We start from the raw sequence: 57,671 nt of genomic DNA on the forward strand, positions 1-57,671 counted from the left end.
GAATCAAATTTAGCAAACTCTTTTGCTATATCATTACGGAACCTCATTATAATCTCAATATTATCAAAAAATATATCTAATAGTTTGCCATCAAAATGCTGCTTCCTTCCGTCAGCCATTATATCAAGTGTCTTTTCTAAAGAATATGCATCTTTATAAACTCGATCAGACATTAAAGCATCAAAAACATCTGCTATAGCAACAATCCTGCCTTCAATAGGTATCTTTTTGCCGGATAAACCTTCAGGATATCCACTCCCATCCCATTTCTCATGATGGGTATAAGCTATTTTCTGAGCAGTCTTTAATAATTTATGATCTGTATTTCTTAAAATATTATAGGCAATCCTGGGATGACTCTCAATCACCTCAAATTCATCAGGGGTTAACTTGCCAGGTTTTAAAAGAATGCGATCTGGAATACCGATTTTGCCAATATCATGCATTAAAGAGGCATAATACATTTCCTTTAATTTTTTAGGTTCATCTGTAACCCATGAATATAAAAGGGTCGCTGTCAAACTAAGGCTGATCAAGTGAAAAGCAGTATCTTCATCCTTATATTCAGCAGCAAAACAGAGCCTTTTAATAATCTCCCTTGTTCTTCTCTCATTCTCCTCTAAAGAGTAATCAAGCATAACTATCTGACTTGCCAGCATATCAAAACTGGATTCTACCTGATCTAAAGCATTATTTAAAAAGAGAGAAACCATTTTTTGATTCCTTTTTTCTGCAATTCTTTCCGGCTTACTCTTAGAAGTATTAATCCTGCAAAATTGTCTGTTATCTTTATATTTATTACAAATATATTTTTCTAAATTCAAAATTGCCTGATCAACCTGTTCTGATTCAAAGATAAGGCCACCCTGAAATTTCCGGAACATATCCTGATCAATTTGTTGTTTGCCCTCAGTTTCCTGGGTTATCAGGGCCATTGAATATTCTGGATGTTGAATTATAACAGTCCATTCCTTCAACATATTCCTGCTAACTTCATCATTACCATCTGAAAGATTAATAAAATTAGCCTCTGAAAATTTTCTTCTAGTTGTTTCAGAGAAACTATCTGCAAACAGATATAATTCTTTGCAAATTTTCTCTAACCTCTGATATCTTGATATCTCATGTAGAAAAAACTTTTCTTTCTGAAAGAAAACAAACATCCTGCCATTTAAATTAAAATCAATAACAACATCCTCAATTGCTTTTGTGACAGCAAGCAGAGAGGCTTTATTATATATTTTATCTCTCAAATTATTAAACTCATTAGAAATCTGATTATACAACCCTGCCATATTCCTACCTCCTAAAATACGCTATTTACTATTATATAATTAAATATAAATAGTTCAATACCTGCCTGCAAAAAAAATAAAACTCAAATTTTAAAGGAATTTTTTCAAATAAAAAGAATATAATAGTGAGAGGAGTTGATTTCATGAAATTCAATAATGAATTGACTACAGATTTAAAGCTTAAACAGGGTCTAAATATCATCGGACTTATAATTATGATTACTGTTAATGCCCTGGCCAATATTTTACCGATCAATGATATCCCAACAGGCGATGTATCTGATAAATATGAAAATATCTTTACACCTGCCGGTTTTACCTTTTCTATCTGGGGTGTCATCTATCTTTCATTAATTATCCTTATAGTTTATTTAACAGTCGGGCTAATTAGAAAGAAAACCCGCTCCATTAATTATATCAAAGATATGGGTTATTTCTTCTTTATCTCATCTATTTTAAATTCTATCTGGATTTTCCTCTGGCATTATGAACTTCTTGGAGCTTCAATCTTTGTAATGTTAGGTATTCTATTCTCATTAATTATTATTTACAGAAGAGTTAACCTTAACTCTATCAATTACCGCTGGCTAACAATACCATTTAGCATCTATTTAGGCTGGATCTCCGTGGCAACAATCGCCAATATAACAGCCTGGCAGGTTGCTATTAATTGGGGCAGACTTGGTAGAACAGAAACCTTCTGGTATGTAATTCTGTTAATTGTTATAGTTCTACTGACTGGTTTCTTTATAAAAATATTCAAGGATTACATCTATTCCCTGGTCATTCTCTGGTCACTAACTGGCATCCTGGCCAAACTTTCCGAAGAAATGGCACTGATTAGACTTGCTCCAGTGGCAACAATCTTAGCCATGCTTGCAATTATTTTAATTGCCGTCAAAGAAACCGGGGGCAAAATCAGCTTCAGATAAACTGTATTCTGCTTAACAGAAATAATTATTATTAAAGGTTAAAATCTCTTATGGATACAGCTACGGGGTACCCATATTTATTATAAAATATCTATAGGAGATGATTATTATTTTAAATTCAAAAATCACAAAAGGTTTGACAGTATCTTTAGTTTTGGTCTTTCTATTAGCAGGAGCATTATTTACAGGCAATCAGGAAGTTGAGGCCAGTGAATCATTTGGTTTAATTGCCGATCTAATGATGTTAGAAGACCAGAGTCTTTATGGTTTTGATGAAACCGTCGAAAGATTTAGAGAAGAAATCGATGCTGCTGGTTGGGGTATATTAAATTATCACGACATGCAGGAAGTAAAAGCCGGACATGCCTATGACGTAATGAATGTTAAAGTCTTCGATCTCTGTTCTGCTGAATATTCATATAATATTCTAAGATTGGATGATGAAAGAATAGTTTCCCCAATGATGCCATGCAGGATTTCCATCTATGAAAAAAGTGATGGTAATACCTATATTGCCAGAATGAACTCACCTTTAGTTGCAAGATTCTTTGGTGGTGAGATAAATGAAACCATGCAGATTGCAGCAGCTGAGACTGAAGAAGTAGTTGAAAAATTAATAACTGGTGAAAGAATTCCTGGAAGTTCTGCCTTTGAGTTCTTCGGTGGCCTTGGCTATACACGTTTTGCCGATTCTGCATTGGATAACTCATTTGGTTTTTATCTTGGAAGCAAAGTTAATCTAACCAGAACTATCGGCCTCTCTGCAGAATATCAAAGATATAGCCCTTCAACCCATTCATTAAACGGGCTTGTATTTACAGGAAGTTTTGACCTTGTTCAGACTGATAATGACAACCCGGTCTCATTATCAGCATTATTAGGTTCAGGCTATTATTTCGGCTCAGTCGATAATTACGACTTTGATAGCGGCTTCGGTGCAAAAATTGGTGCCGAAATTAATGTTGAAATCCAGGACCAATTAGATTTTGTCGGTAATGTAAATTATAGAAATCTTGACCTTGATGCAGACAATGGCGAAAGCTATGATCTATCAGGATTTGAGTTCAAAACTGGACTAACTTATACTTTTTAATATAACCTAATCTAAATAATTGAGACCTGAATTGAGCTAAACACCATTAAATCAATTCAGGTCTTTTTTTTATGCCATTATATAGGATCTGAACAGCTGAAAACCAGATAAAACCAACAACCACAATAGCTCCAATCGGATCAGATAACCATGACCTCTCTCCTAAAAGATCATAAAAAGTGATAACTAAGCTTATAAGCACAACAATATCCATTAAAGTCTTGGCCCGATAAAATTTCCACTGATTATCCATAATTAAAGAGTAGGAAGACTTATTTAAATTATAATTTTTATACCAGAAAAAACCATTAACAAACATACCTGCTACACTTATAAAAATACCAGGTATCAGCCAGCCAGGAGGCTGCTGGTTGATTAGCTGATTAATAGCAGAATAAAGAATAATAAATCCACTGATGATCATAACTATGCCCATAATCATTCCAGATAAAAACTCCAGCTTATCCGACTCCTCATTTTGACCGGATACCTCTGCCTGACAGGATTTAATATAAATAACCCAGGCCAAAAACAGCGCCATAAATTCATTGGTCCTCCTTAAAAATATCGCCAGCAGAACCGGAGTCTCACCTAAATAATAGGCAATAAAAGTACTTAAAGGCGCCAGAAAACTAACCATCCAGGCGGCCCTGAGTAATTTCTCTTTTCTCACAGATTCTTTTTTATCTGTCTTCTCCATTAAATCCTTAATGGAAACCATATCTCCTCACCCCGATTTTAAAATCTCAGTAAAATAGAAAAGACAGCAGCAGCTACTAAAGGTACTGTAATCGTATCAAGTCCATCTCTGGAAACAGCCTCAATTACTGTAGCCACTACTGTTATAAAAAATATTTTAATTATAAAATTCATCTCCAGTAAAAATTCTGGCAATATAAGAGTTAAAATAATCAGCGAGAAAAAGCCAGTAAACAGAAACGCCAGACTCCCCTGGAGACTCTTCTTCTTAGAAAATATAAAATTATTATACCTGTCTCTGCCAAAATATTTGCCAATAAAACCAGCAAAGGCATCACCAACTGCCCAGACAACTGTTCCAAAGATAGCTGCCTCAGGCTGAGCTAATACTGCCAGGAATATTACAATTAAAAGCACCTGCATCACAAACAGATACTTCAGTTGTTTATGAAGCTCCCTATTCTCTGCAAATGTAGTATTTCTCCGATCAAAATCTATTAGCTTGAAGCTCAAGTACTGATTTTCTATCTTCAAATATATAAATGCCAGCAGATAAAATCCAATCAAAAATATTAAAATAATATACCAGTTCTCAAATAGATAAACTGCCAGGGCCAGCGAAATACCATAGAAAAAATGATAACTTTTTCTTATAAATTCCTTTGATAGCGAGCCAAATATTTTCAGAAGAATCAGGGCTGAAATAAAGATAAAATAATATATAGCAAGGAGAATAATTGCATTTAATTCGCTGATTAATATATCCATTTCAATCCCTTCCTCTCAGTCTAATAACTTAATTATATCATCTTAACTAGAGAAAGAGAATAGAACTAATTACTATACTAATCAAAGCCATACTCCCGGCAACTAAGAACCCAACTATAAAGGGATTGCCTCCAATCTCCTTAAGTTCGGTCCAGTCAACCCCCAGGCCAATTCCAGACAGGGCAAGCAGAATCAAAAACCTTGATACTGGAGAAATTATAGAACCTATACCTGCAGGTATTAAACCAAGTGAATTTATAATTATTAAAGCCAGAAAACCTAATATAAAGTTAGGAAAAATTTCTTTTAAATTATAGTCTTTTTCTCCAGCCTGGCCAGTATTTTTAGCCAATTGTCTGGTATTATAATAATAACCAATAAGCACTATTACCGGTATCATCAATACATTCCTGGTCAACTTAATCATTGTTGCAACCTGGCCTGCTGCCTCACTAAAGATAAAGCCTGTAGCCACAACCTGAGATGTTGAGCTAATAGCCGTCCCTGCCCAGGCTCCAAAAACTGTATCAGATAAACTTAAAAGCAACCCTATTATTGGATAAATAAAAATTGCCAGTACCCCAAAGAAAGTCACAATGCAGATACTCATAAATATATCATCATCTTCTGCCTTAATTACCGGGGCAATAGTAATAATTGCAGTATCTCCACAGATCGATAACCCGGCAGCTATCAATAACTTCTGTTTTAAAGTAAGATTATATTTATCTCCTAATTTAAAAGTAAAGACAAAAGCCACCGAGATTATTAAGACAATCAGACCAAGACCAGGCAGGCCAACTTCAGTAAATTGTTGAAAGCTAATCGTTCCACCTAAGAGGATAATTGCTATCTTAAGGAGTCTCTTAAGTCCAAGCTTGATACCAGGACCAAAAACCTGATGATTAACGCCAATAGTATTATTTAATATAATACCGATAATTATTGCAATAAAGACTGCCCCAATAAAATCAGGCAAAAAATATGCAATAAACTGTGATAGTAATGCTATAATTGTTATTAAAACCAGACCTGGAATGTACCTGCGAATATCTGCTATCATAAATATCCTTCCAATAAAATTATTTTCTAATCTTAGAACCGGAATAAGTAAAATGATCCTGAATCATATCAACCTTATTATCTTTTATCTGACCAATTACTGTCTCACAGTTGCCACAGATAAGATTATCACCATCAACTTCCCCATCATAGAGCCTGGTAATTCTATCTTTATAACATCTTAAAACCTTACCCATGCCAATCTTTTTATATTTCATTATTTTCGTCTTACAACGGGCACATTTTATAGTCAGCATTTATACCACCTCGGATATATAATTATATCAGAGTTTCAGCAAGATAGAGAGCCCCGAATACTGGCTCCAGTTCTATCTTTCTAATCGATTTAAACTCAATTGCAGCTGCTTCAATCAAAGATTGAATCTTACCTCTGTAAAAATCATTATTGGTTAGGCCACCAGCCAGGGCTATTCTTCTATCTTCAACAGGTAGCTTCTTTGCCAGAGCAATAACTTCAGCCGCTAATTCTTTAGCCCCGGCTTCAACTATTTCCAGGAAGAAAGAATCGCCCTCTTCAGCCTGATTAAGAATCACTGGAGCTAATCCTGCCAGTTCTTTCCTGGGAAGTCTATCCCCCTGATAGATAAAACTGATCAATTGATCCCGATTATGAATTTCTTCATTCAAATTCTCAAATAAAAATCTTAACTTATCCTCTTTACCAGAACGGTCTGCCCTCTTTAAAGCCATTTTAAAACTAGATAAACCAAGCCAGCAGCCACTTCCGGCATCGCCGAGAATAGGCCCCCAGCCTCCTGATCTATAAAAATTATCTTCTTCATCTAAAGCATAAGCTATTGAGCCAGTTCCTGCGATTAAAACAATCCCTGGCTCACCCTGCCAGGCTGATAAAAGTGCAGTCTTGCCATCATCTTCAATAATAATATCATCAAAAACCATTAACTGGCTTAACTCATTTTTTAAAGCCAGTTGCTCTTCCTTTCTTCCACAGCCTGCAACTCCAGCCCCAATCTTGATACCAGCGTTTTCACGATCTTTCCAGAGCAGCACCGGATCTAGAGCCAGTTTACAGGTCTCAGCTATAACTCTGGCAGAACCAGCTGCCCCAAGCTGCTGAAAATTAGCGCCAGTACCATACGCCTGACCGACTATTTTTCTATTTCTAGCTTCCATTACAATGACCCTGGTATTACTTCCTCCAGCATCTATTCCAACTAGATACATAATTAGACCTCCAATATCTTGACTGGTAGCTTACCTCTAGCCTGGCTGTTACCCCCTAAGATATCAGCCAGTGGCCTGGCATGATTGGGACTATAATCATAGGTAGTTAAAACTGGTAAATCCTTTAAAAACTTAAGTTCATAAGGGTTTCTCTGACTCACTATAATTGGTTTTAAACCTGCAGCCAGCATCCTCTGAATAAATTTATGCTGTTCTTTATTCTTTACAATATCTCTAGTTAATACAATTAACTCTAAATCTCTCTTTTCATATATTTTATCCTTAAAAAATTCATTAGTCAAACCTGAAAATTCTTTAACCTTATATCCTTTATTAGAAAGTTCCCTGGCCAGTTGACTTTTCTCCCCTTTATCTATATCATCAGGGCTGGTCTCAACCGGGCTGCTAATATCACCAGAACAATTTATCAACCAGAGCTCTTTACTTTTGTCCAGCGGACTCTCAAAAATATTATCCTGGTCCTGTAAAACTGTAATGCCTTTAGCAGAAATATCTCTGGCAATTGAACCACCATTCTCTAGCATATTTAAAAATTCATCACCAGAAAATTCATTCTTTAAATCCCAGGATAATCTGGCCTGTTTCAACTTCAAAACCCTTCTGACAGATTGATCTATTCTAGCTTCAGATAAACGGCCATCATTTACAGCTTTCTCCAGTTCCTTTAATACTGCTAGCTGTTTCTCACGATTATGTGATACCAGTACCTGATCGCTTCCAGCCTGAATTGTCATAACACCGGCAGGTACAGTTCCATAGGTACCAACTATCCCATTCATCTCCATACAATCAGTTATGACCATACCTTCAAAACCAAGCTTATCTCTTAAAATACCTGTTAGAATCTTCCTGGAAAGAGTGGCTGGCAGACCAGCTTCTGATGTTAATTCAGGAAAAGCAATATGGGCAGTCATTATGCTATCAATTCCAGCATTAATTGCTTCTTTAAATGGTTGTAACTCAACTCTATCCAATCTATCATAACCATATTCAATCACTGGCAGGTCATGATGGGAATCAACACTGGTATCACCATGGCCTGGAAAATGCTTGCCACAGGCAACAACACCGCTCTCCTGGAGGCCATTGATATATTCTTTGCCAAATTTACTAACTTCTAGAGGATCAGCACCAAATGAACGGACACCAATCACCGGATTTTCAGGATTATTATTTATATCAAGAACAGGGGCAAGATTCATATTAACCCCGAGATATTTCAACTGTTCTCCTGCACCTTTTGCTGCCCTAAAGGCTTCTTTGTATTCACCAGTTGCTCCAATAGCCATCAGACCTGGCATATGGGTCATCCCATTAACTCTGGTCACAACCCCTCCCTCTTCATCAGCTGAAATTAAAGCAGGGATATTACTGGTTTCCAGAGAAACCCTCTGTATCTCTTTAGAAAGCCTGGAGACCTGTTCAGGACTCTCGATATTTCTTGCAAAATAGATAATCCCGCCAACTTTATATTTGTTAATCATCTCTTCTAATTCAGGTGTTAATTCCTGGCCATCAAAACCGACCATCATTAACTGTCCTAACTTTTCTTTTAATGTCATATCTGCAATTATCTTATCTGGATCCAATTTCTGAAAGTTCATTTTTATAGCCGCCCTCTCTAATTAATAAATTAGATATTTTCCCTCTCATCTTTGAAAGTTTCAATTCCTTCAGCAAAATCCTCTTTAAGTTCAGCTAAAGCCTTTTTATAATCAAATTCCTGATTCTCTATTAATTTACTCAATAACTTTCTATAGCTATCGGTACCAAGTAATAAGTCTATAAAATACCTATTATCGTCTAATTTAAAGAAATCAAATTCTTCCGGATGGAGTTTAATAATCTCCGCCATCAGAGTTAATCCAACTTCAAGAGAGTCAACTTTATCTGGGTCTGTAATGAATAATTGGATCCCATTACAGTTTTCCCCCTGATGTTTAGAGCTTTTCGGAGAAAAATTTAAAGGCCTATAACCGACACCAGGCAATTCATAGCCTCTCATCTTTAATGTTAAAACCATACTATTTAACCAGGGTGCTCCGACTATCTGAAATGGCAGGGTTGTTCCCCGACCTTCAGATAAGTTAGTCCCTTCAAATATTGCTGTAACTGGATAAAGCATCGTTGCTTCAGTTGAAGGAATATTAGGCGAAGGAGCTAACCAGGGTTCAGATATCTCCTGACAGGTCTCTCCATGCCAATTTTTTAATTCAATAACCTCTAAACCATCTCCAGGCTCTGGTCCCTCAATTTTTCCAGTCTTAACTGCCCAGATAGCCAGTTCACCAACTGTCATACCATGGCGTAGAGGCAGACTTGTCGCCCCCACAAAAGACTGAAAATTTTCATCAAGTAAATTCCCTTCAACTTTTCTTCCTAAAGGATTGTATCTATCCAGGATCACAAAATTCAAGTCATTTTCTTTAGCTGCTTCCAGACAGTAAAAAAGTGTACTGATATAAGTATAATATCTAACTCCAACATCCTGAATATCAAAGATAAGAGTCTCAAGCCCCTCTAAAACCTCAGCTGATGGCCTCTTATTATCTCCATAAAGGCTAATTACTGGCAGGCCACTAGCAGGATCTTTAGAATCATCGACTTTCTCCCCGGCAGCTGCACTGCCTCTAAAGCCATGCTCAGGGGCAAATATTTTCTGGATATCTAACTGGAAATTTAATCTTAAATCATTTAATAATAAATCTAGATTCTGTCTCATCTGATGATCTCTACCGGTATGGTTGGTTATCAAGCCAGTAGGGCCGGTAAATGGAATCTGAACCTCTTTTGCAATAACTCTATCTAAACCTGATCTGTATTGACTGGAACACTCACTCATAAATATTACCTCCTAATCTAATCTTAAAAACTCCAGATTGTAATCTGGAGTTTATTATATCATATTAATCAACCATATTTGGATCAAGTGCATCTCTCAACCCATCACCGAGTATATTAAATGATAAAACTGCAAGCATTATTGCTATTCCTGGAAAAGTCGAAACCCACCAGGCCTGTCGTATTATCTGCCTTCCAGTATTTAACATCTCGCCCCATGAAGGTGTTGGTGGTTGAACACCTAATCCTAAAAAACTAAGTGAAGACTCAGTTATTATAGCTCCTGCCATACCTAAAGTAGCCATTACAATAATAGGTGCTATACAATTTGGCAGCATATGTTTAAATATAATTCTAAATGTGTTAGCTCCCATTGCTTTGGCTGCGCTTACAAATTCTTTGTTTTTCAATGAGAGAAATTCGCCTCTAACAACCCTGGCATATCCTACCCAATTAACTATTCCTATTGCCAGCATTATATTAAATAAACTGGCTCCTAAAACTGCCACCAGGGCTATAGCCAGTAAGATACTTGGAAAAGCCAGTAATACATCAACTATTCTCATTATTATTCCATCTACATAACCACCATAATATCCGGCTAATGTTCCAAAGATAACCCCCAGCAAACCTGAAATGCCAACTGCTATAATGCCAACTAACAAGGAAATTCTGGTACCATAAATTATTCTTGTTAGAATGTCCCTGCCCATTCTATCAGTTCCTAATAAATGTTGAGATGATGGTGGCTGTAATGTTGCCCCTAAGTTTATCTCATTAGGATCATAGGGACTAATAATAGGAGCAAATATAGCAACTCCAATAATTAATATAATAAGCCCTAAAGATATTTTTACCCTTGTATTGTTTTTTAATTGCCTTATAACTCTGGCTGATGCTGTATTATTAGCCATATTATAATTCACTCCTTTTAATCATAACGGATCTGGGGATCAATGAACCCATAAACCAGATCTATAATTAGATTTGCTATTAAAACTGTTACTGCCACTAATAAAACTGATGCCTGAACTACTAAATAGTCCCGTCTAAAAATTGAATCAACCATTAAACGTCCCAGACCTGGTCTTGCAAAAACAATCTCAGTTATAACTGAGCCACTTAATATAAAGCCTAATCTCAGACCAATGATTGTTAAGACCGGTAATATTGCATTTTTAAGGGCATGTTTAAAAGTGACGGTTCTCTCCATTAAACCTTTAGCTCTAGCAGTTCTAATGTAATCTTTATTTATAACTTCTAACATACTGGATCGGATAAGCCTGGTAGCCAGTGCAGCTCCAGCAGTACCAACAGTAATCGCTGGCAAAACCAAATGTCTCCAGGTGCCAACACCTGTAGCTGGTAGAACTCTAAACCTTAGCGCAAAGACTAACATTAACATCATACCTAACCAGAAATTAGGCATTGAAATACCTATTAGAGCAAAAACCATACTGAAATCATCTATAAATGTATTTCTTTTTATTGCAGATATAATTCCTGCAGGAAATGCAATCAAATAAGAAACAATGAAACCAGCTAAACTCAAATTAATTGTAAAACCAACCCTGGCTTTTATAAGGTTAATTACTGGTTCATTATAATGTATTGAGCGACCAAAATTACCTTGTAGAGAATTCCTAACAAAATTAAAGTACTGAATATGTATCGGATCATTTAATCCAAGGTTGTCACGCATGACTTCAATTTGTGCTGGCTGAGCAAAATCTCCAAGCATTATTTGTACAGGATCGCCTGGTGTAAGATGCATCAAAGAAAAAACAATTAAAGATACACCCAATAAGATAGGTATCATTAATAAAATTCTTCTAATAATATACTTGGACATGGTTGACCTCCTAAAAAAGTGGGGAGGATTAACCTCCCCTATTCTTAATATATTCTTATCGAAAAACTTTAATCTACAATTCTAACATTTTTTAACTGTTTTAATATAGTTACTGGATAAGGAGCAGCCTCAAATCCTTCAAGGTGATCTCTGTAAGCATAAGAATCTTCTTCTGAATATAAGAAAATCATTGGAAGATCTTCTGTTAGGACCTCATAAAGATCATGATAAATAGCCTTTCTTTCTTCTTCATCTACCTCTTCTCTTCCCTGAATTAATAACTCATCAGCTTTTTCATTTGAGTAATACATTCTATTTGAACCACCCTGTGGAGGAGTCATATCAGAATGGAAAAACCAATATGCATCAGGATCAATAATTCCATACCATCCTAATAAATATATTTCAGCATCTCCTTCTACAACATCATCGTAAAATGTACCCCATTCTAATAATTCAATTTCAACATCAATTCCAACAGAACTCATCATCTGTTGCATGATTTGAGCAAGTTCTTGCCGGCCTTCACTTGTTTTTATAGTAACAGTTTCTCCATCATAATCACCTTCAGCCAGCATCTCTTGAGCTCTATCCATATCATATTCATATTGATTTATCGCTGTACTATCAGAAAATTCTTCTACCCATGGATGACTCCCTGGAAGAGGTACATGAGTTCTTGTGCCATGAAAATGTTCAGCAATACTGTCTTTATCTAAAGAATAAGCTATCGCTTTTCTTAAATATTTATTATCTACTGGTTTATTTGTCACATTAAAACCAATATAATTATAATTTGTTCCAGCAATAGAAGCAAGATTAATTGAGTCATCATCTTCTATAATTGGAAGGTCATCCTCGCTGACTGACATTAATACATCAAGAACACCAGTCTCTAGTTCAATCACAGCAGCTGCACTTTCAGGAATAATTCTATACTCTACACTATCAATATTTGGACGACCTTCAAAATAATCATCATTGGCAACTAATACAGTCTTCTCATCGATTTCTCTTGATTCAAACATAAATGGACCAGTACCAACTGGATTAGCTTCAAAATCATCTTTATTGTTTTCTGCTAGATGCTTTGGAACTATTCCTGTATTCATGTTAACCAGAAATGGTGCGTGCGGCGCTTCCAATTGAAAAGATATTGTATATTCATCAATAATCTCGATACCTTCAACTGAATCTGTTTCCCCTTCATTAAATTCTTCAGCACCAATAATATTTAAGTAATTACCAGCTTTTGGAGAGCTTTTATCTGGGTCAAGCATTGATTCATAAGTGTATTTAACATCTTCCGCAGTTAGTTCAGTACCATCATGAAAATATACACCTTCTTTTAAATGAAAAACATATTCAGAATCTGATGGCATTTCAAACTCTGCTAAGTCTGGCTGATATTCCAAATTTTTATCTAATTTCAAAAGACCATTAAAAATCTGAGATGATACATACATACCACTTGCAGTTGTTACATACCTTGGGTCTAAAGCATTACCATCTGAACCCATCCCTATTACAATACTATCTTCTTCTCCATTCTCGGCAAAAGCAACCATCGATGACGTTAATACTACTGCTAAAATTAAAATAAAAATCACTGATTTTCTCATTAACTATTACCTCCTATATTTTTCTTTAATTTAATCTACTTAACTATTAGTATTTAGGGATTTCACCTCCTTGGAATAATAAGTCTATTTTTATTTTAATATCGGGAATACTTCATCTAATGATTTAACCAAATAATCTGGATAAATCAAATCTTCTTCATATTCCCATTTATTTAATGAAAGCTCTTTATCGAGCTTATCATTTATTAGCTCTTTAGCAATTTTGGATTTTGTTCTTTCAGAAGGTGAAAGGCTTAATAAATCTTCTGATAATTCTCTGAAAACTAAAATTGAAGTCGCAGATAATTTATTGGCTCCATAAACATCCATTAAAGGAGAATCACCAATATGAATCCAGTTATCAGTTTCTGTTAATTGAGATTTAAAGATCTTACTTTGAGGTTTAACCGCCTGAGCTCTATCAGTCGTTATGATCTCAGAAAAATATTCATCTATACCAAGAGCTTCTAAGACAGGGTATTGATATTTATAATACCCATTTGTCACTACATAAAGCTCTATATTAGCTTCTTGCAGTTTATTAAGAAGCTCTTTTCCATCCTGATAAAGATGAATATAAGGTTTTTTAAGATACTTTTTTATCAATTTAGAAATATCAATTTGACCAGGAACTCTTAAATCATTTGCTACTGTCTGAATAATATCATCCCAGTCATAGGCAGTATATAAATGAGCTTTAATTCTCTTTCTGAATTCATATTTAATATTTTTCCAAATTATTTCTTCTTTTATTAATTGATCATGATGATTTTCATACTGTCTTTTTAATTCACTTTTTATATAAGGAAATAAACCTTTACTAAAAGGATTTTCCATAAGAACACCGTCTAAATCAAAGCTTATAATCATTATTCTAACTCCTTAAATTTCAAGATTGACTAAAGCTTGTTGCAATTTTTTAATTAATATCATAATATATATTTTAATAATAAATTTTAGTTTTTGAAAATAAAATACATTAATCTTACATGAACCAGCTCATCCAATTATACTGCGTAAATCTCCTTGACTCTCATCCAATAAATTTTTTGCTTCTGCCAGATCACACCCCCTCTTTATCATTATGATTGCTTCTTTTACCTGATAATCTGCAGCTTTTAAAATTTCATCAGCTTCTTTATTATCTATACCGGTAATTTCAGTAACAATTCCTCTGGCCCTCTCTCTTAATTTGGCATTGGTCGCTTTTAAATCCACCATTAAATTATTATAAACTTTGCCCAGTCGAATCATTACTGTTGTTGATATTGTATTAAGGATCATCTTCTGAGCTGTTCCTGCTTTCAGGCGGGTAGAGCCTGTCAAAACTTCAGGCCCAACAACAGCCCTGATTTTATGATCAACATTTTCAGCCAGCTCTGAATTATAATTACAAACCACCGCTCCAGTTAAAGCACCTAATTTTCTGGCAGTTTTTACAGCGCCAATAACATATGGCGTACTTCCACTGGCCGCAATCCCAATCACTGTATCCAATTCATTAACATTATGTTCTTTTATAGCCTCTTTTCCTTTAGCCTGGCTATCCTCTATACCTTCTTTTGCTCTAAACATTGCATCTTCGCCACCAGCTAAAATCCCAACAACTCTGCCTGGTTCCAGACTAAAAGTTGGAACACATTCAACAGCATCTATGATACCCAGACGGCCACTGGTACCTGCCCCAACATATATAATTCTTCCACCTTTGCGCATCCTGGGCACTATAGCCTCTACTAACCCTGTTATCTCTGGAATAGTTTCTGCCACCGAGTGAGCAACAGTTGCGTCTTCTTCATTAATCAGTTTGATTATTTCAGATGTCGATTTAGTATCAAGCTCCTCGCTGGCCGGGTTTCTTGTTTCAGTAATCTTCATATTCAGATTGTCATTCATTTAAAATACCTCCATTAAAATCTCGTCTAATATACATATTCTACACCAGAATAAAAAATCCTTTTTTTATTTTCATAATTTAATAAAAATATTTTATTATTAGTTTAAACCCATTACTAATACCTAAAATAAAAAAGCTGTCAGGCAATTAATCGGCCCAACAGTCTTTAGATATAATCAATATTAAACTTTATTTCTCAGAATGGAGCTCTACAATATCTTCATCCTCAAGCACAAAATCCTGAGCAACAGGCTGACCAGGAAATCTTGAAGAACCCCAGACACAGGCTTTTTTAAGATTTTCAGCAAAATCTTTATGAACCGCCCTGGCAAACTCAATTAAAGTAGTGCCCCGGGGCATTACAAAGGGACTATCCTTATCAGGCTCCCGTCCAGGCGCTTTACTATATATTCTGATTACGCCCAGTTGATTAAAAAATAGTTCAGGCAATCTCTCAACCCCTTTATCTTCAGGAACTGACACCAGCTCAAATTCAATCTCAGGATAAAATTCTTTTATTACATCAAGATTATCCTCTGCATCAGAATGGTCTATACCTGTAGCTATAAAAATTATATCCTCCCTGGTAAATGCTTTAACTCCCTCTGGAATATCTTCTGGCTCCCGCATTATTCTCTTAGACTTAAGAAATTCTATTGCTCCATCAAGCTGCTCAAGACATTTTGAAGATGCTAAAGATATTAAAACTACTGGAAGATCAGCTCTCTGAATTGCGCTGATCATTGGCCCAGGAACATCTTCAGGCACCAGTGGCGGTGTATCAATAACCTGTATCTGAATATTTTCATATGGAACCATCCCGGCAACAGGCAGTGATGTTGAAAATGGATAATTTGCCACAGTCACTTTAGCATTACTTAAAGCTCCAAGCAATGATGATTTACCGGTGTTTGGATACCCGAGCAAAATTAACTGACCTGCTCCTTCCGGGTCAATTTTATAGGGATTATAAGTTGATTTACTCTCTGATTTCTTTTCTTTCTCATCTTTTAGTTTTGATATCCTCTTTTTCAAATCTGCCTGCAACTTTTCTGTACCCTTATGTTTAGGCATTATAGCTAGCATTTCATTTAATGCTGCTATTTTTTCTCCAGGGGTTGAAGCTGAACGATATTCCTCCTCGGCCTCATAATACTGAGGAGGTAAATTAGCTGGCATAAAAAACACCTCCAATTAATATATCTTAATCTCATAAATTAACTACTTTAATAATTTATATTATTCCACCTTAAACCTCTATTTATTAACCTCTATTAATATAATTAAACGAAATATCCTAAAAACCTCCTTACAAATATAAAAGATGTGAAAAATTTAAAGAATTAAACGTCTAAAAAAAGGATTTTCAAGATTTATAATGAATTATAATAGTGGCCGGGTATCAATATTGAGTTTATATACATTTTTAAGATTAGCTTATAGCAAAACGAGCTTAGCCTACCTTCGTCAGATCTCTTAGCTTAGAGATATACAACACGAAGGGGGTTAATACTAATGAAAAAATTATATATAGCTATTACAACCGCTATGATCGTATTCGGTAGTGCCGTTCAGGTACTAGCTGATACAACTCACTGGGGCTAAATATAAATAAATTTACCCGGCCATTCTATATTGAAAGCGAGGTTTATTATATTATGAATAAAAAGGTTAAAATATATTTATCTTTTATTTATATATTTACTGCTATTCTAATAATTTCATTAGCTTTTAAAGAACAAGATATTCCAAATATATATAACTTATTGTTATTTGCAGTTTTATTTTTCATTTCCCATAATGCCAGCATATTTTTAATGTCTGGTCCAAAAATATTTACATCAATTAAACTTCCAATAATTTTGCCTGGAATAGCAATAATTGGGCCATTTTGGATAGGCTTATTATCTTTAGTTTTTTTAACTGAAATCAAAAATAATAAAAGATTCATTTGGTATAAATCTTTATTTAATAGATTCAATATATTTATTTCAATAATAATTTCTGGAGAAGTTTTTTTAATAACCGAAACATTCATCAATTCAGATTTTGTTTTTATAAGCTTTTTGTTTGCTGCTATAGCTTATTATTTAGTTAATAATATTTTAGTTTACATAGTATTAAAACTCTCTAAAGACACGAGTCCAGAGAGTATAATAAAATATTTTTCTTTATTAATTAAAAATGTATTTGTTTCATATGCTTTTGCAATTATATTATATACTGGTTACTTGAATTTTGGTAGTATATTTTTATTTCTTTCACTAATATTAATTTACATAATTAAAGACTTCTTCTATTCTAAACTCCAGCAGATGAATACTGTTACCCAGGTAGTTGAAAGTTTCCTTAAAGTAATTGACTCTAAAGATGATTATACAGAGGGACACTGCGAAAGGGTCTCTGAATATGCAGGTATCCTCTGTCGAAAAGCCGGTTTAAAACATGATCAGATAGAAAAAATAGTTAATATGGCAAAAATCCATGATATCGGTAAGATAAGTGTCCCTGATGAAATCTTAAAAAGTTCAGGTAGTTTAACAGATAAAGAATATGCAGAAATGAAAAAACATAGCCAGTATGGTTATGAGATTTTAGAGGATCTGGATATATTCAAAGAGGATTTAGATATCATTAAACATCATCACGAGAGATATGACGGTAATGGATATCCTGATGGTTTATCCGGTAAAGAAATCCCTGTTGGCTCAAGGATTCTTGCTATTTGCGATGCCTATGATGTTATGTCTACAGGTAGAGTTTATAAACCTGCCTTAACTAAAAAAGAAATTATAGCAGAATTCGAAAAATATTCAGGCAAACAATTTGATCCTGATTATGCTGAAATGATGATTGAATTAATAATAGAAGAGCAAATTGGAGGGATAATGACAGATGAAAAAGTTAAAAAAGCAAATTGAATCTATCGATGGAGTTATTTCCTGCAGATTAACTGGCGAAGATAACCTTGATGAGGTCCATATTATATCAGATGATACAAGGATGCCCAAAAGAATAGTCAGGGATATAGAAACTATTGTGTTAGTTGAAACCGGCGAGGAGTTAAATCATAAAAAAATCAGTATTGCTTCACTTAATAATTATAGTGACAGTAACAATGAAAGAGCGATAGAATTAATTAGTGTTTATCATGAAAATAATAGACCTATCTGCAATTACAAATTCAAAATCGGCAATGAAATGAAAAATGAATCTATTGAAGGCTCAAATGTCGAAGGGATTGCCTGGTTATCAGCTAAAGGAATGATAGAGGTCATAGAAAAGTATGAATTAATTAATGGCAATATTCAGATGGAAAACGTCTGTCTGACAGGCAAAGATGGCAATGCCGTCTTGGTTGAACTTCAGATCTTTTTAGGCAGAAATTTTCAGAGTGGCCAGAAATTATTAGGGGCTGTTTATATCAACAATAACCTTCCCCTTGCAGCGGCAAAAGCAGCACTTAAAGCCTTAAATAGACAGATTAATTATTCTGAACAATTGTAATCGGCTACCTTTCTAAAGCATCTCTTTTAATTAAAAAGATAACAAATATTAAATATAGCGCCATCAGAAAATAGTTGCCACCCTCAGGAAACTGAAATACCTCCTCAGTAAAATAATATGTAAAATTAAATAAAATAACTGCCAGCAAACTTCTGCCTGTCCTATTATAAATCCAGGTAAGCATAATTGCAAGAATTAAGATATTTAACTGATAAAACCAGAATTGCATAGAAATGATCGACATTGCAGAATGGCTTGTGCCTTCTATTAAATACAAAGGAAGACGCCAGATAATCATCGCCAGCCCAACTATAAGCCCTGATTTAACTGCTGACCATCCAGACTGGAGTTCATATAGGGCAATACCTCTCCAGGCCAGCTCTTCATATATTGCAGGAATTAACAACAACAGAATAAAAACTGGACCAAAATTAAACAAGCTATCAAATGATATCTGGGACAGATAGGATATCTCATTATTTAATACAAGGTTGCTAAACCCGGCTGTAATGAAATTAAATATAAATGGAAATATTATAATAAACACAGCCCATTTGATCGAAAATTTTCTGCTGGTAAATAACTCTTTTTGAATTCTATTTCTGCTCCTGGAGCTATAATTTACAAAAATAAATATTAAAGCAGCAGCTATTAGCAAAAACCTCCCTAACAAATAAGAGCCCATTACAAAATTACTCTCCACCATTGACTCCTGACTGAGAGCTCCTGGCAACCAACCCAACCAGCTTAAAACAATAGCCAGCCTGATAAAACCCATCCCCCGCTTTAGACCAATTGCATTTTGATTGAACTGGTTATTTCCATTCACAATTACAACCTCCAATTTCAATAGTTATTATATCTATAATTCACTATTAATTGAATTTATCCTGCAAAAAACCTCTGCTAAATCTGGCAGAGGTTATATTAGTTAATATTGCAATTTAATTTGATCTGTTACGGGCCAGACCGACACCTGGATTTTCATTACTGATAAATGAAACAAAGGGCTTATAAATTAATACTGTTAAAACTCCATTTAACCCACCTTTAAGCAGATTAAATGGTATTATTGATGGAACAATCATGCCCCTCACCACATCTGACGGTATCCCCCAAAAATGGACAGTAAAAAATAAGTTAGCAGGTATCATGACAATAGTCATTGCAATCACTCCAAGTGCCAGGCCTAAAATACCTCCTGCATATGTTCTGTGATGCTTATATATCAGCCCGGCTACTATAGCCAGTGTTCCACTGGAAATCACATGCATAATAAATCCAACCCAGCCACTGGCCGAGCTAACAGTTACAGCCTGCAGAAAGGCCACAACCACAGCAACAAAGAAACCTGATACCGGGCCATATAAAAAGGCGGCCATCAAAATTGGAACATCAGCCGGTTCATATTCTAAAAAAGGTGCCGATGGTATTATTGGAAAACGGATAATTGATAATAATATTACCCCTAATGCTGCAAGAACAGCAAGTCTAACCATTTTTTGAGTCGATGAATTCATATTAAAATTTCCTCCTAAAAATAAATAATCCCTGGATTATATCCCAGGGTTCAATAACCTTCTCCTATCCGGACTATACCGTCGGTTCTGGAATTACACCAGATCTGCTTTTTAAAAAAGCTCGTGGACTTTACCACCGGTCAGGAATTACACCCTGCCCTGAAGATTTATATTCAATTCTAATACCTACTTTATCATTGCCGATCTATTTTGTCAAGAAATTTGTAATCCAGTTTACATACATACCCCTACAGGGGTATTATAATGTAATTAGACTACCCTCAAGGGGTATCTACAAAAGGAGGAAAAATCAATGCAAGCATTATACGTAATTATGGCTATATTATTAATAATTTCATTCTTTTTTGACAGAGAAAAAACAATAAAATCTATTAACAGAGGCAAAAATAAGTTTATGAAAATCCTGCCAGGCTATTTAAAATTACTGGTTATCATCTCACTGGTATTACTATTTTCTGAAGATTTAATAGTCGAATATTTAGGTAATCAAAATATTATTCTCGGTAGTATAATGGGCTTAATCATCGGTTCAATAACAATGATGCCAGGCTTTATAGCCTATCCTCTGGCCGGAGTTCTATTATCAAGAGGAGTTAGCTTTATGGTTATTGCAGCATTTGTAACCACTTTAAAAATGGTTGGTATTGTAACCTATCCAGTAGAAAAAGAATATATGGGGGCCAAAGCTACAATTTATAGAAATATTGCAAGTTTAATCATTGCAGCTATTATAACAATATCTATGGGCTTATTTTATGGAGAGGTGTTATTCTAAAATGAAAAAGAAAAAAACTAACAATACATCTAATTATATTATTTTTGGAGCTTTCATTGGATTTCTTATCATTTCAAGAATTATCAATTTCGAACTTGGCATTGAAATGGGAGAAAATTTCTGGATTTTCGCCAGAGATATGATTCTAATCCTGCCACCGGCATTTGTAATTATTGGTTTATTTGAAATCTGGGTAGATAGAGAAACCATTGAGAATAACTTTGGAGAATCTTCTGGAATTAAAAAGCATATCTATGCAATCCTGTTAGCAGCTACAACTGTCGGCGGAACATTTGTTGCCTTTCCTGTTGCTAATTCACTTTATCATAAAGGGGCAGATTATAGTTCAATATTCACCTATATAACATCAGCCTCATTAGTTATGATTCCAATGAGTATTATGGAAGCTTCAATACTTGGATTGCAATTCACATTAATAAGAATTGGCATATCTCTACCCCTTGTTGTTATCAGCTCAATAATATTAGCATCATTATTTCAGCAATACCATTATCACTTACCAAGCGATGTTTAGTTTAAACTCTGCTTCTTAAATATTCAAGTATATCTAAAGGCATAGTCCTGCCTTCAGGAATTCTTTCTTCAAAGTTTTCCCTGGAATAAAAACTATTAAGAGCTTTTTCAAAATCCTGGTTAAATTCACCATCAACAGGTCCATCATATAAACCAAAGTCCACCAATAATTCCTGAACTTCAATCAATTGCTGGCCCTTTAGCTCGACATGATCCACATCACTTTCTAGAAAATATAAGTAGAAAAGATCCAATAAGCCGGCCAGCTTTTCTATTGGTTCAGGATGATCATCAACCCTTAAATCAATATATTTGTCAGTTAATCCACCATAACCGCCATTCTCCTTATATACAAGCAGAGCTGCTGCCTGCTGGCCTCTTGAATCTCCTCCAGCCGCCTGACCTGCCTCTAAAGCTTTTAATAATCTATCAGCAAGGCGACCCTCCGTTTTTTCAAAGGTCTTTGCCATCTCTTCAACTGTTTCTTTATTAACTAGAATATTACCCTGAACTGCAAAATTTTCTCCAGTTAAACCTCCGGCCCAATCAAGACATTCATCACCAGTAAAATTTGCTGACCGGCCCTTAATATCAACTATACCTAATTGCCGGTGTCTGGAACCATCATCCTGTTCAGTTAAAATTTCAATGACCTCTGATGGTGAATGACCCTTTTCCAGTAATTCTATTCCATCCGGTCCATAGGCTGGATTAGCAAGAGCCTGTGTTGCAATCGCTCCAACCCCGGCTTTAATATATGGTACAATAGCACCTGCAGCTAAAAATTTAGACTGTACCGCAACTCCAAGTTCTTCTGTCTCTGGATCAAACCCAATAATTGAAAATGTAGAAGTCTTTTTAGTTTTCATTAGTCTTCACCTCTATTTAGGAATTTTAAATTATAACCTCTTTGCAGCTAAAGTCCAGTTTCGATCCACCTTTGATACGCTATCCCTCCTACATCAACTCTACACCAACACTACTATAATGGTATTAAAGTCGATTATCAGTAATACTAATTTATGTTTTAAAAATGAAAGACTAACTGCAGCTTTAAATACAGTTAGTCCCTTAATTTTTTAATCAAATCTATTTGATTTTGATTTAGCCGCATTAATCCTGCTCACAGCCCTATCTAAAGCAGCCTCAGCACGGGCCTGGTCAAGTTTAGATTTTTCTTCTCTTAACCTTCTTTCAGCACGTTCTTTAGCCTTTTCTGCTCTTTGCAGATCGATTTCCTCAGGCAATTCTGCTGTTCTAACAATTAAATTAATTTTATCAGGTTTAACTTCTAAAAACCCATCACTGATAGGTATCGGAATTTCTTTATCATCTTTTTTTACCCTGACAACAGAATTTTCCAGAGCAGTCACAAGAGGTGTATGGCCTGGCATAATACCAATATTTCCATCAATAGCTCTTGCTATTAGCATATCTATTTCATTACTATATACAACTCTTCTAGGAGTCGTTATATCCAATTGAACTTTAGCCATAATTAATCACCGGCTTCCAGTTTTTTCGCTTTCTCGACAACCTCGTCAATTCCACCAACCATATAGAAGGCTTCTTCAGGCTTATCATCATGTTTACCATCCAGTATCTCTTTGAAGCCCTTAATAGTTTCTTCTAGTGGAACATATTTACCAGGAACATTGGTAAACTGCTCAGCAACAAAGAATGGCTGAGATAAGAACCTCTCAAGCCTTCTTGCTCTATTTACAACAACCTTATCCTCTTCAGATAATTCTTCCATACCAAGAATAGCTATTATATCCTGAAGATCATTATACTGCTGTAAAATTTCCTGTACCTGTCTTGCAACATCATAGTGTTCCTGGCCAATTATTCTCGGCTCCAGGATCTGAGATGTTGAATCAAGGGGATCAACAGCTGGATAAATACCTTTCTCTGAAATTGAACGGGATAAAACAGTTGTTGAATCTAAATGAGCAAAGGTTGTTGCAGGAGCAGGGTCAGTTAAGTCATCTGCCGGAACATAAATAGCCTGAACAGATGTAATTGAGCCTTTCTTAGTTGAAGTAATCCTCTCCTGTAAAGCACCGACATCTTGAGCTAAAGTTGGCTGATAACCTACCTCTGAGGGCATTCTGCCTAATAGCGCAGAAACCTCCTGACCTGCCTGGATGAAACGGAATATGTTATCAATGAAAAGCAGAACATCCTGACCTTCCTGATCTCTGAAATATTCAGCCATTGTCAGACCAGTTAGACCAACTCTCATTCTAGCTCCTGGTGGCTCATTCATCTGACCAAATACCAGGGCAACTTTATCCAAAATATCAGCTTCCTGGAATTCACGATAAAGATCATTACCTTCTCTAGTTCTTTCACCTACACCAGAGAATACTGAATAACCGCCATGCTCAATAGCAATATTATTAATTAATTCCTGAATTAATACTGTTTTACCTACACCAGCACCACCAAATAGTCCAACTTTACCACCTCTTGAATAAGGGGCCAGCAGATCAATAACTTTTATTCCTGTTTCAAATACTTCTGTACTGGTAGCCTGTTGGTCATATGCTGGTGGATCTCTATGAATTGGATGATTCTCAACAGCATCTACTTCACCCTGTTCATCAATAGTTTCACCTAAAACATTAAAGATTCTACCTAAAACTTCATCTCCAACTGGAACAGTAATTGGTGCATCCTGGTCAATTGACTTCATCCCCCGGACAAGCCCTTCCGTTGAATCCATCGCAACTGCACGAACCCTATTATCTCCGAGTTGCTGCATAACTTCACAGGTTAAATCTATATCCTTTTCTTCATCTATAATTTTAACTGCATTATAGATATTAGGTAATTTTCCAGGTGGAAATTCCATATCTACAACCGGTCCAATAACCTGAATTACCTTGCCGGTATCATTCTGATTACTCACGCTAAATTCCTCCTTTGTTACAACTAAAAATAAATTTTCTATTTTTGATCAAAATTATTTAAGCGCTTCTGCTCCACTTACTATTTCGTTAATCTCTTTTGTAATAGCTGACTGTCTTGCTCTATTATATGACAGAGTCAGATCATCTATCATCTCTGTAGCATTTTCAGTTGCAGAGTCCATAGCTGTCATTCTAGCTCCAAACTCACTAGCTTTTGATTCTAGTAATGCAGCAAAAATAATATTATTTAAATACTGAGGTAATAATTCATCTAAAACTTCCTGGGTTGATGGCTCATATAAATAATCAACCTGGCGATCTTTTTCAATTTTCTCTCCTTCATTGTTTTCCTCAGCAACTGTTTTCATTTCGCCCCGTTTTCCTGGAGGTATAACAGGCAATAAGGGGAGTTCATAAACAGTTTGATTTAATGGAGAATCAAAGTGGGTATATATTAACCTAACCTCGTTGATTTCCTCTTCCATGTAGGGATTTAAAATATCATCAGTAATTGAGCGGGCAAACCAGAAATCTGGATAATCATCAATATTAACATATTTAGTTAGTATATCCTGATCACTTCTTAAAAAATGCTTATACCCCTTTTTCCCAATTGGAATTATAGGGCCTGGATTCTTCGAAAGTGAACGATCAGCCTGTTTTAGCACTCTTGAATTATAAGCACCACATAAACCTCTATCTCCAGTTACAACAATATATAAGGCCAAATCTTTAGCAGAATCTGGAGCTTTCAAAAGAGGATGGTCTTCTGTTTCCTCAGTATTTTTAACAATATCTTCTAATATTTCACGGGTCCGATTAAAAAATGGTCTGGCTGATTCTGCTTTATCTTGAGCATTACGCAATTTAGCAGCTGCAACCATTTTCATCGCCCTGGTAATCTTCTTAGTGTTTTCAACACTACTTATGCGTCTTTTAATATCGCGCATCGATTCCATAACTTACTCACCTCTATTCTCTAACTCAATAATTAACCTGCTAATTCATCATCTGACTCTTCAATCTCATCAACATCGCCTACAATGCTTTCTTCTTTAATTGAGAAAGTTTCAGCAAATTCAGCAATAACCTCTTTTAACTTCTCCTCAATTTCATCTGTCATCTTACCTACCTCAACAATATCATCAAGAAGATCGTTATAACTTGAGCGGCAATAAGATAATAATTCTTTCTCGAAACGACGGATATTACTTACTGGAATATCATCTAAATAACCATTGGTTACAGCATATATTATAACTACCTGTTCAGCAACAGGCATCGGTTGATTTTCATTCTGCTTAAGAACTTCTACAATTCTTTCACCCCGGGCCAGTCGTCTCTGTGTAGATTGATCAAGATCTGATCCGAACTGAGAGAAGGCCTCTAATTCACGATACTGTGATAAATCAAGTCTTAAAGTACCAGCAACTTGTTTCATAGCTTTTATCTGAGCATCTCCACCTACACGAGATACTGAAATACCAACATTGATAGCCGGGCGTACACCTGAGAAGAACAACTCACTCTCAAGATATATCTGACCATCAGTAATTGAGATTACATTAGTCGGTATAAATGCTGAAACATCACCTGCCTGAGTTTCAATTATCGGCAGAGCAGTTAAAGAACCTCCACCATAATCAGGATTCAATTTAGCAGCTCTTTCTAATAGACGTGAATGTAGATAAAAGACATCTCCAGGATAAGCTTCGCGGCCTGGTGGTCTCCTTAATAATAGAGACATTGCTCGATAAGAATCAGCATGTTTGGATAAATCATCATAAACCACCAATACATCTTTACCTTGATCATACATAAAGTGTTCTCCCATAGCGCAGCCTGCATAAGGAGCTATGTAGCGCAGAGGTGCCGGTTCACTAGCAGTAGCAGATACAATAATTGTATAATCCATTGCACCTTCCCTGGCAAGCCTTTCTCTAAGTCTGGCGACATTAGATGCTTTCTGCCCAATTGACACATAAACACAAATTACATCGTTATCACGTTGATTTATAATTGTATCAACAGCAATAGCAGTCTTACCAGTCTGACGATCACCTATTATCAATTCGCGCTGGCCACGACCAATTGGAATCATTGAATCAATAGCTTTCAAACCAGTCTGTAATGGAACTTTAACAGGTTCACGGGTGATAACTCCTGGCGCTTTAAATTCAGTTGGCCGAGTCTTTTCAGTATCTATTTTACCTTTGCCATCTATTGGCTGACCTAATGAATTAACAACCCGTCCGAGCATATTTTCACCAACTGGAACTTCAATAACTTTTCCAGTTCTCTTTACTTCATCGCCTTCCTGGATTTTTCTCTCGTCACCAAGAATAACAATACCTACATTATCCTCTTCAAGATTTAAAGCCATACCATAAACTTCATTCGGAAACTCAACAAGTTCCATAGACATACAATCTTCTAGACCATAAACATGTGCTATACCATCACCGACATCTAAAACTGTTCCAACCCCGGTAGTTTTTAAATCACTACCATAATTTTCAATTTCATTCTTTATAATTGAACTGATTTCTTCCGGTCTGAGTTTCATTTCATTCCACCCCTAACTTGCTAACAGGTATTTGTTCTAATCTTTTTTGTAAATTTTCCAGTTCTGCTTTAATACTTCCATCAACCACTTTATCGCCTATCTTTATTCTAATACCACCGATTAAATCTTTATCTATTTCTGTATTTAATTCAACCTTATAATCTAATATATTAGCTAGTTTAATTCTGATCTGCTCAATTAAATCATCTGGCAATTCAATTGCTGCCTTAAGTTCTACCTCTAAAATTTTACTAAATTCTTTTAATCTTAACTCATAATCTCTGGCAATTGCATTTAAAGAGGTTATTCTTCTTTTGTCAATTAGTAGCTGACAAAATTGAGCAGTAAGTTCTGATATTTCATCTCCCATGATTTTAAAAAACACTTCTTTTTTCTTTTCAGATTCAATCCTGGGATGATAAAGCAGGTTCTTAAAATCTGATGATTCTTTTATAGTATCCCTTAAAAGTTGAAGATCGTTATTTACTTCTTCTATTTTTTCTTTTTCAGAGGCTAACTCAAATATTGCTTGCCCATACTTCCTGGCAATCTCATTCTCTATCATCCGACTTCACCTAGCCCTGAATCTTCTATATCTTTTAGATATTTATTCACTAATTCAATATGATCCTTCTCATCCAATTCTTCAGATAGGAACTTGCTTGCAACTTTCAATGAAAGACCGGCAACTTCCTGTCTTAGATCATCTACTGCTTCAGATTTAGCCTGTTCAATCTCAGCAAGATTCTTATCTTTAATCCTCTGGGCTTCTTCTTCGGCTGCTTCAATTATCTCTTCAGCTCTTTTATCACCCTGAGATTCAGCTTCTTCGATTATCTCCTGAGACTTTTTCCTTGCCTTTTTCAATTCAGCTTCTCTTTCTTCTTTTAATTTACGAGCTTTTTCTTTCTGTTCTCTAGCCTCTTTAAGATCATTTTTGATTTTAGATGACCTTTTATCTAACATTTCAGTTATAGGACCAAACAGAAATCTTTTTAATAGATACAATAACACCAGGAAATTAACTACTTCCCAGAGCATTGTTATATTAATATCTACCAACTCATGCTCACCTCCTGATTAATTTAAGCATAATATACTGGACTGGCTGACAGTATTTTGATTATATAATATATTATTATTATAAATGCATAGCCGGCCGCTATGGACCGGCTTATATTAATTAAATATTAGTTAGACAGCAATTGTAAAGATTAATACAATCGCAATAACCAGTGAGTAGATACCGGTTGATTCAGCAACTGCCTGACCTAAGAGCATTGTAGTAATTATATTACCTCTTGCTTCCGGCTGACGTGCAACTGATTCTACAGCTTTACCTGCAGCATAACCCTGACCAATACCAGGACCAATACCTGCAATCATTGCAAATCCAGCACCTAATAATGCAGCAGCTGTAATTATAGTATCAATAACTTCTGGAGAAAACTCAACCATTTTTAATTACCTCCTTTCTGGATATCAAATCAAAAATCTTATTCAAGCCAAGATTAACCATCCCTGGCAACTGCTATGTAAGCAATTGCTATCATTCCGAAAATTAAAGCCTGAACCGCTCCTACAAACAAATCAAACCAGGCATGGAGCGGAACTGGCATAACCCAGGGGGCAGCCTGATAAATTAATGTAATAATAATTCCTCCACCTACCATGTTACCGAATAGACGGAAAGAATGAGAAATCGGTTTAGCAAGTTCACTAACTACATTTAAAGGGAAGAGAATAAATACTGGTTCAGCAAATCCCTTAATATAACCTAGAACCCCATTTTCTTTCATGCCTTCATAATGACTAATTAAAAATACTACCAGTCCAAGTCCAAGAGTTGTATTTAAGTCAGCTGTTGGATTTTGAACTGCCGGGATAAAGCCGACGAGGTTTGATAGACCAATAAAGGCAAAAATTGTTCCAATAAAGGGTAACAATCTTCGACCATGGCCTGGAATCATCGGTTCTATTTGATCCAGTATAGCAGTCACAAAAAGCTCTGCGCCATTTTGAAGTCCAGTTGGAACCTCCTGCATATTTTTTGTGGCAGCCCATGCAATAATTATTAACGCAATGCAGACCACCCAGGCCCAGATTAAAGTATCAGTTATTGGTAGCATTTCATTACCAAATAAATAAGTGACCACCTGTGGTCCTGGATCCATCATAATAAAACCCCCTTCCTTTCTTTCTAACTTTTCTACTCATAACTATTATTCATCTTTCGTATAGTTCTGCCAGCCAGTTTTTACCATCTCTATAATAGCGGATCCGATAATTGTAAATTTAAGAATCAATAAACCTGTTGCTGCTCCTAAAAAGCTCAAGTTCTGATTATTAAAAGCAGTAAAAAGCACCACAAAATAAATAAAATAATTAACAAAACTTCGATTACGCATATATTTCTCAGCTTCAGCCTGGCCTAACTCAACTGCCTGTCGACTTTGAACAAGTTTCAATCTAAATAATAAAAGACTGACACTAATACCAAAAATCAGACCTAAAACAGCATCTAAGTCCTGGCTAACTGCTGCTGATCCTATTAAAAAAACTCCAACAATTAAAACCCTCTTTGTTAATATCTTAACAACTTTTGCCGGCTCTTCCGCAAAAAGATTATTCATTAGTTCAATGTCCCCTTAATGACCTGATAAACAGTATAAAAACCGGCTCCAACACCAACTACCAATCCAATAATTGAAAATACTGGATCTGTATTTAAACGCCCATCTATCCAGGCTCCTAAAAAATACCCAATACCTATTGAGACAACCATTAAAATCCCTATATATGTAAGCAGCCCCAGCGCTTTCATGATCTGACCTAAGTCATGCTTATTCATCATGTTTATCTCTCCCTATATAACTTCTGTACAAGTTACTAAAATCCTGCTTAATAATTTAAATCATAATTTTCAAAATGATTAAACTTTTATTCCTGATGGAGAGACCTGCCTTCCTTAGGAAGATCAACAGTAAATATTCCGAGACGATAACAACTATATAATAAAAATATAAATGACATGATGATTAATAACATTCCATTTTGAAAATTCAAGCCATTAACAACTATTGCAACAGCTCCAAGAACAGTACTCATAATATAGACAATTAAGACTGACTGTTTATGATTCCAGCCAAGGGCCAGCAATCTATGATGTAAATGCCCGTGGTCAGCTCTAGCAATAGGTTTTTTATAATATACCCGTCTAATGATTGCAAAGGCCGTATCAAATATTGGTATACCTAGAGCCAGCACAGGAACGAATAAGGTCATAGCTGCCGCACTTTTTAATGCACCAATTATTGAAACTGATGCCAGAATAAAACCAATCATCATTGCTCCACCATCACCCATAAAGATTCTAGCCGGATAAAAATTAAATCGGAGAAATCCCAGGGCACTACCTGCTAAGGCGGCTGTCAAAACTGCCGTTATAAATTGCCCCTCCTGAAGACTAACGATAAATAAAGTTGCTGCAGCAATAATAGAAACACCAGCTGCCAGACCATCCAGACCATCAATTAAGTTAACTGTATTGGTTACTCCAACAATCCAGATAATTGTTACTGGTATAGCAAAAACGCCAAGATAAATCATAGAATCTGCAAAGGGGTTGCTTATAAATTCAATCGAAATACCAGAAAGAACAAGCACAACTGCTGCTAATAACTGACCAAATAATTTAACAGAGGGTCTTAATTCATATATATCATCAATTACTCCAATTAACATAATCAAGCTCCCACCAAAAATAATCCCAGTTCTATCTGCCGCTGGCTCACTACCAAATAATACTGCAGCAGTAAAGCCAAGATAGATTGCAATACCGCCAAGATTAGGAACTGGCCTTTTATTAACACGCCGTTTATCAGGCTTATCTACAGCCTCTAATTTAATAGCGAAACGACGAATTAATGGAGTACTTATATATGTAATTATCAACCCAATTAAAAATACTTTTATATAAAGAGACATTATAGATAACCCCTTATAAATTATTTAGTTCCATATAACCTGTCTCCAGCATCGCCTAAACCTGGGACAATATAAGCATGATCATTAAGCTTTTCATCAACTGCTGCTGTAAAAATATCAACATCTGGATGATCTTTCTGGACTCTTTCAATACCTTCAGGCGCTGCAACTAAACACATAAACTTAATTCCTCTGGGATTTCTATCTTTAATAAACTGCAGAGCTGCAGAAGCTGATCCCCCTGTAGCTAACATTGGATCCACAACTATAAGATCTCTCTCATTTATATCAGTAGGAAGTTTACAGTAATATTCCACTGGTTCTAATGTATCAGGATCTCTATAAAGCCCTATATGGCCAACTTTAGCTGTCGGTATAAGTTTTAGAACACCATCTAACATCCCTAGTCCTGCCCTTAAAATTGGAACAATCCCGAGTTTTTTACCGGCAATTTTATTTGCTTTCATAGTCTGTATTGGAGTCTCAATCTCAACTTCACGAATTGGCATATCCCTTGTCACCTCATATGCCATCAAGGTCGAGATTTCATCTGCTAATTCTCTAAATTCCTTTGGACCTGTTTCTTTACTTCTTAATAAAGTCAATTTATGCTGAATTAAAGGATGGTCAAAAGTAAAAACTTCACCCATTATTTCATCTCCTCTGCAATATTATCAATTTTGTCAACTCTTCTCTGATGACGTCCACCAGCATAATCTGTATTTAAATATGCCATTACAACATCTTTAGCCAGTTCAATTCCAATCACTCTGGAACCAAAAGTTAAGATATTTGCATTATTATGAGCTCTAGCCATTCTAGCAGAATAACCATCCTGACAGCGAGCAGCTCTTATACCTTTAACTTTATTGGCTGAAATAGCCATACCAATCCCGGTTCCACAGATTAAAATACCTAATTCTGAATCCCCATCTGCCACATTTTTAGAGGTTTTTTCAGCAAAATCAGGATAATCAACAGAATTTTCACTGTCTGTTCCAAAATCTTTTACCTGATATCCTTCATCTAATAACCAATCTTTTATATCTTCTTTCATTTTAAAACCAGCATGATCAGAACCAATTGCTATTTGCATCTTATTTCACTCCCTGTTAATTTTATTCGCCAATTATCTTCTATTTCCTGCTTATTTAACCAAAAACCTGGTTATTCTTTAGTCTCATTATCTATATTTATAACCTGACTGGCAGCTCTCATTAATCTATTCATTACCGCTTCCCCTAAACCAGAATCAGATATTTTTTCAACTAATAAAATATCAAATCCCTGATTATCCATATCTCTAAGTAAAGCAAACAGACGCCTGGCTATTATTTCTGGATTTACAAAACTACCCATTTCAAATATTTCAAAATTACCATCAGCACAATCACCGGTGGCTTTAAGTTCAGAACTGGCCAAAAGATCATTGATTTCTTCAGCAGTCTCTGTTGTTATTAAAAGTGCTCTTTTCCCTTTTGTTTTGCAAGCTTCTTCCCAGATTAACGAAGGTGAATTGCTAGCAAGCAAGATAACATCAGCCCTGGGTGAATAATGTTTATACTTTAAACCTGGAGATTTAGGAGAAGAATCTGGTTCAATATCATACTGTCTCTTGATTTTTCTACCTATAACTTCTTCAAGTTGATAAGCAGTAATTCCACCTGGCCTCAAAAGAACAGGTTCATCAGCAGTTAAATCAACGACTGTAGATTCTAAACCAACTGAACAGGAACCGCCATCAACTATTAATGGAATTTTATTATTTAAGTCTCTTAATACGTGATTTGCTCTAGTTGGACTGGGAAAGCCAGAAGAATTCGCGCTAGGAGCAGCCAGAATTAAGCCTGATCTTGAAAGAATTGCTTTAGTAACAGGGTGAGAGGGCATTCTAATAGCAACAGTATCCAGGCCAGCAGTAGTCTCAGAGGGTAGTTCTTCTTTTTTGGGTAGAATAATCGTTAACGGTCCTGGCCAGAACCTTGTAATTAATTCAAAGGCCAGGTCATTAATCGGCCTTGGTGTGACTCTATAAATATCTTTATGGTCAGCAATATGGACAATCAACGGATTATCATTAGGTCTACCCTTAGCTGCAAATATTTTAGAGACAGCATCTGGATTAAAGCAATCTCCAGCAAGTCCATAAACAGTCTCAGTTGGAATTGCAACAACCTCTCCCTGTTGAAGTAATCTGGTCGCCTTTATGACAGCCTCACTACCTAGTATATCAGCAGGAGACATATTAGAATCAACTTTTAATATTTCTGTTTTCACGAATTACCGCCCCCACAGCGCATAAAAACAAACCTGTCTTTTCCAGCTCCATCTTTTAATAGCTGAAATTCTCTCCAGCCATCAAGTTCTGAAAATAAATTTTCAATAAGTTTTCCCTGCTTATCACCAATCTCCAGAGCCAGCAAACCATTTTCCCTTAATAACTCCTTAGCCTGTGGTATCAATCTTTTATAAATGTCCAGCCCATCCTTGCCAGCATGGAGAGCTTCTTCTGGTTCTGATTTAACATCCTTATCAAGATTTTCATATTCTTTAGATGAAATGTAAGGAGGATTAGACACAACTAAATCAATTTCTCCTGCTTTTTTTGGCAATAATGGTTCAAGTAAATCCCCGTTTATTAATCCTGACCTCTGAGAGAGATCAAATTTTTTAATATTATCTCTAGCAACACGAATAGCCTGATCAGATATATCTATCCCAATTCCTTTAGCATCAGGGAGATAATACAAAAGACTTACTAGAATAGCCCCGCTACCAGTTCCAACATCAACTATTTTTCTGGATAAATCCGTTTCCCCTCTAACAATATCCAAAATTTTTTCAACTAACTCTTCAGTTTCAGGCCTGGGAATTAATACACCTGGTTCAACATGAAATTCCAACGACATAAACTCTTTCTTTTTAGTTAGATAACTAACAGGTGTCCCCTGGGCTCTCTTTTTCACCATTTTACGATATTTATTAATCTCCTCATCAGTCAAAGGATAATCAAATTTAACATAAAGCTTAACTCTTTCAGTATCTAAAAGATCAGCAAGCAAAACTTCTGCATCAAGCCTGGGACTGGATATATTCCTGGATTTAAAATATTCCTCTGTTTTATTTAATATTTCTTTAATATTCAAAGTCATTAAATCCAATCCCTTCTATATTCTAGAGTTTTTCTAGTTTCTTTTTCTTATCTTCATCAATCAATGGGTCAATTATCTGATCTATCTGCCCATCAAGGACATCATCTAACTGATGGATTGTCAGATTAATTCTATGGTCACTTACTCTACCCTGGGGGAAATTATAGGTTCTAATTTTTTCACTTCTATCACCGCTCCCCACCTGGCTTTTCCTGGCTTCAGCTCTCTCTTCCTGCTTTTCCTGCTCAATTTTCTCTCTAACCCTGGCCCGAAGAATCTTCATAGCCCGGGCTTTATTTTTATGCTGAGATTTTTCATCCTGACAGGAAACTGTGATATCCATTGGTACATGAGTTATTCTAACTGCTGAATCAGTTGTATTAACGCTCTGACCTCCTGGTCCACTTGAGCGGAAGAAATCAATTTTAAGATCATTTTCATCAATATCAATATCAACATCTTCAGCTTCTGGTAATACCGCCACTGTTGCAGTTGATGTATGGATCCGGCCACTGGATTCAGTAGATGGAACTCTCTGGACTCTATGAACTCCGCTTTCATATTTTAAGCGGCTATAAATAGAATCTCCTTCAACATTAAAGATTATCTCTTTAAAGCCTCCAACACCACTTTCAGATGAAGATAAAACCTCGACTTTCCAGCCCTGTTTTTCAGAATAGCGGGAATACATTCTATATAAGTCACCGGCAAATAAAGCAGCCTCATCTCCACCAGCACCTGATCTAATCTCCACAATAACATTTTTTTCGTCATCTGGATCATCAGGTATTAGCAATAATGGAAGTTCTTCAGCCAATTTTTCTAATTCAGGCTGGATCATTTCTAACTCTTCTTCTGCCAGTTCCTGCATTTCACTATCATCACTTAATTCTATCATCTCTTCAGCTTCTTCAGCCTGCTGTTTTAAATCTTTATATCTTTTATATTTATCAACTAACTTTTTAAGCCTGGCATGCTGACGGAGTAATTTTTGATATTTCTGGCTATCATTCATTACTTCCGGATCGCTTATCTTTTTACTCAATTTATCATAATCTTTAACTAAATCTTCAAATTTATCTTTAACTGTTTCTATATGCATAAATCACACCTCTTATTTACTCTCTTTAACTTCATGACAATGACGACATCGTGCCTCATAAACCTCTTTAGCCCCAACCATAATTACCGGGTCATCAAAGGCCGCTGGTTCACCATTGATTAAACGTTGAGTCCTGGTCGCAGGCTCACCACAGACAACACAAATGGCATGAAGTTTCTCAATATACTCAGATCTGGCCATCAGATCAGGTACCGGTCCAAATGGTTCGCCTCTAAAATCTCGATCCAAACCTGCTATAATGACTCTTTTGCCCTGATTAGCAAGTTTTTCGCAAACATTTACAATGTCCTTACTGAAAAACTGAATCTCATCAATTCCAACTACTTCTGTATTATCCTGTACTCTCTCCAAAATATCTTTTGGACGGTCTACAGCAATAGCTTCAATACTTGCCCCATTATGGGAAACAACATTAGACTTATCATACCTATCATCAAGACCAGGCTTGAAAACTTGAGCAGTATGTCCTGCTATATTAACCCGGCGAAGACGTCTAATCATCTCTTCACTTTTTCCGCAGTACATTGGTCCTGTAATTATTTCCAACCAGCCACTTTTGCTTATTTTATACATTCAGATGCCACCTTTATTAAGAATAATTTCCCAAAAAAAAAGCAGAGCATCTGCCCTGCCCTGCCATCAACAAAAATTACTCTTCATCTTCATCCTGTTCTCGACCATACTTTTTATTAAATCTTTCAACCCGTCCACCACGGCTTGCTTTACGCTGCTTTCCAGTATAGAATGGATGGCAATTAGAACATACCTCAACTCTTATTTCATCTTTAGTTGAAACTGTCTCATATTCTTCACCGCAAGCACAGTAAACGGTTACAGGGTCTGCTTTTGGATGTATATCTTCCTTCATCGAAAATCACCTCTTCCTTAATTTGCTTCAGTTAAATTGATTATATCACAGGCTTTTTTTGGTTGCAACCGGCTACAAAGTATTATTTAAACAATTAATTAGTGAAGTAATATATTCAGATAAAAGGCCCTCTGAAAGTCTTAATAACTTTCAGAGAGCTCTAATGTATTAATCCTATTTATTTTTGAACAATAACTCCGACACCATCAGGTATAACAGTTATCTCTGGTTTATCATTAGCAAGCAGACTTTCTGCCATCTTGATTGCCTCATCCATACTTTCAGCTTTATGCATATACATATCCTCTACCATCTTTTTAGGCGCTGCTGTTATCATAATAACCTCGAATCTATCCAGGATTCTGGCAAGTATCTGAGATTCCCATTGATCAGGAACAGTTTCAGTTCTATCCCTTGAGGCAATCTCATCCCTTATTTCTTTTATGCTTTCAGCTTCCAGAAATGTATTATAAAAAGCCTCGCCGCCATGGCCATCAGAACATTCTGCTGCTATTATAATTACTCCACCATCTTTGCAGGTAGCTTCTGCAGCTGTCATTCCCTTTACTGCCTGATAGATATTTTGATCGAGAGGATATCCACCATTAGTTGTGATTGCAATATCTGCCGGGACAGCCTCAACCCCTGCAAGTTCAGCAACAAAGTCAGTCCCCTGTTTATGAGCTGCTTTGAAATCCCCGGCAAAGGCATTTATTATTTCTTTATCTTCATTAATTGCAACATTTAAAATAAATGCCAGGCCAGCCTTTTCAGCTGCATAAACCATATCCTTATGCATCGGATTTCCCTCAATTATTCCGGTTCTGGCATTCGGATGGGCAATAAATTCACCACAATGATTGGCCAGAACAGTCTCTTTGCTTGCAACTCCAGGGAGAACACTCTTTCTACCACCTGAATATCCGGCAAAGAAATGGGGCTCAATAAAGCCCTCTGCTATAAGAAGGTCAGCTTCAACAGCATGATGGTTTAAGATCAATTTACCCCCAGAAGGCAGAGTTCCATAATCAACCATATCTTCATCATTAGTGCTCCTGTGCATGATTAACTTCTCATTTTTAACGACTTCCTCGCCAAATTTTTCTATCATCTCTGCCTCAGTGGAAGGTCTATGAAAACCAGTTGCTATTAAAAGTTTAATATTAGCATCTGAATTACCTTTTCTTATCTGTTCTAACATTGGTGGAATCATAAATTTACTGGGTACAGGTCTAGTATGATCGCTACAGATAATCACAACGTTATCTTTACCTTTAGCAAGTTCAGATAACCCTGGACTATCTATTGGATTGGCTAAAGCCTGATCAACAAGATCCTGCTGACCTTTATCAGGTTCAAACTGATTTGCCTTAGATGTTAATGTTGCTAACACCTGAGCATCTGGAAGAGCAAATTCCAATCCCGCTCTCCCATATGGAATTTTAAAATCCACTTAAAGTCACCTCCAACTAACTATTTATAAACCATTAATCTTCTAAATCGAATATTTTCCCTGGATTCATGATATTATTAGGATCAAAGCCCTTTTTGATCATTCTCATCAATCTTAATTCCTCACCAGAGACAGCGCTCTTAAAATACTTCTTTCTTTTAGAACCTATGCCATGTTCACCACTTAATGTACCTCCTAATTTATAGGTGACTTCATAAAGTTCTTTTAAACATTCATGTTCAATTTCATACCATTCTTCCATTGTATGATCCGGGTTTTTAACTAGAGTTGCATGTAAATTACCATCACCAGCATGTCCATAACAAGGAATTTGAATATCATACTTCTCACCAAGTCTTTGAAGCTCTGGAATCAAATCAGGAATGCTAGCAATCGGTACAGTAATATCTTCCAGGCTCTGTTCAGGACTAACTACCATAAATGCCTCAGCAATATTCCGTCTTACATTCCAGACCCGCTCACTGGTGGTATGATTGTCTGCAACATAAACTTCCTGGGCATTATTCTTTTCGCAAATCTCACCAATTTTAAAGTAATCCTTTTCAACCTGCTCTTCATCTGCACCATCAACTTCAATAAGCAGCATCGCTCCGCAATCTTCATAGGGAAGATGTTCATTAAGATATTCACAAGAGGTTTTAACTGCTAATTTATCCATAAATTCAATACCAGTCGGTATAATACCAGTCTCTGTCATAATCTTTGGCACTGTCGAAATAGCAGTCTTGGCATCATCAAATAAAACTAGCAGGGCCACTTCTTTTGTCGGCTTTGGTAATAACTTAATAGTTGCCTGCGTAACAATACCTAGAGTACCTTCAGAGCCAATCATTAATTTCTTGAGATCATAACCTGTTACATCCTTTACATTCTTCCCACCTAACTCAACAATCTCTCCATTTGGTAGAACAACTTCCATGCCCATAATATATCTACCGGTAACACCATATTTAACAGCTTTACCACCACCGGCATTCTCAGCTATATTACCACCAATAAAACAGGACTCTAAACTCATCGGATAACCGGCAAAGAATAGGCCTTCATCTTCTAAGTCCTCCTGGACATCATTGGTAATAACTCCAGCTTCAAGGACCATCATCATATTGCCAAAATCATATTCTATAACCTTATTCATGTTTTCCAGAGAAATTACAATACCGCCATGATCAGGAATTGCTCCACCAGATAATCCACTACCTGCCCCTCTTGGAGTCACTGGTATCAACTCTCTATTAGCTAATTTAACCAGGCTAGAAACTTCCTCAGTCGAATTAGGAAGCACAACAACTTCTGGAAAACTTGCATATTTCTCTTTAGGAGTCTCATCATGAGAATAAGCCTCAATCTTAGCTTCATCAGTTAATACATTCTTCTCGCCAACAATATCTACTAATTCTTTTAGAATATCTTCTGTAACAGGATTATACTTCAACCTTTTCAACCTCCTCTTGTAACCGTTCATTAATCATCGGTACCAGATCAAATAGATTACCTACAATTCCAATATCAGATACTTTAAAGATATCAGCATCTGGATCTTCATTGATCGCAATTATATGATCAGCTGTCTTCATACCTGCAAGATGTTGAATAGCTCCTGAAATACCGATAGCAATATAAAGATGCGGGGTAACAGTCTTTCCACTTAAACCGACCTGATGAGGATAAGAGATCCAGTCCATCTCAACAGCATCCCTGGAAGCACCTACTGCTCCGCCAAGAATATCTGCCATTTTCCAGATCATCTCAAAATTATCAGATTTTTTAAGTCCTTTTCCACCTGCTACAATTGTGTCAGCATCAACAATATTTACATCTTCACCTTCAGTTGTTCTAAAATCGACTCTTTTAGCTCGACCATCTAATAATTCTGGATCAAAATCAAGCTCAATTATCTCGCCTTCCCGGCCAGAAACCCGCTCAGCAGGTGATGTCGATTTCGGTCTTACAGTAGCCATCTGCGGTCTATGCTTTGGAGTATGAATAGTTGCCAAAATATTACCTCCAATTGCTGGTCTTGTCTGTAATAGATTTCCTGATTCCTCTTCTATATCAAGTTCAGTACAATCAGCTGTCAGCCCTGCATTAACTCTAATTGCAACATGAGGGAGTACAGTTCTTCCCTGGGTTGTTGCTGCACCGAGAATGATCTCAGGCTTATACTCTTCTACTAATGAGACCATAACATTACTATAATTTTCAACAATAAAGTCTTCCAGGCGAGGGTCATTCATAAGATATACCTTATCTGCCCCGGCCTCAATTAATTTATTAGCTTCTTCCTTGCTCACATTATTACCTATAATAAATGAGGATAGATCAACATCTAGCTTATCAGCTAATTTCCGCCCCCTGGTCAATAATTCAAAGGCAACTGTCCTCAATTTTCCATCATTGGTTTCTGCCATCGTCCAGACACCATTGTAACTCATATAGTTTTTTCCTCCTTTATAATAAACCAGTTAAAATTATAATAGATCATTTTCTTTCATATATTCAAATAATTCATCAATTGCAGATTCATATTTAGTCTCATCACTTGCATCGATTAGCTTTCCTCCACGGGTTACCTTAGGCCTGTCAATGTTTACAACCCTAGTCGGTGAACCATTAAGACCTAAATATTCTTTCTTCATTGGAATATTCTCAGAATTAACTGGTGAAATCTTTTTATCTCTTGCTTTTCTCTTGCCAGATAATGTCGGCAACCTTGGAAAACTAATCTCCTTAACTACTGTAATCAAAGCCGGCATTGGCATCTTAATCTTTTCATAGCCATTCTCCAGCAATCTCTCAACAGTTATATAATTTTCATCAGGATCTGTATAAGTTGTATCTTTGGCGAGATGAATTTCATCTATTTTACTGACATAGGTTGCCAGTGGAATATCAAGGAATGAAGCAATCCCTGGCCCAACCTGGGCAGTATCACCATCAGTAGCCTGTAAGCCACAGAAGATCAGATCGTAATCGCCAATATCTTTAATACACTCTGATAAAGAATAAGAAGTTGACCAGGTATCTGCTCCAGCAAACTCTTTGCCTGAAAGCAGTATTCCATCATCACAACCCATGGCAATCGCCTCTTTTAAAGCCTTCTCAGCTGATGGTGGGCCCATAGTTACAGCTATAACCTCACCACCATATTCTTCGACAATCTGAAGCGCTGACTCAATAGCATATAAATCAAGAGGATTAATGATACTCTCGACTCCATCTCTCTTCATTGTTCCTGTCTCTTCATCCATTTTAACATTACTTGTCTCTGGTACCTGTTTTATTGGTGTTATAATTTTCAAGCTATTTACCTCCCTAAAATTCTTTTAGAATATTCCTGCAAAAAATGTACTGACCAAGAAAGTTGTCAAAAGCGCTATAAATAAGCCATACATAATATTTACTACAATAGTCTTTCTCATTACCAGACCTTCTTTTCCAATCAAACCAACAGTAGTTATCGCAGCAACAACATTATGAACACAAATCATATTACCTCCAGCAGCACCTGCAGTCTGTAGACCAAGAGTTGGAATAATTTCAACTCCAGCAGCCGCGGCAGTTTCAAACTGGAAAGCACCGAACATTATATTTGATACTGTATTAGAACCAGATATAAAGGCCCCTAAAGTTCCAACAAATGGAGCAGCAAAATGCCAGCCTCCACCGATTAAATTAGCAGATGCAAAGGCCATCTCTTCAAGCATTGTAAATTCAGCAGCTGCATTTGAATTCATCATTATCTTAACCATTGCTAAAGCAAAGAATAAAGCAATTGCTGCTGGCTGAATGGTTTTAAATGTTTCTTTCCAGCATTTTGTAGCTTCACCCTTTTTCATGCCATGCATGAATGGAATAAATAATGCTACTAAGATAAACGGAATGACTCCAGGATTATATAATGGGCTTACACCCTCAGTTATAGTAGTACCAAGAATATTTTCCCAGGAGATTGTTATTCCCTGCAAAAAGCCTACTAAGCCAAAGATTTCAAGTCTTGTAACAACTAATAAAGTAGCAATAATAATATATGGCAACCAGGCTTTAAAAGGAGTGACTGTAAGATCACTTTCTTTAGGAATGTTAGCCTCAGCCTTAACTTCATCTTCCCATTCATCAGGCCATTCTTCATGAGGTGGGAAATCCCAGTTATCCTTTGGAACTAAAAATCCTTTACGAGTTGTAAAGACAAATATCGGTAAAGCAATTAAAGAACCTAAAAGTGATGGAACCTCAGGGCCAACAAAGTTAGCGATTAAGACCATTGGAATTCCAAAAAGGAGACCGGTATAAATTGCAAGAGGCCAGACCTTTAAGCCTTTCATAATTGAACCTTCTGATATTTTAGTCATAACTGCAACTATAGCCAGTGGAATAAATAAAGCCATAGCCCCATTTAAGATAGCTGCAAAACCACCTATAGACTCTAAAAACACCCTAAAACTATCAACTTCAACTCCCATGCTAACAATAGGTAGTTCAACTACTCCACTTAAAGCATCGAACCCACCCCAGATTGGAACTCCTACAGCACCAAAAGAAACTGGTACACTATTAGCTATCAGAGCAACAGAAGCTGCGATTAAAGGTGGAAATCCAAGACCAACAAGCAACGGTGCAGCTACAGCTGCAGGAGTACCAAAACCAGCTGCTCCTTCAAAAAATGCACCCATTAAAAATGCTATTAAAAGAGCCTGTACTCTTCTATCTGTAGAAACATTTGCCATTGAATATGAAATACTCTCTACTCCACCACTGGATTTTAAAAGTTGTAAAATTAATAGTGCACCAAAAACAATTAATAGTATACCAATTGCATCAACTACTCCCCCAATTGAAGCCCCTGCAATCCACTGGAAAGGCATATCCCACCAGATTATCGAAATAATTGCTGCTACCAACCAGCCAACAGGCATTGCCTTATTAGCAGGCCACATAAATCCAATCATCAAAACACCTATAAGCACTATCGGAATTGCTGCTAGTAATGCTAACATAAATTAAACTACTCCCCTTCTAAATTATATTTTATGTTCATAAATCTAAAACTTCTCTACCAAATACGAATTAATTCAATATTAAAAGCCAAACTAAACATTAAAAAATTTTATCTATTACTGCCTCCTCTCATTTTATTATAATATATGATGGTCAGACCATCTGTTCTCTATATACCTATTTCGAGATAAATAAACAATCTCCTGCTTAATTATCTAAAAATTATTACATGTATAAAAATTCTTTATTTCACATAAATTCGTTAATTATTTCACTGGGGTTTGTCTTCTCCAGATAATAAATTTTTTCTCCTATAAAATAAAAAAAAGTCCCAACCAGTTTAAAGACCAATCGGGACCTGATATGCTTTTCCTCCAGGAATGTTCCAGATCTCTAAGGGAATGCTCCGGCTTTCCTGCGGGTATGCTCCGGGATCTATTTTAAATCTAACCTAACACCATCTACTATCACCACATACCTAAAAACTATTTTACCAACATCTCTTAATTTATAACCAGGCTGTATTTGCAAATTAATGTTACTATTTGAGCTGATAAATTTAATTATATTATTCACATGTCTGTATAAAAATAATTTTAAGCTGCTACCCTTCAATCTCACGATTAATCAATTTCTCAACATAATTTAAATGATTATTCATCTCATTAATTGCTCTTTTTGAATCCCCATCTTCAATAGCTTTAAAGATTTTTTCATGTTGAACAGTAAATTCATTCATTGTCTCCTCTTTGGAGACCAATTTAGTTCTGGTATATTTTATGTGGAAATCCAGGGCATCCATAATAGAGGTCATCAGATAATATAAAACCTTATTTTGAGCAGCTCTGGCTACACTATAATGGAAATCTCTATCTAATTCAATGCTTTCTTCCTCAAATCCAGTCTTGCCTTTCATCTTATCCAGCACAGAGCGCAAAAATTCCAGCTCTTCTTCATCTATTCTCTTAGCTGCCAGTCTAACACAATCAGTTTCAACAACCTTCCTGACCTCAAGCAGCTCAGAGGCAACATTATCTTCTAAAAGCAGCACTAAGGACAGAGGCTCAAGAAGATTTTTATCTGCCTGCTCCTTAATAAAGGTACCTTTGCCAGGCCTACTTTCTATTAAACCGATCATTTCCAGAGCACTAAAGGCTTCCCTTATTGAGGCCCTGGAAACTCCTAACTGTTTCTTTAATGCCCTCTCAGATGGCAGTTTATCTCCTCTTCTTAACTCACCATTGTAGATCATATCTTTTATCTGCTCGATTACCTTTTCATATACCTTTTCTGTTTTAATCGGCTCAAATTTCATAATTTTTCCTCCGAAATCTATAAAATTTCTCTTAAAGCATTAATTAATTCAGAGTTGCTTTTAGTATTTTTAATCTGCTTTAATAAAGTTTGTAAGACTTCACCTTTATCCATTCTATCGGTCTGGCGCCTTAGCTGCCAGAGAACTTCAAGCTCTTCCTCAGTCATTAACAATTCTTCTTTCCGGGTGCCTGATCTCTGGATATCAATTGCCGGGAAGATCCTTCTTTCTGCTAAATTCCTATCAAGGTGAAGTTCCATATTACCTGTACCTTTAAACTCTTCATAAATAATATCATCCATTCTGCTCCCTGTGTCAACTAAAGCAGTCGCCAGAACAGTTAAACTTCCACCTTCTTCAATATTTCTTCCAGCACCAAAAAATCTCTTTGGAAAATGCATGGCTGTCGGATCAAGTCCACCAGATAAAGTTCTGCCACTGGGAGGGGTTGTTACATTTGAAGCCCTGGCCAACCTGGTAATACTATCTAATAAGATTACAACATCATGGCCATGCTCAGCAAGTCTTTTTGCTTTAGATAAAACCAGTTCAGCCACCTGGACATGCTCTTCAGTTGGGCGGTCAAAGGTTGAGCTTATTACCTCTGCATCAACTGAGCGCTCCATATCAGTAACTTCTTCTGGCCTCTCATCAATTAAAACAACCATCATTTTAGCCTCTGGATTAGATAACCGAATAGTATTAGTAATATTTTTTAATAAAACAGTCTTACCAGCTTTTGGAGGAGAAACAATTAATCCCCGCTGTCCTTTTCCAACAGGAGAAATAAGATCAACAAGCCTGCTAGAGATCTCCTGTGGGTGAATACTGGACATTAATTTTTCTTCAGGATATAAAGGGGTCAGATCCTCAAAATAAGCTCGTCTGGTCGCTTTTTCAGGAGCTTGATAATTAACTGCTTCAATTCTCAATAAAGCCAGATATCTTTCATTATCCTTTGGCTCTCGAACCTGCCCTGAAACAACATCGCCAGTTCTTAAATCAAACCTCCTGATCTGAGAAGCTGAAATATAAATATCATCTGTTGACGGTAAGTACTTAGAAGGTCTTATAAATCCATAACTTTCATTTTCAAGGATTTCAAGTACACCTTCAGCAAAAATATTTCCTCCCTTTTCAGTCTCCTGTTTTAAAAGGGCAAATATAAGCTCTTTCTTTCTCATTCTTGTATAACCAGGTATAGAACGCTCCTGGGCTAATTCATGTAATTCTGTAATAGTCTTCTTTTCTAATTCTGCAATATGCAAGAGTTTCGCCTCCCTGAATAATCTAAATAATTGAAGTAACACCTAATTTATATAAAAGATAAATTGTTGAGAAATATATTATTAAAAGTGATGCAGCACCCCAGCCCAGCCTTAATACTGAACGGCGGGAGCGATAAAAAAGTCCAATCATTATTATTAAAGTCATTATCATAAAAGCCATAATCGGAATAAGATTAATCAAATTAACACTGGCAAGAATACTTCCAGGATAAAAGAAATCTATCCAGACAAGAATTATTAAATTAAAGATATTTGAGCCTAAAACATTCCCTGCGGCAAGATTGAAAGCACCTATTTTTATCGCTGATAAAGTTGTAGCAAGCTCTGGTAGAGAAGTTACAGCTGCCAGAAAGACTGGCCCAAAAAATGTATGACCCAGACCAGTAATTTGAGCCAGTTGATCTACAACATTAGTTAGCCTAATACCTGTTATAACAATTACTAAACTGGCAATAGCAAAGATTAAATAAGATTGATATAACGATATTTCTGAAAGAGGAGTAGTTCTTTCTACAGCACCTTCTCCTGCAAGTAATTCTATCATATCTTGATCCCTTTTTCTTTTCCCAAAACGGATAATCAGGCGAAAGCCAATCAGATAAATTAGCAAGATTAAAATGCTATCAATACCCAATCTAAAATCTAACGCAGGAATCCCTGCAACATTATATAAAATAATTGCTGATGCAATAACTGCTCCCATGAGAAGAGAAAAAAGACCAGGTAAAAGGTGGGATAAATTCAATTTGAGAAGCATTGGACCAGGACCTTCAACTATATCTAATAATGCCAGAATAGCTAGATTAAATATATTGCTTCCAACGATTCCGCCTAAAGCTAAATCTGGTGCCATAATAGAAGCTGCTGTCCCTCCAGTAACTAGTTCAGGCAAGGATGTAGCAAGAGCCAGGAGTATTGCTCCAACAGCAACTTCCCCTAATTTAGTTTTAGAGGCTATGACATCTGCTGCTTTAGTTAAAAAAGTTGCAGAAAATATAATAATAGCAGCATAAATAAATAATTCAAGCCAGAGCAAATAATCTCCTCCAATCTTCTGATAATAAAAACCCTGCCCCATTATTATTGGCCTACAAATGGCAGCAGGGTTATTAAATCATTTGAAAACTAAGCCTGACCTGCACTGCCAAGCATTGCAATCTTTTCTTTAACCTTTGCAGTAATGGCTTCTCTGCCTGGACCACAATATTTCCGTGGGTCAAATAACTCTGGTTTTTCAGCAAAGACCTCTTTTACTCTACCAGTAAATGCCTGCTGGAAATCAGTATTAACATTAACCTTTGAGACTCCAAAGGTAATTGCTTTAGCAACATCTTCATCAGGTACGCCTGAAGCTCCATGGAGTACCAGTGGAATGTCAACTTGATTATTAATTTTTTCTAAACGCTCATAATCTATTTCAGGATCACCTTTATAAACACCATGGGCAGTACCAACTGATACAGCCAGGCAGTCAACCCCGGTTCTTTCAACAAATTCAGCAGCCTCTGCTGGATCTGTCATCGCTGCATCTTTTTCTTCAACAGTAATATCATCTTCAGTTCCGCCTAATTTACCTAATTCAGCCTCAACTGTTACGCCAACACTATGGGCAGCTCTAACTACCTCTTTTACGATTGCAATATTTTCTTCAAAAGGATGATGAGAACCATCAATCATTACTGAAGAAAAGCCCTTACGGATACAGTCCATTGCAACTTCAAAGCTACTTCCATGATCAAGATGAAGAGCCACTGGAATATGAGTATTTTTAGTAGCAGCATCGACCATGGCAATAACATAATCCATACCAATATATTTTATAGCGCCTTCACTTGCCTGTAAAATTAATGGAGAATTCTCTTCTTCTGCAGCCCAGATAATCCCCTGCAAAAACTCCATATTATTAATATTAAAACCACCAACACCATAACCATTTGTATATGCATCTTTCAAAATATCTGCCATTGGAACTAAATTCATATGTTTTTCCCCCTTATAATTATCTGCTCGGATTTAACGGAGACTTATTACTCTTATATTTTAATACTATCTCTGTTGAATTCTCAAGAAATTTTAAATCAGCCAGGTTTACTGCAGAAATATCGAGCTGCCCTGGACATTGAAAACAATTTAAATGTATTACATCCTTAGATAAATCTATACCTATATCCTTTGAACCACATTCGCAGTTCAAACTGCCCTCTGCAGCAAAATCATGTAAAATATCAAGTGCTGAAAGCATAATCTCAGGATCAGTAAAATCATCAAATCCTAATCCAGCAGCAAGCAACTCAAGTTCTTTCTGCTGGCGATCGATTTTACTCTGAAGAATATAATATGGACCGTAATAACCTAAGTTTAAACCTGTTCTTGGACAGTTTAAGCTTCTGACTATATTCTTTGTCCAGAATTTTTTGTAATCCAGCTTTAAATCATGCCTTTTACCACAAACAAGACAATATGGACTAAAATTAATATCATCTATCTCCCTGAATAAAGTAATTTTTCGATGACCACATTCACATCTTAAAGAAACTTTTTTCTGTCCAGAAAGATGAAAAATATTTAATTGATGTATGTCCAGCAATCCACATTTAGAACAGCGGATAGCCAGAGCTATATTTTTATCGATCAACATATTATATTACCTGATTAAATCTCAATCAGGATTACACCCCCTATATCCTATACTATTCTGCATTTAAATTGAAAATCCTTTTTATTAAATAAAGATTACAGGATATAGAAGTCAAGTTAAATCTTAAGAATTACTTTCTAGAAATTGCAACAGCTGAAATTTCAACGTCTACATCTTTTGGTAAACCTGCAACTTCAACAAATGCTCTGGCAGGTGGCTCTGTAGTGAAATATTCACTATAGACATCATTGATTGCTCCAAAATTATCCATATCAGAGGCATAAATATTAACTTTAATTGTATCCTCAAGGCTACTCCCTGATTCTTCCAGGATTGCCTTTAAATTTTCTAATGACTGTCTGGTCTGTTCGCTAACATCACCTGTTATAAGCTCTCCAGCTGGTGTCATTGGAATCTGACCAGAAATATAAACTAAGTCTCCTGCCTTAACTGCCTGTGAATAAGCTCCTATTGCTGCTGGTGCTCCATCTGTGCTAATAACTTTTCTTTCCATAATTATCATACCCTTTCATTTGAATGATTTATTTACCAGTAAAGTCTGGTCTTTCTTTATTGAAAAAGGCTTCTAATCCAACTTCTTTATCTTCAGTTCCGAAACATAGTGAAAATGCATTAATTTCAAATGAGTTGCCACGCTCGACGCCAGCATCAATCCCATAATTAATAGCTTCTTTGGTCATTTTAACTGCAACTGGAGCCTGTTTAGCAATCTTTGCAGCAATCTTTTCTGCTGCTTCTAGAGAAGAGCCATTTTCTACAACTTTATTAACTAAACCAATTTCTACCGCTCTTTCCGCATCAATTTTTTCACCGGTATATAATAGATATTTAGCTTTTCTCTCACCAATCAGCCTGGCCAATCTCTGAGTGCCACCAAAGCCTGGCATAATTCCGAGGCCTGTTTCAGGCTGACCAAAAACCGCCTTTTCTTCTGCAATTGCGAGGTCACAGGCCATCATTAGTTCATTACCTCCACCAAGAGAAAAACCGTTAACAGCTGCTATTACAGGGGCAGGAAATTCCTCAATCTGCTGCATTAACTGATGACCTTCCTGAGAAAACTCTCTAGCTTCAGCCATAGTTAATTCCTTCATTTCACCGATATCAGCTCCTGCTATAAAAGATTTTTCACCATTTCCTGTAATAATCAGAGCTCTAAGGCTCTTTTTTTCTAATTTCAGAAGCAGTCGCTTAAACTCAGCTATAACCTCTAAATTTAAAGAATTATGCTGTTTAACTCTATCAATAAAAATAATACCATAATCATCTTTCATCTCAAATTGAAGATTCTTTAAATTATCTATCATTATAGCTCCCCCTCAATACTAATAAAGTATTTGATAATGACAAACCTATTATAATTTTTGAATTTCCCGGGACCAGTTTCTAACCTGTCGATAAAACTCAGCTCTACTCCCCTGCCAGTCTGGCTCATAGCCCTGATCTGATTTCTTTAAATTATCAGTTATCAAAATAGTATCCATACCTAGCTTCCCAGCAATCATATCTTCCATCTCATCATTGCCAACCATCAATGTATTTTCTGGTTCTATCTCCATATTATCAAGAATCTCTGCATAATATTCAGGGTTAGGTTTGCAAAAATGCATATTGCTATAACAGGTTATAAAATCAAAATGATCTGTTGATAAGCCTATCCATCTCAATCGGGCTTCAACAGCTTCAGCTGGAAAAACAGGATTTGTTGCAAGTATTAATTTTTTATTATTGGATTTTAATTCTTCTATAACCCTGACTGTTTGTGAATCTTTATTAATATTATCTCCTAAAGCAGGAAATTTTTGATTATAGAATTCATCGAAAGATTTTAATGCTTCTTCTTTATTTAATTCAGGTAACATTTTAAAGAAATTATTGGTAAAAACCTCTTTGTTAGTTAATTGGCCATTATTTTTAATCATAGAACCGGTGGCTTTCAAAAGGGAATCAATAAATTTATCACCTTCCACCTGTCCAGAAAAATGACTTTGAAGGGCTACAAAATATTTTTCAAGAAATCTATCCATATCTATCGGTAATAATGTTCCGTCTAAATCAAATAGAATATTATCACTGGTATTAAGCAAGTTTTTTATGTCAGTCTCAATATTAGTCATGATCAATGACATCCCTTAATTTCTCGATCCTTTTTGAATGTTCCTCTAAATCAAAACAGGCTCCAAAAGCTTCAGTTTCATAACTGCTGCCTGCTGAACGGCCTTCCCAGACACCATTATTAATAGCCTGTTTTACCAGACCTACAGCCTGAATTGATTGATCAGCAATATTGTTGGCTAGTTTGCGACTGGCTCTTAAAAGATCTCTAGGAGTAACCAGACGATTAACCAATCCTATTTCATAAGCAGTATTGGCATCAATAATATTACCAGTAAAGAGCATTTCCTTTGCCCGGCCCATTCCAATCATTCTCGGTAATCTCTGAGTTGCATCAAAGCCAGGGACCAGTCCAAGCCTGACCTCAGGCTGACCAAACCGGGCTCTACTGGATGCAAGCCTCAAATCACAGGAAAGAGCAATTTCCATTCCTCCACCAAGGGCATATCCATTAACGGCGGCAATAACAACTTTGTCGCCTTCTTCGATTATGTTACAGATTTCTTTGCCAAGCCAGGAAGCCTCTTTAGCCTCTTTCTGGCTTAAATCTTCAAGCCAATTAATATCGGCACCTACTGAAAAAGCTTTAGAACCTCTTCCAGAGATCATTAAAACTTTACTTTGATCTTCTGAAAAAACTTCTTTTAAAGCTGCCTTTAATTCGTTTAGCATATCTAGATGATAGGCATTTAAAACTTCAGGACGATTTAGAAATATTTCTGCAATCGGTCCTTCATGATCCAGTGAAACATACTTATAACTCATTAGTTAAGCCTCCTCTTGTTTGCTTTTCAGATAAAGCAGCTTCAATAAAATCAACAAATAACGGCTGGGGGCGATTTGGTCTCGAGGTGAATTCTGGATGGAACTGAACACCAACAAACCAGGGATGATCAGAAACTTCAATAATTTCTACCAGTCTATCATCTGGGGATAAACCAGCAATCTTTAAACCCTTTTCCTGGAGGATATCCCTGAAATGATTATTGAACTCATACCTGTGGCGATGCCTTTCATAAATAACTTCTTCCTGATATGCGTCATAACTTTTACTTGTTTTATCCAATTTGCATGGGTAGAGCCCAAGGCGCATTGTTCCTCCCATATCTTCAATATCCTGCTGATCCAGCATTAAATCAATCACCGGATTATCAGTTTCTTCATCAAATTCACTGCTGTTGGCATCCTCCAGGCCAGCTTTATTCCTGGCAAATTCTATCACAGCACATTGCATCCCAAGACAGATACCAAAGAAAGGAATATCATTCTCCCTGGCATATTTAACAGCCTCTAATTTGCCTTCAATTCCCCGCTCGCCAAAACCTCCAGGTACGATGATTCCATCTAAGTCAGCAAGCCTATCTTTCTGGTCTTCTCCAGAAAGACCTTCAAAGTCTTCAGAACAGACCCAGTCAATATTTATCTCTGAATTATTTTTAATCCCGGCATGGATTAAAGCTTCACTTATACTTAAATAGGCATCAGGTAATTCAACATACTTGCCGACAATCCCGATATTAAGGTCATTATCTAAATTCTTTAATTTATGAACTAATTCTTTCCAGTCATCAAGTTCTGGAGGTTTAACCTGTTCGTTTAACTTAAGATGATCAATAACTAAACCTGGTAAGTCCTCTTTTTCAAGATCCAGTGGCACCTCATAAATATGATCGACATCTACCATCTGAATAACTGCTGATTTCTCAATATCACAGAATAGAGCAATCTTATCCTTTACCTCCTGGGTTAATTCACGATCAGATCTACAAACTATTGCATCTGGCTGAATACCAATGCTTCTAAGTTCTTTTACGCTATGTTGAGTTGGCTTGGTTTTAAGCTCACCTGCAGTTTTTAGATAGGGAATTAATGTACAGTGGAGATAAAAAACATTTTCTTTGCCGAGATCGCCTTTTAACTGGCGAATAGCTTCCATAAAGGGAAGACTTTCAATATCACCGACAGTTCCTCCAATTTCAGTAATTACAACATCAAAATTACCTTCTTCTCCAACTCTTTTTATACTATTTTTAATCTCATCGGTGACATGGGGGATTACCTGAACAGTAGCCCCTAAATATTCACCTTTTCTCTCCTTGCGGATAACCCGGCCATAGATCATACCAGTGGTGACATTATTATTCTGGCTGAGATTAACATCAATGAACCGCTCATAATGCCCTAAATCTAAATCTGTTTCTGCTCCATCTCCTGTTACAAAGACCTCGCCATGTTGATAGGGGCTCATAGTTCCAGGATCAACATTTAAATAGGGGTCAAATTTTTGAATAGAAACTTTTAAGCCACGGCTTTTTAATAGCCTTCCAAGTGATGCAGCAGATATCCCTTTCCCCAGGGCAGATACTACACCGCCTGTTACAAAAATATACTTGGTCATACCTGTTTTTTCCTCCTTAAACTTACATTTCTTCTGGTGCTGAAACTCCCAGGACTCTTAAAACATTTTCTAAAACTACTTTAGCTGCTCTAACCAGCTGTAACCTTGCCAGACTTAATTCTTTATCATCTGTAATCACCCGACAGCGATTATAAAAACCATGGAAAGCTCCTGCCAGCTCATGGGCATAATTTGCAATCATATGGGGAGCCCTTCTAGCTGCTGCCAGTTCAAGCTGATCTGGATAGCGGGCTATCATTTTCATTAGATCAACTTCTGACTCATCCTGGAGCAGATTTAAATCTGCATCCCCAGCTTCTGAGATTAAGTCACCGGCATTATCCAGAATAGAATGGATCCTTGCATTGGCATACTGGATATAATAAACTGGATTATCAGTTGATTCTTTTTTAGCCAGATCCAGGTCGAAATCAAAATGACTATCTGTACTTCTCATGGTATAGAAATAGCGGGCGGCATCACGGCCAACTTCTTCCATAACCTCTCTCATTGTAACAAAATCTCCGGCCCGTTTTGACATTGGAACTTTCCTGCCATCCCTTAATAATGTTACAATCTGAACGATTATAATCTCCAGGGTATCCCTGTCATAACCAAAGGCCTCAATAACTGCCTTCATTCTATCTATATAGCCATGGTGATCGGCGCCCCAGACATTAATTAAATGGTCAAAACCTCTTTCTAATTTATCATAATGATAGGCCATATCTGCGGCCATATAGGTTGGGCTACCATCATTTTTTATGGCAACTCGGTCTTTATCATCGCCAAATTCTGTTGAAGCAAACCAGATGGCCCCGTCTTTATCATAGATATATCCTTTATCTCTTAAAAGTTTAATTACTTCCTGAATCTTATTTTCTTCATGGAGAGTTCTTTCACTAAACCAGTTGTCAAATTCAATCCGGAATTCCGCCAGGTCTTCCTTTATATTTGCAAGCATATGCTCATATGCCTTCTCCCTGGAAATTATAAGAGCTTCCTTTTCATCCATTTCCATTAGTTTATCTCCATACTCAGCCTTTAACTCTTCTGCTACCTCGATTATGTAATTGCCCTGATAGCTATTTTCTGGCATATGAATCTCTTTGCCAAATAACTCTCTGTAACGGAGATATGTTGATTCACCTAATAAGTCCATCTGATTTCCAGCATCATTAATTAAATACTCCCGATAGACATCATAATTAACCTCTTCCATGATATTGGCCAGAACATCGCCAACAACAGCTCCCCGGCTATGGCCAACATGCAATGGCCCGGTTGGATTGGTGCTGACAAACTCAATCTGAACCTTTTCTCCTTTGCCCTTTTCAGTCTGGCCATACTCTTCTGCTGCTGTAATTACCTGGTTAACAGTCTGATATAACCAGTCATTTTTTAAATGAAAATTGATAAAACCTGGCCCGGCAATTTCTAAATTGGAGACTAAATCAAAGTCAAAGGCCTCAACTAAATCTTCAGCCAGTTTCCTTGGATTGGTACTCAAGCGCCCGGCCATCACCATTGCCAGGTTGGTAGCATAATCGCCATGCTCTTTTTCTCTTGGAACTTCAACTTCAATTTCAGGTTTTTCTATAGATTTGTCATGGTCTGCAAGCACTTTATCTAAAGCGTCTTCAAGAGCTGAAATAAGCTCTGTTTCTAACTGCCCAACTGGATTGAAACCCATATTATTACCCCTTTCTATAATTTATTTGCAAATTCCTCTGCAGATTCTTTATTTTTAAGTGACGCAAAATCCTTTACGACACAACCTAATTTTTCTAATTCAGCCATTAGCAGGCGCAAGGCCTTTGTATTTCCAAAGAATGAAGGAACAATATAAGCCATTGCATCTTTACCGACTGTCTGCTTACTCCTGCTTAAAGTCTTTTTAATATCATCAGCTGGCCGGCCCTTAAAGATCCCATTGCTTGGACTGCCGGCTATTATCAGGTCATATTTATAAAAACTAATCTCATCTCTCCCCTGGCCTGCTTCAATCATATCAACCTGATAACCTTTCCTTTCGGCACCAGTTTTGATTGTTTCTGCAATCTCTTCAGTCTTTTTATCAGCTGAATAAACGATCAATAATCTGGCCATAATTTTCCCCCTCTTTGACATACTAAAATCCCATACTAAACCTGAAAAAATTATACCATATTATAAGGTAAAAACAAAATAAAAAAGGTAGAGGAATCACCTCTACCCTAAATATTATAATTATTTTATTTATTTTAATTATTCAAGACCTAATTTTTTTACTAAACGACCTTTAGGCATATAACCTACCAGCTTATCTTTAATTTGTCCGTCTTCAAAGACAATCATTGTAGGAATGCTCATAACTTCAAATTCTGCTGCTGTCTGTTGATTTTCATCTACATTTAATTTGCAAACTTTAATCTGATCTTCATAATTTTCAGCTATATCTTCAATAACAGGTGCAACCATTTTACATGGTCCACACCATGAAGCCCAAAAATCAACTAAAACAGGTTTATCAGAATTTTTTACCTCATCAGAAAAAGTATCATCAGTTACCTTAATTGGTTCAGCCATTAAAATTTCCCCCTTTTTCAAATTCTATTTATCATTATACACTATTTATTTTTAAAAGAAGTTAAATAGTATACAAATAATCCAATTCTAATTATAAATAATAAGTCCTATAGGCCTCTTTGGTCATATATAGATCTGCTTTACTTAAAACTTCATAGGGAGCGTGCATTGAAAGAACTGCCGGTCCACAGTCTAAGACATCCATATTGTAATTAGCAAGGAACTGGGCAATTGTTCCGCCGCCGCCTTTATCGACTGCTCCCATTTCTGCTGCCTGCCAGGTTACATTATATTTATTCCAGATTCCACGGATATAGGCTTTAAATTCTGCTGAAGCTTCAGATGAACCACCTTTACCTCTGGCTCCTGTATAAGGGGTCATCACTATACCCTGATTTAAATAAGGAGCATTATGCTTTGATGATGATTCAGGATAATCTGGATCAAAAGCCTGGGTAACATCACCGGACAAAGCAGTTGAATTCTCTAAGGCCTGACGAAGATCAAGATCTGAATAATTACTTTCAGTAAGATTTAATAACTTAGCGATTGTATTTTCAAAGAAAGTAGACTGCATTCCGGTATTGCCCATGCTGCCAACCTCTTCTCTATCAACAAGTAACATAACCGCTGTCTTTTCAGGTGTATCCTCTAACTCCAGTAATGCCTGCAGGGCTGTATAGGAACAGGAACGGTCGTCATGGCCATAGGCTGCCAGGAGAGTCCTATCCAGGCCAACATCTCTTGCCAGCAGAGCCGGGACTAACTGGAGTTCTGCACTGATTAAGTCTTCTTCTTCTAAATCATGTTCTTCTTTGATTAGATTTAATAATGCTTTCTTGACTGGCTCTTTCTCATCTTCATCAGCTATTGGCCTGGTACCGACCAGACTATTTAACTGAGCTGCATCAATAGCCTCACTCAATTTCTTTTTAGCCTGTTCTTTTCCAAAATGGGGCAAAAGATCAGTTATATAAAAAATTGGATCTTCAGGATCCATACCAATTGATATATTAAGCCTGGTACCACCTTCTTTAACGACAACTCCTCTGATTGCCAGGGGAAGAGTAACCCATTGATACTTTTTAACCCCACCATAATAATGGGTTGTAAAGAATGCCATCTCTTTTTCTTCAAATAATGGTTTCGGTTTAAGATCAATTCTTGGAGAATCAACATGGGCTCCAACTATTTTTAAACCTTCAGTTAGTTTATCCTCACCGATAATGGCAGCTAAGACTGCTCCCTCCCGGTTCTGAGCATAAACTTTATCTCCAGTTTGTAATTTTTCAGTTTTGGTAATATCTTTAAAGCCTGCTGTTTTAAGTTCTGCAACAGTACCCCGGATGAATTCTCTTTCTGTTCTATTCTCATCCATAAAGCTCTTATAGCGATTGGCAAATTCAAAGACTTCTTTTTCTTCATCCTGACTAAACTTTAGCCAGAGATTCTTTCTGTCAACTTCAGCCATTTAATTATCACCTCATAATTTATTTTTAATCAATACAATTATAACCCTTTAAACAATATTCTGCAATCTTATTGTCATAATTAATCTTGAGTGTTATAATGAGAATAGTTCCCGAAAGAAAGGATTGAGTCTTTATGCAACAGGAATTAACAATACCACTTGCTTTAACTGCCGGGATTTTATCTATATTTTCTCCCTGTATACTACCACTTATCCCATCTTATCTTGGAATCTTAACAGGTAGTAATCCTAAAAAAATAAATTCTAAGTGGTCTCTTATAAAACCGGCTTTATTATTTGTAGCGGGCTTTTCTATAATTTTTATTTTGCTTGGAGTTTCAGCTTCCTGGATCGGTCAGGTATTATTAAGAAGACAGTTTGAACTATCAAGATTTGGTGGAATCATAATTATATTATTTGGTCTCCACACCCTGGGAGCCTTTAAGCTTCCATTTATTAATTTTAATCTCCAGAATAAAATTCCTGCTGGGATAACTGGGAATCTAAAAGCATTCATTTTTGGGCTGGTAATCGCTCTGGCCTGGACCCCCTGCATCGGGCCAGTACTTGGAACTATTTTAGTTTTTGCAGGTAGCAGTGGAAATATAGCCTCTGGATTTATTATGATGACAGCCTATTCAATTGGACTTGCTATCCCATTTTTACTGGCAGCATTTTTTCTAGATTACTGGTTAAGTAAAATCAAAAGCCTAAATCCCTATCTACCCTGGATTAAAAAAATCAGTGGAGTTATATTGATTATTGTTGGAATCCTGATCTTTACAGGTAGATTTGCAGCCTTAACCAATCTATTAGCTTAATAAAATCTCGTTAAATTATATTAATTATAAATAAAAGGATGTGTGACTATGAATCTATTAAAAAACAAGAAAAGAAAAATTATTATTGCCGGACTCCTGGTAATTGTTTTTGCCGGTGGTTTTTTAATCGGTCAAAATTTATTTGCTGAAGATAATGATATTGAAAAAGGTATTGAACCAGGTCAGTTAGCCCCTGATTTCACCCTTATGAACCTTGATGGAGAAGAAGTCAGTCTATCTGATTATAGAGATAAATATGTTCTGATTAACTTCTGGACAACCTGGTGTCCAAATTGTCTGGCTGAAC

General features: G+C 36.3%; 63 protein-coding genes and 1 riboswitch (2 of these 64 running past the window's edge). Of the genes, 8 read left to right on the forward strand and 55 right to left on the reverse strand.

Features of this window, described 5'->3' with window-relative positions; translation table 11 throughout:
- Nucleotides 1-1,295, reverse strand: partial view of an HD domain-containing phosphohydrolase gene (locus I0Q91_RS09850; RefSeq protein WP_270454341.1) — the 5' portion only. The gene continues 103 nt to the left of window position 1, outside the view; only the first 1,295 of its 1,398 coding nucleotides appear in the window; it begins with the start codon at nucleotides 1,293-1,295; its stop codon lies beyond the left edge, outside the window.
- Nucleotides 1,296-1,438: 143 nt separating this feature from the next.
- Here I0Q91_RS09850 and I0Q91_RS09855 point away from each other — a divergent pair, with 143 nt between their 5' ends.
- Together I0Q91_RS09855 and I0Q91_RS09860 are read left to right on the forward strand one after the other, a co-directional pair.
- Nucleotides 1,439-2,227: a TspO/MBR family protein gene (locus I0Q91_RS09855; RefSeq protein ID WP_270454342.1), complete on the forward strand. Its 789-nt coding sequence runs from the start codon at nucleotides 1,439-1,441 to the stop codon at nucleotides 2,225-2,227.
- A gap of 136 nt (nucleotides 2,228-2,363) precedes the next feature.
- Entirely contained in the window at nucleotides 2,364-3,320 is a 957-nt protein-coding gene (locus tag I0Q91_RS09860) for a DUF302 domain-containing protein (RefSeq protein WP_270454343.1), read from the forward strand.
- Nucleotides 3,321-3,366: 46 nt separating this feature from the next.
- On the opposite strand, the gene I0Q91_RS09865 is transcribed toward I0Q91_RS09860, so the two are convergent.
- The 14 genes from I0Q91_RS09865 to I0Q91_RS09930 form a co-directional block, all read right to left on the reverse strand.
- The gene (locus I0Q91_RS09865) at nucleotides 3,367-4,041 is read right to left on the reverse strand and encodes a cation transporter (RefSeq protein ID WP_270454344.1); all 675 of its coding nucleotides are present in this window, start codon (nucleotides 4,039-4,041) and stop codon (nucleotides 3,367-3,369) included.
- A gap of 17 nt (nucleotides 4,042-4,058) precedes the next feature.
- Nucleotides 4,059-4,787, reverse strand: coding sequence for a diacylglycerol/polyprenol kinase family protein (locus tag I0Q91_RS09870; RefSeq protein ID WP_270454345.1), 729 nt, complete (start codon nucleotides 4,785-4,787; stop codon nucleotides 4,059-4,061).
- A 46-nt stretch (nucleotides 4,788-4,833) separates the two neighbouring features.
- Nucleotides 4,834-5,850 carry a YeiH family protein gene (locus tag I0Q91_RS09875; RefSeq protein WP_270454346.1) on the reverse strand — a complete coding sequence of 339 codons (1,017 nt, stop codon included), beginning with the start codon at nucleotides 5,848-5,850 and terminating at the stop codon, nucleotides 4,834-4,836.
- 19 nt (nucleotides 5,851-5,869) lie between these two features.
- Nucleotides 5,870-6,106 carry a hypothetical protein gene (locus I0Q91_RS09880; RefSeq protein ID WP_270454347.1) on the reverse strand — a complete coding sequence of 79 codons (237 nt, stop codon included), beginning with the start codon at nucleotides 6,104-6,106 and terminating at the stop codon, nucleotides 5,870-5,872.
- 22 nt (nucleotides 6,107-6,128) lie between these two features.
- A complete protein-coding gene (locus I0Q91_RS09885) occupies nucleotides 6,129-7,055 on the reverse strand; it encodes an N-acetylglucosamine kinase (protein ID WP_270454348.1) in 927 nt (308 codons plus the stop codon).
- Between the two features lie 2 nt (nucleotides 7,056-7,057).
- On the reverse strand, nucleotides 7,058-8,680 hold the full coding sequence (nagZ, locus tag I0Q91_RS09890) for a beta-N-acetylhexosaminidase (protein ID WP_270454349.1): 1,623 nt from the start codon (nucleotides 8,678-8,680) through the stop codon (nucleotides 7,058-7,060).
- A gap of 29 nt (nucleotides 8,681-8,709) precedes the next feature.
- Nucleotides 8,710-9,918 (reverse strand): exo-beta-N-acetylmuramidase NamZ family protein, encoded by a 1,209-nt coding sequence (locus I0Q91_RS09895; RefSeq protein ID WP_270454350.1) that lies wholly within the window; start codon nucleotides 9,916-9,918, stop codon nucleotides 8,710-8,712.
- A gap of 64 nt (nucleotides 9,919-9,982) precedes the next feature.
- Nucleotides 9,983-10,831, reverse strand: a complete 849-nt coding sequence (gene nikC / locus I0Q91_RS09900; RefSeq protein WP_270454351.1) for a nickel transporter permease — start codon at nucleotides 10,829-10,831, stop codon at nucleotides 9,983-9,985.
- 17 nt (nucleotides 10,832-10,848) lie between these two features.
- Nucleotides 10,849-11,769 (reverse strand): nickel ABC transporter permease, encoded by a 921-nt coding sequence (gene nikB / locus I0Q91_RS09905; RefSeq protein ID WP_270454352.1) that lies wholly within the window; start codon nucleotides 11,767-11,769, stop codon nucleotides 10,849-10,851.
- A gap of 68 nt (nucleotides 11,770-11,837) precedes the next feature.
- Nucleotides 11,838-13,391 carry an ABC transporter substrate-binding protein gene (locus tag I0Q91_RS09910; protein ID WP_270454353.1) on the reverse strand — a complete coding sequence of 518 codons (1,554 nt, stop codon included), beginning with the start codon at nucleotides 13,389-13,391 and terminating at the stop codon, nucleotides 11,838-11,840.
- Nucleotides 13,392-13,481: 90 nt separating this feature from the next.
- Nucleotides 13,482-14,261, reverse strand: coding sequence for an HAD family hydrolase (locus I0Q91_RS09915; RefSeq protein WP_270454354.1), 780 nt, complete (start codon nucleotides 14,259-14,261; stop codon nucleotides 13,482-13,484).
- A 129-nt stretch (nucleotides 14,262-14,390) separates the two neighbouring features.
- Nucleotides 14,391-15,287, reverse strand: coding sequence for an N-acetylmuramic acid 6-phosphate etherase (gene murQ / locus I0Q91_RS09920; RefSeq protein ID WP_270454355.1), 897 nt, complete (start codon nucleotides 15,285-15,287; stop codon nucleotides 14,391-14,393).
- A 190-nt stretch (nucleotides 15,288-15,477) separates the two neighbouring features.
- Nucleotides 15,478-16,467 carry a GTPase gene (locus I0Q91_RS09925; RefSeq protein WP_270454356.1) on the reverse strand — a complete coding sequence of 330 codons (990 nt, stop codon included), beginning with the start codon at nucleotides 16,465-16,467 and terminating at the stop codon, nucleotides 15,478-15,480.
- A gap of 514 nt (nucleotides 16,468-16,981) precedes the next feature.
- Nucleotides 16,982-17,326, reverse strand: a complete 345-nt coding sequence (locus I0Q91_RS09930; protein WP_270454358.1) for a hypothetical protein — start codon at nucleotides 17,324-17,326, stop codon at nucleotides 16,982-16,984.
- A 193-nt stretch (nucleotides 17,327-17,519) separates the two neighbouring features.
- On the opposite strand from I0Q91_RS09930, the gene I0Q91_RS09935 reads away from it, so the two are divergent.
- Together I0Q91_RS09935 and I0Q91_RS09940 are read left to right on the forward strand one after the other, a co-directional pair.
- Nucleotides 17,520-18,209: an HD-GYP domain-containing protein gene (locus I0Q91_RS09935; protein WP_270454359.1), complete on the forward strand. Its 690-nt coding sequence runs from the start codon at nucleotides 17,520-17,522 to the stop codon at nucleotides 18,207-18,209.
- The gene (locus I0Q91_RS09940; protein ID WP_270454360.1) at nucleotides 18,184-18,795 is read left to right on the forward strand and encodes a hypothetical protein; all 612 of its coding nucleotides are present in this window, start codon (nucleotides 18,184-18,186) and stop codon (nucleotides 18,793-18,795) included. The genes I0Q91_RS09935 and I0Q91_RS09940 overlap by 26 nt, the downstream gene beginning before the upstream one ends.
- Nucleotides 18,796-18,799: 4 nt before the next feature.
- Here I0Q91_RS09940 and I0Q91_RS09945 read toward each other — a convergent pair whose 3' ends face one another.
- A complete protein-coding gene (locus I0Q91_RS09945; RefSeq protein ID WP_270454361.1) occupies nucleotides 18,800-19,624 on the reverse strand; it encodes a CPBP family intramembrane metalloprotease in 825 nt (274 codons plus the stop codon).
- 115 nt (nucleotides 19,625-19,739) lie between these two features.
- Nucleotides 19,740-20,315, reverse strand: coding sequence for an ECF transporter S component (locus I0Q91_RS09950; RefSeq protein ID WP_270454362.1), 576 nt, complete (start codon nucleotides 20,313-20,315; stop codon nucleotides 19,740-19,742).
- Between the two features lie 52 nt (nucleotides 20,316-20,367).
- A riboswitch (FMN riboswitch) is annotated at nucleotides 20,368-20,486 on the reverse strand.
- A gap of 142 nt (nucleotides 20,487-20,628) precedes the next feature.
- Here I0Q91_RS09950 and I0Q91_RS09955 point away from each other — a divergent pair.
- Both I0Q91_RS09955 and I0Q91_RS09960 read left to right on the forward strand, forming a co-directional pair.
- Nucleotides 20,629-21,111, forward strand: coding sequence for a hypothetical protein (locus I0Q91_RS09955; RefSeq protein ID WP_270454363.1), 483 nt, complete (start codon nucleotides 20,629-20,631; stop codon nucleotides 21,109-21,111).
- A 1-nt stretch (nucleotide 21,112) separates the two neighbouring features.
- On the forward strand, nucleotides 21,113-21,646 hold the full coding sequence (locus I0Q91_RS09960) for a permease (RefSeq protein ID WP_270454364.1): 534 nt from the start codon (nucleotides 21,113-21,115) through the stop codon (nucleotides 21,644-21,646).
- Nucleotide 21,647: 1 nt separating this feature from the next.
- Here I0Q91_RS09960 and I0Q91_RS09965 read toward each other — a convergent pair whose 3' ends face one another.
- The 38 genes from I0Q91_RS09965 to I0Q91_RS10150 all read right to left on the reverse strand — a co-directional run bounded on the left by I0Q91_RS09965 (nucleotide 21,648) and on the right by I0Q91_RS10150 (nucleotide 56,543).
- On the reverse strand, nucleotides 21,648-22,514 hold the full coding sequence (locus I0Q91_RS09965) for a DUF1028 domain-containing protein (RefSeq protein ID WP_270454365.1): 867 nt from the start codon (nucleotides 22,512-22,514) through the stop codon (nucleotides 21,648-21,650).
- Nucleotides 22,515-22,724: 210 nt separating this feature from the next.
- Nucleotides 22,725-23,141, reverse strand: coding sequence for a F0F1 ATP synthase subunit epsilon (locus I0Q91_RS09970; protein ID WP_270454366.1), 417 nt, complete (start codon nucleotides 23,139-23,141; stop codon nucleotides 22,725-22,727).
- 2 nt (nucleotides 23,142-23,143) lie between these two features.
- Nucleotides 23,144-24,559, reverse strand: coding sequence for a F0F1 ATP synthase subunit beta (atpD, locus tag I0Q91_RS09975; RefSeq protein ID WP_270454369.1), 1,416 nt, complete (start codon nucleotides 24,557-24,559; stop codon nucleotides 23,144-23,146).
- 54 nt (nucleotides 24,560-24,613) lie between these two features.
- The gene (gene atpG, locus I0Q91_RS09980) at nucleotides 24,614-25,519 is read right to left on the reverse strand and encodes an ATP synthase F1 subunit gamma (protein WP_270454370.1); all 906 of its coding nucleotides are present in this window, start codon (nucleotides 25,517-25,519) and stop codon (nucleotides 24,614-24,616) included.
- A 32-nt stretch (nucleotides 25,520-25,551) separates the two neighbouring features.
- Nucleotides 25,552-27,126 (reverse strand): F0F1 ATP synthase subunit alpha, encoded by a 1,575-nt coding sequence (gene atpA, locus I0Q91_RS09985; protein ID WP_270454371.1) that lies wholly within the window; start codon nucleotides 27,124-27,126, stop codon nucleotides 25,552-25,554.
- Nucleotide 27,127: 1 nt separating this feature from the next.
- Nucleotides 27,128-27,691, reverse strand: a complete 564-nt coding sequence (gene atpH, locus I0Q91_RS09990; protein WP_270454372.1) for an ATP synthase F1 subunit delta — start codon at nucleotides 27,689-27,691, stop codon at nucleotides 27,128-27,130.
- A complete protein-coding gene (atpF, locus tag I0Q91_RS09995) occupies nucleotides 27,688-28,188 on the reverse strand; it encodes a F0F1 ATP synthase subunit B (protein WP_270454373.1) in 501 nt (166 codons plus the stop codon). The genes atpH and atpF overlap by 4 nt, the downstream gene beginning before the upstream one ends.
- Nucleotides 28,189-28,320: 132 nt before the next feature.
- Nucleotides 28,321-28,584: an ATP synthase F0 subunit C gene (gene atpE, locus I0Q91_RS10000; protein ID WP_270454374.1), complete on the reverse strand. Its 264-nt coding sequence runs from the start codon at nucleotides 28,582-28,584 to the stop codon at nucleotides 28,321-28,323.
- Between the two features lie 53 nt (nucleotides 28,585-28,637).
- Nucleotides 28,638-29,303, reverse strand: a complete 666-nt coding sequence (gene atpB, locus I0Q91_RS10005) for a F0F1 ATP synthase subunit A (protein ID WP_270454375.1) — start codon at nucleotides 29,301-29,303, stop codon at nucleotides 28,638-28,640.
- 45 nt (nucleotides 29,304-29,348) lie between these two features.
- The gene (locus I0Q91_RS10010) at nucleotides 29,349-29,759 is read right to left on the reverse strand and encodes an ATP synthase subunit I (RefSeq protein WP_270454376.1); all 411 of its coding nucleotides are present in this window, start codon (nucleotides 29,757-29,759) and stop codon (nucleotides 29,349-29,351) included.
- Entirely contained in the window at nucleotides 29,759-29,980 is a 222-nt protein-coding gene (locus I0Q91_RS10015) for an AtpZ/AtpI family protein (RefSeq protein ID WP_270454377.1), read from the reverse strand. The genes I0Q91_RS10010 and I0Q91_RS10015 overlap by 1 nt, the downstream gene beginning before the upstream one ends.
- A gap of 86 nt (nucleotides 29,981-30,066) precedes the next feature.
- The gene (locus tag I0Q91_RS10020) at nucleotides 30,067-31,113 is read right to left on the reverse strand and encodes a glycosyltransferase family 4 protein (protein WP_270454378.1); all 1,047 of its coding nucleotides are present in this window, start codon (nucleotides 31,111-31,113) and stop codon (nucleotides 30,067-30,069) included.
- 20 nt (nucleotides 31,114-31,133) lie between these two features.
- The gene (gene upp / locus I0Q91_RS10025) at nucleotides 31,134-31,763 is read right to left on the reverse strand and encodes a uracil phosphoribosyltransferase (RefSeq protein WP_270454379.1); all 630 of its coding nucleotides are present in this window, start codon (nucleotides 31,761-31,763) and stop codon (nucleotides 31,134-31,136) included.
- A complete protein-coding gene (rpiB, locus tag I0Q91_RS10030) occupies nucleotides 31,763-32,209 on the reverse strand; it encodes a ribose 5-phosphate isomerase B (protein WP_270454380.1) in 447 nt (148 codons plus the stop codon). Before rpiB ends, upp begins: the two co-directional genes overlap by 1 nt.
- Before the next feature lie 71 nt (nucleotides 32,210-32,280).
- On the reverse strand, nucleotides 32,281-33,390 hold the full coding sequence (locus tag I0Q91_RS10035) for an L-threonylcarbamoyladenylate synthase (RefSeq protein WP_270454381.1): 1,110 nt from the start codon (nucleotides 33,388-33,390) through the stop codon (nucleotides 32,281-32,283).
- Nucleotides 33,387-34,265, reverse strand: coding sequence for a peptide chain release factor N(5)-glutamine methyltransferase (gene prmC / locus I0Q91_RS10040; RefSeq protein ID WP_270454382.1), 879 nt, complete (start codon nucleotides 34,263-34,265; stop codon nucleotides 33,387-33,389). Before prmC ends, I0Q91_RS10035 begins: the two co-directional genes overlap by 4 nt.
- A gap of 22 nt (nucleotides 34,266-34,287) precedes the next feature.
- The gene (gene prfA, locus I0Q91_RS10045) at nucleotides 34,288-35,367 is read right to left on the reverse strand and encodes a peptide chain release factor 1 (protein WP_270454383.1); all 1,080 of its coding nucleotides are present in this window, start codon (nucleotides 35,365-35,367) and stop codon (nucleotides 34,288-34,290) included.
- 12 nt (nucleotides 35,368-35,379) lie between these two features.
- On the reverse strand, nucleotides 35,380-35,961 hold the full coding sequence (locus tag I0Q91_RS10050) for a thymidine kinase (RefSeq protein WP_270454384.1): 582 nt from the start codon (nucleotides 35,959-35,961) through the stop codon (nucleotides 35,380-35,382).
- A 76-nt stretch (nucleotides 35,962-36,037) separates the two neighbouring features.
- Nucleotides 36,038-36,256, reverse strand: coding sequence for a 50S ribosomal protein L31 (rpmE, locus tag I0Q91_RS10055; protein WP_270454385.1), 219 nt, complete (start codon nucleotides 36,254-36,256; stop codon nucleotides 36,038-36,040).
- Nucleotides 36,257-36,434: 178 nt separating this feature from the next.
- The gene (gene larA, locus I0Q91_RS10060; RefSeq protein WP_270454386.1) at nucleotides 36,435-37,709 is read right to left on the reverse strand and encodes a nickel-dependent lactate racemase; all 1,275 of its coding nucleotides are present in this window, start codon (nucleotides 37,707-37,709) and stop codon (nucleotides 36,435-36,437) included.
- Nucleotides 37,710-37,743: 34 nt separating this feature from the next.
- Entirely contained in the window at nucleotides 37,744-39,165 is a 1,422-nt protein-coding gene (locus tag I0Q91_RS10065; protein WP_270454387.1) for an FAD-binding oxidoreductase, read from the reverse strand.
- A complete protein-coding gene (locus I0Q91_RS10070) occupies nucleotides 39,155-40,165 on the reverse strand; it encodes an electron transfer flavoprotein subunit alpha/FixB family protein (RefSeq protein WP_270454389.1) in 1,011 nt (336 codons plus the stop codon). The genes I0Q91_RS10065 and I0Q91_RS10070 overlap by 11 nt, the downstream gene beginning before the upstream one ends.
- 36 nt (nucleotides 40,166-40,201) lie before the next feature.
- Nucleotides 40,202-41,032 (reverse strand): electron transfer flavoprotein subunit beta/FixA family protein, encoded by an 831-nt coding sequence (locus I0Q91_RS10075; RefSeq protein WP_270454390.1) that lies wholly within the window; start codon nucleotides 41,030-41,032, stop codon nucleotides 40,202-40,204.
- Nucleotides 41,033-41,056: 24 nt separating this feature from the next.
- Entirely contained in the window at nucleotides 41,057-42,727 is a 1,671-nt protein-coding gene (locus I0Q91_RS10080; protein WP_270454391.1) for an L-lactate permease, read from the reverse strand.
- 605 nt (nucleotides 42,728-43,332) lie between these two features.
- On the reverse strand, nucleotides 43,333-44,043 hold the full coding sequence (locus I0Q91_RS10085) for a FadR/GntR family transcriptional regulator (RefSeq protein WP_270454392.1): 711 nt from the start codon (nucleotides 44,041-44,043) through the stop codon (nucleotides 43,333-43,335).
- 17 nt (nucleotides 44,044-44,060) lie between these two features.
- A complete protein-coding gene (gene rho / locus I0Q91_RS10090; RefSeq protein WP_270454393.1) occupies nucleotides 44,061-45,311 on the reverse strand; it encodes a transcription termination factor Rho in 1,251 nt (416 codons plus the stop codon).
- 22 nt (nucleotides 45,312-45,333) lie between these two features.
- The gene (locus I0Q91_RS10095) at nucleotides 45,334-46,410 is read right to left on the reverse strand and encodes a sodium:calcium antiporter (protein ID WP_270454394.1); all 1,077 of its coding nucleotides are present in this window, start codon (nucleotides 46,408-46,410) and stop codon (nucleotides 45,334-45,336) included.
- Nucleotides 46,411-46,457: 47 nt separating this feature from the next.
- Complete coding sequence (locus I0Q91_RS10100; RefSeq protein ID WP_270454395.1) at nucleotides 46,458-47,312, reverse strand: class II fructose-1,6-bisphosphate aldolase; 855 nt, start codon at nucleotides 47,310-47,312, stop codon at nucleotides 46,458-46,460.
- 19 nt (nucleotides 47,313-47,331) lie between these two features.
- On the reverse strand, nucleotides 47,332-47,970 hold the full coding sequence (locus I0Q91_RS10105) for a hypothetical protein (RefSeq protein WP_270454396.1): 639 nt from the start codon (nucleotides 47,968-47,970) through the stop codon (nucleotides 47,332-47,334).
- A gap of 130 nt (nucleotides 47,971-48,100) precedes the next feature.
- Nucleotides 48,101-48,484 carry a RidA family protein gene (locus I0Q91_RS10110; protein WP_270454397.1) on the reverse strand — a complete coding sequence of 128 codons (384 nt, stop codon included), beginning with the start codon at nucleotides 48,482-48,484 and terminating at the stop codon, nucleotides 48,101-48,103.
- 28 nt (nucleotides 48,485-48,512) lie between these two features.
- Entirely contained in the window at nucleotides 48,513-49,298 is a 786-nt protein-coding gene (locus tag I0Q91_RS10115) for an enoyl-CoA hydratase-related protein (RefSeq protein ID WP_270454398.1), read from the reverse strand.
- A gap of 48 nt (nucleotides 49,299-49,346) precedes the next feature.
- Complete coding sequence (locus I0Q91_RS10120) at nucleotides 49,347-50,108, reverse strand: HAD family hydrolase (RefSeq protein WP_270454399.1); 762 nt, start codon at nucleotides 50,106-50,108, stop codon at nucleotides 49,347-49,349.
- Nucleotides 50,101-50,871: an enoyl-CoA hydratase-related protein gene (locus I0Q91_RS10125; protein WP_270454400.1), complete on the reverse strand. Its 771-nt coding sequence runs from the start codon at nucleotides 50,869-50,871 to the stop codon at nucleotides 50,101-50,103. Before I0Q91_RS10125 ends, I0Q91_RS10120 begins: the two co-directional genes overlap by 8 nt.
- On the reverse strand, nucleotides 50,861-52,504 hold the full coding sequence (gene pyrG, locus I0Q91_RS10130) for a CTP synthase (RefSeq protein WP_270454401.1): 1,644 nt from the start codon (nucleotides 52,502-52,504) through the stop codon (nucleotides 50,861-50,863). Before pyrG ends, I0Q91_RS10125 begins: the two co-directional genes overlap by 11 nt.
- Before the next feature lie 22 nt (nucleotides 52,505-52,526).
- Nucleotides 52,527-54,197: an arginine--tRNA ligase gene (argS, locus tag I0Q91_RS10135; protein WP_270454403.1), complete on the reverse strand. Its 1,671-nt coding sequence runs from the start codon at nucleotides 54,195-54,197 to the stop codon at nucleotides 52,527-52,529.
- A 14-nt stretch (nucleotides 54,198-54,211) separates the two neighbouring features.
- On the reverse strand, nucleotides 54,212-54,613 hold the full coding sequence (locus tag I0Q91_RS10140; protein ID WP_270454405.1) for a flavodoxin family protein: 402 nt from the start codon (nucleotides 54,611-54,613) through the stop codon (nucleotides 54,212-54,214).
- Between the two features lie 138 nt (nucleotides 54,614-54,751).
- Nucleotides 54,752-55,072 carry a thioredoxin gene (trxA, locus tag I0Q91_RS10145; RefSeq protein WP_270454406.1) on the reverse strand — a complete coding sequence of 107 codons (321 nt, stop codon included), beginning with the start codon at nucleotides 55,070-55,072 and terminating at the stop codon, nucleotides 54,752-54,754.
- Nucleotides 55,073-55,163: 91 nt separating this feature from the next.
- Nucleotides 55,164-56,543 (reverse strand): aminopeptidase, encoded by a 1,380-nt coding sequence (locus I0Q91_RS10150; protein WP_270454407.1) that lies wholly within the window; start codon nucleotides 56,541-56,543, stop codon nucleotides 55,164-55,166.
- A gap of 134 nt (nucleotides 56,544-56,677) precedes the next feature.
- Here I0Q91_RS10150 and I0Q91_RS10155 point away from each other — a divergent pair, with 134 nt between their 5' ends.
- Together I0Q91_RS10155 and I0Q91_RS10160 are read left to right on the forward strand one after the other, a co-directional pair.
- Nucleotides 56,678-57,364, forward strand: a complete 687-nt coding sequence (locus I0Q91_RS10155; RefSeq protein WP_270454408.1) for a cytochrome c biogenesis CcdA family protein — start codon at nucleotides 56,678-56,680, stop codon at nucleotides 57,362-57,364.
- A gap of 48 nt (nucleotides 57,365-57,412) precedes the next feature.
- A protein-coding gene (locus I0Q91_RS10160; RefSeq protein ID WP_270454409.1) for a TlpA family protein disulfide reductase crosses the window boundary here: on the forward strand, nucleotides 57,413-57,671 show its 5' portion. 278 nt of this gene lie beyond the right edge of the window; the window shows 259 of its 537 coding nt (coding positions 1-259); it begins with the start codon at nucleotides 57,413-57,415; its stop codon lies off the right edge, out of view.

The organism is Halonatronomonas betaini, assembly GCF_015666175.1.
Lineage (GTDB): Bacteria > Bacillota > Halanaerobiia > Halanaerobiales > Halarsenatibacteraceae > Halonatronomonas > Halonatronomonas betaini.

Coding starts and splice junctions, on each gene's coding strand:
- I0Q91_RS09855 (WP_270454342.1), top strand. CDS start 1,439: ATGAAATTCAATAATGAATTGACTACAGATTTAAAGCTTAAACAGGGT.
- I0Q91_RS09865 (WP_270454344.1), bottom strand. CDS start 4,041: ATGGTTTCCATTAAGGATTTAATGGAGAAGACAGATAAAAAAGAATCT.
- I0Q91_RS09870 (WP_270454345.1), bottom strand. CDS start 4,787: ATGGATATATTAATCAGCGAATTAAATGCAATTATTCTCCTTGCTATA.
- I0Q91_RS09875 (WP_270454346.1), bottom strand. CDS start 5,850: ATGATAGCAGATATTCGCAGGTACATTCCAGGTCTGGTTTTAATAACA.
- I0Q91_RS09880 (WP_270454347.1), bottom strand. CDS start 6,106: ATGCTGACTATAAAATGTGCCCGTTGTAAGACGAAAATAATGAAATAT.
- I0Q91_RS09885 (WP_270454348.1), bottom strand. CDS start 7,055: ATGTATCTAGTTGGAATAGATGCTGGAGGAAGTAATACCAGGGTCATT.
- nagZ (WP_270454349.1), bottom strand. CDS start 8,680: ATGAACTTTCAGAAATTGGATCCAGATAAGATAATTGCAGATATGACA.
- I0Q91_RS09895 (WP_270454350.1), bottom strand. CDS start 9,918: ATGAGTGAGTGTTCCAGTCAATACAGATCAGGTTTAGATAGAGTTATT.
- nikC (WP_270454351.1), bottom strand. CDS start 10,831: ATGGCTAATAATACAGCATCAGCCAGAGTTATAAGGCAATTAAAAAAC.
- nikB (WP_270454352.1), bottom strand. CDS start 11,769: ATGTCCAAGTATATTATTAGAAGAATTTTATTAATGATACCTATCTTA.
- I0Q91_RS09910 (WP_270454353.1), bottom strand. CDS start 13,391: ATGAGAAAATCAGTGATTTTTATTTTAATTTTAGCAGTAGTATTAACG.
- I0Q91_RS09915 (WP_270454354.1), bottom strand. CDS start 14,261: ATGATTATAAGCTTTGATTTAGACGGTGTTCTTATGGAAAATCCTTTT.
- murQ (WP_270454355.1), bottom strand. CDS start 15,287: ATGAATGACAATCTGAATATGAAGATTACTGAAACAAGAAACCCGGCC.
- I0Q91_RS09925 (WP_270454356.1), bottom strand. CDS start 16,467: ATGCCAGCTAATTTACCTCCTCAGTATTATGAGGCCGAGGAGGAATAT.
- I0Q91_RS09930 (WP_270454358.1), bottom strand. CDS start 17,326: ATGAATGTTTCGGTTATTAAAAAAACTTCTCCAGAAATTATTATTGAA.
- I0Q91_RS09940 (WP_270454360.1), top strand. CDS start 18,184: ATGAAAAAGTTAAAAAAGCAAATTGAATCTATCGATGGAGTTATTTCC.
- I0Q91_RS09950 (WP_270454362.1), bottom strand. CDS start 20,315: ATGAATTCATCGACTCAAAAAATGGTTAGACTTGCTGTTCTTGCAGCA.
- I0Q91_RS09955 (WP_270454363.1), top strand. CDS start 20,629: ATGCAAGCATTATACGTAATTATGGCTATATTATTAATAATTTCATTC.
- I0Q91_RS09960 (WP_270454364.1), top strand. CDS start 21,113: ATGAAAAAGAAAAAAACTAACAATACATCTAATTATATTATTTTTGGA.
- I0Q91_RS09965 (WP_270454365.1), bottom strand. CDS start 22,514: ATGAAAACTAAAAAGACTTCTACATTTTCAATTATTGGGTTTGATCCA.
- I0Q91_RS09970 (WP_270454366.1), bottom strand. CDS start 23,141: ATGGCTAAAGTTCAATTGGATATAACGACTCCTAGAAGAGTTGTATAT.
- atpG (WP_270454370.1), bottom strand. CDS start 25,519: ATGGAATCGATGCGCGATATTAAAAGACGCATAAGTAGTGTTGAAAAC.
- atpA (WP_270454371.1), bottom strand. CDS start 27,126: ATGAAACTCAGACCGGAAGAAATCAGTTCAATTATAAAGAATGAAATT.
- atpH (WP_270454372.1), bottom strand. CDS start 27,691: ATGATAGAGAATGAGATTGCCAGGAAGTATGGGCAAGCAATATTTGAG.
- atpE (WP_270454374.1), bottom strand. CDS start 28,584: ATGGTTGAGTTTTCTCCAGAAGTTATTGATACTATAATTACAGCTGCT.
- atpB (WP_270454375.1), bottom strand. CDS start 29,303: ATGATGGATCCAGGACCACAGGTGGTCACTTATTTATTTGGTAATGAA.
- I0Q91_RS10010 (WP_270454376.1), bottom strand. CDS start 29,759: ATGAATAATCTTTTTGCGGAAGAGCCGGCAAAAGTTGTTAAGATATTA.
- I0Q91_RS10015 (WP_270454377.1), bottom strand. CDS start 29,980: ATGATGAATAAGCATGACTTAGGTCAGATCATGAAAGCGCTGGGGCTG.
- I0Q91_RS10020 (WP_270454378.1), bottom strand. CDS start 31,113: ATGTCTCTTTATATAAAAGTATTTTTAATTGGGTTGATAATTACATAT.
- upp (WP_270454379.1), bottom strand. CDS start 31,763: ATGGGTGAAGTTTTTACTTTTGACCATCCTTTAATTCAGCATAAATTG.
- rpiB (WP_270454380.1), bottom strand. CDS start 32,209: ATGCAAATAGCAATTGGTTCTGATCATGCTGGTTTTAAAATGAAAGAA.
- prmC (WP_270454382.1), bottom strand. CDS start 34,265: ATGACTTTGAATATTAAAGAAATATTAAATAAAACAGAGGAATATTTT.
- prfA (WP_270454383.1), bottom strand. CDS start 35,367: ATGCATATAGAAACAGTTAAAGATAAATTTGAAGATTTAGTTAAAGAT.
- I0Q91_RS10050 (WP_270454384.1), bottom strand. CDS start 35,961: ATGTATAAAATAAGCAAAAGTGGCTGGTTGGAAATAATTACAGGACCA.
- rpmE (WP_270454385.1), bottom strand. CDS start 36,256: ATGAAGGAAGATATACATCCAAAAGCAGACCCTGTAACCGTTTACTGT.
- I0Q91_RS10070 (WP_270454389.1), bottom strand. CDS start 40,165: ATGAGTTACAATGGTGTCTGGACGATGGCAGAAACCAATGATGGAAAA.
- I0Q91_RS10080 (WP_270454391.1), bottom strand. CDS start 42,727: ATGTTAGCATTACTAGCAGCAATTCCGATAGTGCTTATAGGTGTTTTG.
- I0Q91_RS10085 (WP_270454392.1), bottom strand. CDS start 44,043: ATGAAATTTGAGCCGATTAAAACAGAAAAGGTATATGAAAAGGTAATC.
- I0Q91_RS10095 (WP_270454394.1), bottom strand. CDS start 46,410: ATGGGGCAGGGTTTTTATTATCAGAAGATTGGAGGAGATTATTTGCTC.
- I0Q91_RS10100 (WP_270454395.1), bottom strand. CDS start 47,312: ATGAATTTAGTTCCAATGGCAGATATTTTGAAAGATGCATATACAAAT.
- I0Q91_RS10105 (WP_270454396.1), bottom strand. CDS start 47,970: ATGTTGATCGATAAAAATATAGCTCTGGCTATCCGCTGTTCTAAATGT.
- I0Q91_RS10110 (WP_270454397.1), bottom strand. CDS start 48,484: ATGGAAAGAAAAGTTATTAGCACAGATGGAGCACCAGCAGCAATAGGA.
- I0Q91_RS10115 (WP_270454398.1), bottom strand. CDS start 49,298: ATGATAGATAATTTAAAGAATCTTCAATTTGAGATGAAAGATGATTAT.
- I0Q91_RS10120 (WP_270454399.1), bottom strand. CDS start 50,108: ATGACTAATATTGAGACTGACATAAAAAACTTGCTTAATACCAGTGAT.
- I0Q91_RS10125 (WP_270454400.1), bottom strand. CDS start 50,871: ATGAGTTATAAGTATGTTTCACTGGATCATGAAGGACCGATTGCAGAA.
- pyrG (WP_270454401.1), bottom strand. CDS start 52,504: ATGACCAAGTATATTTTTGTAACAGGCGGTGTAGTATCTGCCCTGGGG.
- argS (WP_270454403.1), bottom strand. CDS start 54,197: ATGGGTTTCAATCCAGTTGGGCAGTTAGAAACAGAGCTTATTTCAGCT.
- I0Q91_RS10140 (WP_270454405.1), bottom strand. CDS start 54,613: ATGGCCAGATTATTGATCGTTTATTCAGCTGATAAAAAGACTGAAGAG.
- trxA (WP_270454406.1), bottom strand. CDS start 55,072: ATGGCTGAACCAATTAAGGTAACTGATGATACTTTTTCTGATGAGGTA.
- I0Q91_RS10150 (WP_270454407.1), bottom strand. CDS start 56,543: ATGGCTGAAGTTGACAGAAAGAATCTCTGGCTAAAGTTTAGTCAGGAT.
- I0Q91_RS10155 (WP_270454408.1), top strand. CDS start 56,678: ATGCAACAGGAATTAACAATACCACTTGCTTTAACTGCCGGGATTTTA.